General features: G+C 61.7%; 38 protein-coding genes, 3 tRNA genes and 1 pseudogene (1 of these 42 running past the window's edge). 26 read left to right on the forward strand and 16 right to left on the reverse strand.

Features of this window, described 5'->3' with window-relative positions; translation table 11 throughout:
- Positions 1-216 precede the first annotated feature (216 nt).
- From J0O65_RS21575 to J0O65_RS21585, 3 genes are all read left to right on the forward strand, one after another.
- Positions 217-1,380, forward strand: coding sequence for an efflux RND transporter periplasmic adaptor subunit (locus J0O65_RS21575; RefSeq protein WP_215409243.1), 1,164 nt, complete (start codon positions 217-219; stop codon positions 1,378-1,380).
- Positions 1,377-4,475, forward strand: coding sequence for an efflux RND transporter permease subunit (locus J0O65_RS21580; protein ID WP_215409244.1), 3,099 nt, complete (start codon positions 1,377-1,379; stop codon positions 4,473-4,475). The genes J0O65_RS21575 and J0O65_RS21580 overlap by 4 nt, the downstream gene beginning before the upstream one ends.
- A 186-nt stretch (positions 4,476-4,661) precedes the next feature.
- Positions 4,662-4,744, forward strand: a tRNA-Leu gene (locus J0O65_RS21585).
- A gap of 55 nt (positions 4,745-4,799) precedes the next feature.
- On the opposite strand, the gene J0O65_RS21590 is transcribed toward J0O65_RS21585, so the two are convergent.
- Positions 4,800-6,341, reverse strand: a complete 1,542-nt coding sequence (locus tag J0O65_RS21590; protein WP_215409245.1) for a hypothetical protein — start codon at positions 6,339-6,341, stop codon at positions 4,800-4,802.
- 622 nt (positions 6,342-6,963) lie between these two features.
- On the opposite strand from J0O65_RS21590, the gene tig reads away from it, so the two are divergent.
- The 8 genes from tig to J0O65_RS21630 all read left to right on the forward strand — a co-directional run bounded on the left by tig (position 6,964) and on the right by J0O65_RS21630 (position 16,270).
- Positions 6,964-8,304, forward strand: a complete 1,341-nt coding sequence (tig, locus tag J0O65_RS21595) for a trigger factor (RefSeq protein ID WP_070256539.1) — start codon at positions 6,964-6,966, stop codon at positions 8,302-8,304.
- Positions 8,305-8,388: 84 nt separating this feature from the next.
- The gene (clpP, locus tag J0O65_RS21600; RefSeq protein ID WP_502793584.1) at positions 8,389-9,006 is read left to right on the forward strand and encodes an ATP-dependent Clp endopeptidase proteolytic subunit ClpP; all 618 of its coding nucleotides are present in this window, start codon (positions 8,389-8,391) and stop codon (positions 9,004-9,006) included.
- 200 nt (positions 9,007-9,206) lie between these two features.
- Positions 9,207-10,475, forward strand: coding sequence for an ATP-dependent Clp protease ATP-binding subunit ClpX (gene clpX / locus J0O65_RS21605; RefSeq protein WP_215409247.1), 1,269 nt, complete (start codon positions 9,207-9,209; stop codon positions 10,473-10,475).
- Positions 10,476-10,749: 274 nt separating this feature from the next.
- Complete coding sequence (gene lon / locus J0O65_RS21610; RefSeq protein WP_215409248.1) at positions 10,750-13,161, forward strand: endopeptidase La; 2,412 nt, start codon at positions 10,750-10,752, stop codon at positions 13,159-13,161.
- Positions 13,162-13,365: 204 nt separating this feature from the next.
- Positions 13,366-13,638 (forward strand): non-specific DNA-binding protein Hbs, encoded by a 273-nt coding sequence (gene hbs, locus J0O65_RS21615; protein ID WP_010398442.1) that lies wholly within the window; start codon positions 13,366-13,368, stop codon positions 13,636-13,638.
- A 125-nt stretch (positions 13,639-13,763) separates the two neighbouring features.
- Positions 13,764-13,840 (forward strand) — tRNA-Asp (locus J0O65_RS21620).
- Positions 13,841-13,857: 17 nt separating this feature from the next.
- Positions 13,858-13,934, forward strand: a tRNA-Asp gene (locus J0O65_RS21625).
- Positions 13,935-14,344: 410 nt separating this feature from the next.
- Positions 14,345-16,270 (forward strand): SurA N-terminal domain-containing protein, encoded by a 1,926-nt coding sequence (locus tag J0O65_RS21630; RefSeq protein ID WP_215409249.1) that lies wholly within the window; start codon positions 14,345-14,347, stop codon positions 16,268-16,270.
- A gap of 168 nt (positions 16,271-16,438) precedes the next feature.
- Here J0O65_RS21630 and J0O65_RS21635 read toward each other — a convergent pair whose 3' ends face one another.
- Entirely contained in the window at positions 16,439-17,128 is a 690-nt protein-coding gene (locus J0O65_RS21635) for an arylesterase (RefSeq protein WP_215409250.1), read from the reverse strand.
- Here J0O65_RS21635 and J0O65_RS21640 point away from each other — a divergent pair.
- On the forward strand, positions 17,127-17,879 hold the full coding sequence (locus tag J0O65_RS21640) for an ABC transporter ATP-binding protein (RefSeq protein ID WP_502793585.1): 753 nt from the start codon (positions 17,127-17,129) through the stop codon (positions 17,877-17,879). The genes J0O65_RS21635 and J0O65_RS21640 overlap by 2 nt on opposite strands.
- 8 nt (positions 17,880-17,887) lie before the next feature.
- Here J0O65_RS21640 and J0O65_RS21645 read toward each other — a convergent pair whose 3' ends face one another.
- Entirely contained in the window at positions 17,888-19,432 is a 1,545-nt protein-coding gene (locus J0O65_RS21645; RefSeq protein ID WP_215409251.1) for an NAD(P)H-hydrate dehydratase, read from the reverse strand.
- A 143-nt stretch (positions 19,433-19,575) separates the two neighbouring features.
- Between J0O65_RS21645 and J0O65_RS21650 the strand changes: the two genes are divergently transcribed.
- Positions 19,576-23,148, forward strand: coding sequence for a hydantoinase B/oxoprolinase family protein (locus J0O65_RS21650; protein WP_215409426.1), 3,573 nt, complete (start codon positions 19,576-19,578; stop codon positions 23,146-23,148).
- On the opposite strand, the gene J0O65_RS21655 is transcribed toward J0O65_RS21650, so the two are convergent.
- Entirely contained in the window at positions 23,130-24,086 is a 957-nt protein-coding gene (locus J0O65_RS21655; protein ID WP_215409252.1) for an AraC family transcriptional regulator, read from the reverse strand. The two genes, J0O65_RS21650 and J0O65_RS21655, sit on opposite strands and share 19 nt — an antisense overlap.
- 178 nt (positions 24,087-24,264) lie before the next feature.
- Between J0O65_RS21655 and J0O65_RS21660 the strand changes: the two genes are divergently transcribed.
- From J0O65_RS21660 to J0O65_RS21670, 3 genes are all read left to right on the forward strand, one after another.
- Positions 24,265-25,317: an NAD(P)-dependent alcohol dehydrogenase gene (locus J0O65_RS21660; protein ID WP_215409253.1), complete on the forward strand. Its 1,053-nt coding sequence runs from the start codon at positions 24,265-24,267 to the stop codon at positions 25,315-25,317.
- A 214-nt stretch (positions 25,318-25,531) separates the two neighbouring features.
- Positions 25,532-27,967, forward strand: coding sequence for a membrane-bound PQQ-dependent dehydrogenase, glucose/quinate/shikimate family (locus J0O65_RS21665; protein ID WP_215409254.1), 2,436 nt, complete (start codon positions 25,532-25,534; stop codon positions 27,965-27,967).
- Between the two features lie 11 nt (positions 27,968-27,978).
- Positions 27,979-28,626 carry a TetR/AcrR family transcriptional regulator gene (locus J0O65_RS21670; protein WP_215409255.1) on the forward strand — a complete coding sequence of 216 codons (648 nt, stop codon included), beginning with the start codon at positions 27,979-27,981 and terminating at the stop codon, positions 28,624-28,626.
- A gap of 138 nt (positions 28,627-28,764) precedes the next feature.
- On the opposite strand, the gene J0O65_RS21675 is transcribed toward J0O65_RS21670, so the two are convergent.
- The 3 genes from J0O65_RS21675 to J0O65_RS21685 form a co-directional block, all read right to left on the reverse strand.
- Entirely contained in the window at positions 28,765-29,250 is a 486-nt protein-coding gene (locus tag J0O65_RS21675; RefSeq protein ID WP_215409256.1) for a MarR family transcriptional regulator, read from the reverse strand.
- Positions 29,243-30,574 carry a S41 family peptidase gene (locus tag J0O65_RS21680; protein WP_215409257.1) on the reverse strand — a complete coding sequence of 444 codons (1,332 nt, stop codon included), beginning with the start codon at positions 30,572-30,574 and terminating at the stop codon, positions 29,243-29,245. The genes J0O65_RS21675 and J0O65_RS21680 overlap by 8 nt, the downstream gene beginning before the upstream one ends.
- A 142-nt stretch (positions 30,575-30,716) precedes the next feature.
- Positions 30,717-32,342, reverse strand: a complete 1,626-nt coding sequence (locus J0O65_RS21685; protein WP_215409258.1) for a response regulator — start codon at positions 32,340-32,342, stop codon at positions 30,717-30,719.
- 427 nt (positions 32,343-32,769) lie between these two features.
- Here J0O65_RS21685 and purL point away from each other — a divergent pair, with 427 nt between their 5' ends.
- Positions 32,770-36,807, forward strand: a complete 4,038-nt coding sequence (gene purL / locus J0O65_RS21690; protein WP_215409259.1) for a phosphoribosylformylglycinamidine synthase — start codon at positions 32,770-32,772, stop codon at positions 36,805-36,807.
- Positions 36,808-36,981: 174 nt separating this feature from the next.
- Here the strand turns inward: purL and J0O65_RS21695 are convergent, their stop codons facing one another.
- Together J0O65_RS21695 and J0O65_RS21700 are read right to left on the reverse strand one after the other, a co-directional pair.
- On the reverse strand, positions 36,982-38,745 hold the full coding sequence (locus J0O65_RS21695) for an NACHT domain-containing protein (RefSeq protein ID WP_215409260.1): 1,764 nt from the start codon (positions 38,743-38,745) through the stop codon (positions 36,982-36,984).
- 311 nt (positions 38,746-39,056) lie between these two features.
- Positions 39,057-39,347: pseudogene (locus tag J0O65_RS21700) on the reverse strand (lipid II flippase family protein); the annotation flags it as partial.
- Between the two features lie 311 nt (positions 39,348-39,658).
- Here J0O65_RS21700 and J0O65_RS21705 point away from each other — a divergent pair.
- A complete protein-coding gene (locus tag J0O65_RS21705; RefSeq protein WP_215409262.1) occupies positions 39,659-40,114 on the forward strand; it encodes a tellurite resistance TerB family protein in 456 nt (151 codons plus the stop codon).
- Between the two features lie 37 nt (positions 40,115-40,151).
- On the opposite strand, the gene J0O65_RS21710 is transcribed toward J0O65_RS21705, so the two are convergent.
- The 4 genes from J0O65_RS21710 to J0O65_RS21725 all read right to left on the reverse strand — a co-directional run bounded on the left by J0O65_RS21710 (position 40,152) and on the right by J0O65_RS21725 (position 42,526).
- On the reverse strand, positions 40,152-40,676 hold the full coding sequence (locus tag J0O65_RS21710) for a hypothetical protein (protein ID WP_215409263.1): 525 nt from the start codon (positions 40,674-40,676) through the stop codon (positions 40,152-40,154).
- 63 nt (positions 40,677-40,739) lie between these two features.
- Positions 40,740-41,132: a hypothetical protein gene (locus J0O65_RS21715; RefSeq protein WP_215409264.1), complete on the reverse strand. Its 393-nt coding sequence runs from the start codon at positions 41,130-41,132 to the stop codon at positions 40,740-40,742.
- A gap of 33 nt (positions 41,133-41,165) precedes the next feature.
- Positions 41,166-41,615, reverse strand: a complete 450-nt coding sequence (locus J0O65_RS21720) for a hypothetical protein (protein ID WP_215409265.1) — start codon at positions 41,613-41,615, stop codon at positions 41,166-41,168.
- A gap of 185 nt (positions 41,616-41,800) precedes the next feature.
- A complete protein-coding gene (locus tag J0O65_RS21725) occupies positions 41,801-42,526 on the reverse strand; it encodes a helix-turn-helix transcriptional regulator (protein WP_215409266.1) in 726 nt (241 codons plus the stop codon).
- Between the two features lie 277 nt (positions 42,527-42,803).
- Here J0O65_RS21725 and J0O65_RS21730 point away from each other — a divergent pair, with 277 nt between their 5' ends.
- From J0O65_RS21730 to J0O65_RS21750, 5 genes are read left to right on the forward strand one after another with little or no spacing between them, the layout of a single operon-like run.
- Positions 42,804-43,487 (forward strand): vWA domain-containing protein, encoded by a 684-nt coding sequence (locus J0O65_RS21730; RefSeq protein WP_215409267.1) that lies wholly within the window; start codon positions 42,804-42,806, stop codon positions 43,485-43,487.
- A gap of 14 nt (positions 43,488-43,501) precedes the next feature.
- Positions 43,502-44,260: a PP2C family serine/threonine-protein phosphatase gene (locus J0O65_RS21735; protein ID WP_215409268.1), complete on the forward strand. Its 759-nt coding sequence runs from the start codon at positions 43,502-43,504 to the stop codon at positions 44,258-44,260.
- Entirely contained in the window at positions 44,257-46,587 is a 2,331-nt protein-coding gene (locus J0O65_RS21740) for a hypothetical protein (protein ID WP_215409269.1), read from the forward strand. The genes J0O65_RS21735 and J0O65_RS21740 overlap by 4 nt, the downstream gene beginning before the upstream one ends.
- A gap of 9 nt (positions 46,588-46,596) precedes the next feature.
- Positions 46,597-47,943, forward strand: a complete 1,347-nt coding sequence (locus tag J0O65_RS21745; protein WP_215409270.1) for a toxin-antitoxin system YwqK family antitoxin — start codon at positions 46,597-46,599, stop codon at positions 47,941-47,943.
- The gene (locus J0O65_RS21750) at positions 47,928-49,253 is read left to right on the forward strand and encodes a toxin-antitoxin system YwqK family antitoxin (protein WP_215409271.1); all 1,326 of its coding nucleotides are present in this window, start codon (positions 47,928-47,930) and stop codon (positions 49,251-49,253) included. Before J0O65_RS21745 ends, J0O65_RS21750 begins: the two co-directional genes overlap by 16 nt.
- Before the next feature lie 718 nt (positions 49,254-49,971).
- Here J0O65_RS21750 and J0O65_RS21755 read toward each other — a convergent pair.
- The 3 genes from J0O65_RS21755 to nadB form a co-directional block, all read right to left on the reverse strand.
- On the reverse strand, positions 49,972-50,331 hold the full coding sequence (locus tag J0O65_RS21755; protein ID WP_215409272.1) for a hypothetical protein: 360 nt from the start codon (positions 50,329-50,331) through the stop codon (positions 49,972-49,974).
- Positions 50,332-50,758: 427 nt separating this feature from the next.
- Positions 50,759-51,094, reverse strand: a complete 336-nt coding sequence (locus J0O65_RS21760) for a hypothetical protein (RefSeq protein ID WP_215409273.1) — start codon at positions 51,092-51,094, stop codon at positions 50,759-50,761.
- A 646-nt stretch (positions 51,095-51,740) separates the two neighbouring features.
- Positions 51,741-53,354, reverse strand: coding sequence for an L-aspartate oxidase (nadB, locus tag J0O65_RS21765; protein ID WP_215409274.1), 1,614 nt, complete (start codon positions 53,352-53,354; stop codon positions 51,741-51,743).
- 203 nt (positions 53,355-53,557) lie between these two features.
- Here nadB and J0O65_RS21770 point away from each other — a divergent pair, with 203 nt between their 5' ends.
- The 3 genes in view from J0O65_RS21770 to prsR are tightly spaced (at most 17 nt apart) and all read left to right on the forward strand, a layout consistent with a single transcriptional unit that may run on beyond the window.
- The gene (locus J0O65_RS21770) at positions 53,558-54,946 is read left to right on the forward strand and encodes a TIGR03013 family XrtA/PEP-CTERM system glycosyltransferase (protein ID WP_215409275.1); all 1,389 of its coding nucleotides are present in this window, start codon (positions 53,558-53,560) and stop codon (positions 54,944-54,946) included.
- Positions 54,943-56,994 carry an XrtA/PEP-CTERM system histidine kinase PrsK gene (prsK, locus tag J0O65_RS21775; protein WP_215409276.1) on the forward strand — a complete coding sequence of 684 codons (2,052 nt, stop codon included), beginning with the start codon at positions 54,943-54,945 and terminating at the stop codon, positions 56,992-56,994. The genes J0O65_RS21770 and prsK overlap by 4 nt, the downstream gene beginning before the upstream one ends.
- 17 nt (positions 56,995-57,011) lie before the next feature.
- On the forward strand, positions 57,012-57,671 hold the 5' end (the start) of the coding sequence (gene prsR, locus J0O65_RS21780) for a PEP-CTERM-box response regulator transcription factor (protein ID WP_215409277.1). It continues 696 nt past the right edge of the window; 660 of the gene's 1,356 nt are visible here — the first part of the coding sequence; it begins with the start codon at positions 57,012-57,014; its stop codon lies off the right edge, out of view.

A 57,671-nucleotide genomic window follows, 5' to 3' on the forward strand; every position in this document is an offset into this window, starting at 1 on the left:
AAGATTAATGACGCAAAAGTCACTAAAAACTTTTAGGCACGATTATAATTAATAACCAGAAAGTCATTAGGGAGAAATCGCTTCCCGCCATGACCAAGCTGATATTGTCACAAATTTAAGGATATCGCGTGCGAAAAAGTTTGGCTTGGCCCGAAGGGCAAGCAAAAAGTTTCTCCGCATAAAAATATTACAGCCCGCATAGTAAAGGAAAATACCTTGTTTGCCCTGAAAACCCTGCGCCGCGAGACCGGCGCATCCGCACTTCCCGCCCTGCGGCTGATTGCCGCCGCCGCCCTGGCGCTGACCCTGGCGGCCTGTTCCAAGCCCGCCGTCAAAGTGGAAGACGTGCGTCCCGTGCGCGCGATCGTGTTGTCCAGCAGCAGCGTTGACGTGAGTGCGGAGCTGGCGGGCGAAGTCGTGCCCCGCGTCGTATCGCAGCTGGGCTTTCGCGTGGGCGGCAAGATCGTCGCGCGCAAGGTGGACGTGGGCGCCAGCGTCAAGAAGGGGCAAGTGCTGATGCAGCTCGATCCCGTCGACTTGCAACTGTCGCAGGCGCAGGCCAAGGCGTCGCTGGTCAGCGCGGAAACGAGCCGCGACCTGGCGCGCGCGGAACTCAAGCGCTACCAGGACTTGCGCGAGAAAAATTTCGTCAGCCAGGCCGTGCTCGACGGCAAGGAAGCCACCTACAAGGCGGCGCAGGCGAACGTGGAAGCGGCCCAGGCCCTGTACCGGGGCCAGGCGAACCAGTCCGGCTACGCCAGCTTGCTGGCTGACGTCGATGGCGTCGTCACGCGCATCGAGGCCGAAGTGGGGCAGGTGGTGGCGCCCGGCACACCCGTGGTGCAAGTGGCCAGGAGCGGCGAAAAGGAAGTCGTGATCGGCATTCCTGAAGACAAGGTGGAAACCTTGCGCGGCGTCAAGGATGTGGTCGTACGCCTGTGGGCCGACCCGAAACAGGGCTTGCCGGGCAAGATACGCGAAGTGTCGCCCGTGGCCGATGCCGCCACGCGCACCTATCTGGCCAAGGTCAGCATCCCGGACGCGCCGCAGGCCCGCCTGGGCATGACGGCCGTGGTGCAGTTCGCCTCGCAGACGGCCACGCCGCAGATCAAGGTGCCGCTGACGGCCCTGTTCAATGAAAAGTCGCAAAGTTCCGTGTGGGTGGTGGAAAACGGCGCCGTGCAGCGCGTGCCGGTGACGGTGGGCGGCGTGGCGGGCAATGAATTGCTGCTGACCTCGGGCGTGAAAGCGGGCCAGACGGTGGTCACGGCCGGCGTCAACCTGCTCAAGCCTGGCCAGAAAGTGACCATCCTCGGCGCCGAGCTGGCCAGCAAGCCCGATGTGGCCGCTGCCGCCGTCAGCGTGGGGGGCGCCAAATGAAGGGCGGCTTCAATCTGTCGCGCTGGGCCCTCGAACACATTCCGCTGACGCGTTACCTGATGGCCGTGCTGCTGATCGGCGGCATGCTCAGCTATGCCAGCCTGGGCCAGGATGAGGATCCCCCGTTCACCTTCCGCGCCATGGTCTTGCAGGCGTACTGGCCCGGCGCCACCGCCTTGCAGATGGCCGAGCAGGTGACGGACAAGCTGGAAAAGAAGCTGCAGGAAACGCCGTACATCAATGAAATCACCAGTTATTCGAAGCCGGGCGAGACATTGATCCTGCTGGAGCTGCGCGAATCGGCGCCGCCCAAGGAAACGGCCGCCGCCTGGTATCAGGTGCGCAAGAAGATCGGCGACATCAAGGGCACCTTGCCGTCCGGCGTCGTGGGCCCGTTCTTCAATGACGAGTTCGGCGACACGTATGGCTCCATCTTCGCCCTGTCCGGCGACGGTTTTACCTACGCGGAAATGAAGGATTACGCGGACAAGGTGCGCCAGGAGCTGCTGGCCGTGGGGCAGGTGTCGAAGGTGGAACTGTTCGGCGTGCAAGATGAAAAGATCAATATCATCTTTTCTCACAAGAAATTTGCCCAGCTGGGCATTCCGTTCGACGCCATCGTGCAGCAATTGTCCGAGCAAAACAGCATCAACGCCACGGGCGTGCTGGTGACGCCGACGGACAATCTGCAAGTGCGCGTGACGGGCGCCATGCTGACCGTCAAGGACTTGGAAAACCTGGAATTGCGCGCCAACGGCACCACCTTCCGCCTCGGCGACTTTGCCACCGTGAAACGCGAATTCGTCGATCCGCCGAAGGACAAGATGCGTTTCAACGGCAAGGAAGTGATCGGCCTGGGCGTGTCGATGGAAAAGGGCGGCAATATCATCGACATGGGCAAGGCCTTGCAGGCGACCGTCACGCGCATGAAGAGCGAATTGCCGGTCGGCATAGAACTGCAGCGCGTGTCGAACCAGCCGGAAGCCGTGTCCGCCTCCGTGGGCGAGTTCGTGCATACCCTGATCGAAGCCATCCTGATCGTGCTGGCCGTCAGCTTTGTCGCGCTGGGCTTGCACACCAAGCCGCTGCGCATCGACGTGCGGCCGGGCCTGGTGGTGGCGCTGACCATCCCGCTGGTGCTGGCCGTCACCTTCCTGTTCATGCGCCTGCTCGACATCGATTTGCACAAGATTTCGCTGGGCGCCCTGATCATCGCGCTGGGCTTGCTGGTCGATGACGCCATCATCGCCGTCGAGATGATGGTGCGCAAGATGGAAGAGGGCATGTCGCGTTTCGACGCGGCCACGTTCGCCTACACGTCGACGGCCATGCCGATGCTGACGGGCACCCTGATCACGGTGGCGGGCTTCTTGCCCATCGGCCTGGCCAAGTCGGCGGCCGGCGAATATACGTTCTCCTTGTTCTCCGTCAATGCGCTGGCCCTGATCATCTCGTGGGTGGTGGCCGTCGTGTTCACGCCCTACATCGGCTATGTCCTGTTGAAGGTCAAGCCGCACGCGCACAACGACCATGAATTGTTCGACACGCCCAACTTCCGCCGCTTCCGCCGCGCCGTCACCTGGTGCGTGGAGTGGCGCAAGACGACGATCGCCGCCACCCTGGCCATCTTTGCGCTGGGTATTTACGGCTTTAACTTTATCGAGAAGCAATTCTTCCCCGATTCCAGCCGTCCCGAACTGATGGTGGAGCTGTGGTCGCCCGAAGGCACGACGTTTGCCGCGAACGAGAAACAGGTGAAGAAATTCGAGGCTTTTGTGGGCAAGCTCGACGGCGTGGAAAGCGTGACCAGCTATGTGGGCACGGGCAGTCCCCGTTTCTACCTGCCGCTGGACCAGATCTTCCCGCAGACCAACGTGTCGCAAGTGGTGGTGTTGCCGAAGAGCCTGGCCGACCGCGAACGCCTGCGCCAGCAAATCGTCGATGTCTTCAAGAAGGACTTCCCGGAAGTGCGGGGCCGCGTAAAACTGTTGCCGAACGGACCGCCCGTGCCGTATCCCGTGCAATTTCGCGTCACGGGGCCGGAGGTGGCCGGTGTGCGCGCCATCGCCGACCAGGTCAAGGACATCATGCGCGCCAATCCGAACACCCTGGGCGTCAATGACAACTGGAATGAATCGGTGAAAGTGCTGCGCCTGGACCTGGACCAGGACAAGATGCGCGCGCTGGGCGTCACGTCGAAAACCGTGATGCAGGCGGCCAATACGATCCTGTCGGGCACCGTCATCGGCCAGTTCCGCGAAGACAACAAGCTGATCGATATCCAGGTGCGCCAGCCCCTGGAAGAGCGGGCGACGATTTCCGTGCTGAACGACACGAATATCCCGACGGCGACGGGCAAGTCGGTGCCCATCTCGCAGCTGGCCCGCGCGCATTTCGTGTGGGAGCCGGGCGTGGTCTGGCGCGACAAGCGTGAATGGGCCATTACCGTGCAATCGGACGTGGTCGACGGCATCCAGGGCGCGACGGTCTCGACGCAACTGGCGCCGCAGCTCGACGCCTTGCGGGCCAAAATGCCGGCCGGCTATCGCATCACCGTGAAAGGCGTGGCGGCCGACAGCGGCGAGGCGGAAGCGTCGATTGCGGCCAACCTGCCGCTGGCCATTTTTATTATCTTCACCTTGCTGATGCTGCAGCTGCACAGTTTCTCGCGCTCCCTGCTGGTCTTCCTGACGGGACCGCTGGGCGTGGCGGGCGCCGCGTTTGCCTTGCTGCTGTTGCACCGTCCGCTGGGCTTCGTGGCCAACCTGGGCGTCATCGCGCTGTTCGGCATGATCATCCGCAACTCGGTGATCCTTGTCGACCAGATCGAGCAAGACATCAACGATGGTTCGGCGCCATGGGACGCCATCATCGACTCGGCCGTGCGCCGCTGCCGCCCCATCGTGCTGACGGCGGCAGCTGCCGCGCTGGCCATGATCCCCTTGTCGCGCTCGGTGTTCTGGGGGCCGATGGCGGTGGCCATCATGGGCGGCCTGATCCTCGCGACGGCCTTGACCCTGCTGTTCCTGCCGGCCCTGTATGCGGCCTGGTTCCGGGTCAGGAAGCCGGAGCCGGTAATCGTAAAAGAAGGCTAGGAGCCAGCGCCAGGGTGCAGGCATAAAAAAGGCGGCATTCCTCTGGGAAATCCAGTAGAATGCCGCCTTTGCATTGCGGCGGGCTTGCTCAATCAGCCCACGGTAGCCAGATCGCTCCCGAGTTGTTAAAATCAGGGGAGCAGGCTGTGGCAAGCAGTGCGAAGTAGTAGAAATGCGAGTAAAAATGCGGATGTGGTGGAATTGGTAGACACGCTGGTCTTAGAAGCCAGTGCTTCGGCTTGGGAGTTCGAGTCTCCCCATCCGCACCAATCCGGGTTGTTCCAGCCCGGACGTGCAGCACCATCAAGATACTCTCCAGGGTAGTCATCCAGCGAGTGCGCCGAGTGCGCCCAGTTGCCTGCTTGACTGTTGCACCATCTGCGCAATCAGCGCCTGTGCCTGCGGGTAGCCTTTTCTTTCCATTACCGTATTATCTTGCGCCAGCGGCCAGAGCGCCCGCAAGACGCGTTGCCGTGCCTGCGGCCAGTTTTGCCCTTGCGCCCCCATCGATGGCGGCAGCTCCTCGTCCAGCAGGCGCAGCGCCTCGCGCGTCATCGCCACCTCCCGCTCCACCTGCGCGGCCAGCGTGTCGCCGCGGGGCGGCGGCTGCTGCGCCAGATAGGTGTCGAGCTGGCCGCTCTGGCGCGCGTACAGGTCGAGCAGCAAATGCAGGGTGGCGCCGTTCGGACGCCGTTGCGTGTCGAGCGCGTCGAGCACATCGAGCAGCCAGTGCGTCATCTGTCGCCCGGCCGCTCCCAGTTCCTGCCAGATGGTGCCTTGCAATTGCTCGCCCAGGTAGCGGGCGCGGTCGATGGCGCGCCGGCTGCCGCTCATGTGCTGGCCGATGGGGCCATACCGGGGCGCCAGCGCCGCTTCCTGCCGCTCGGCCAGCAGGCACAGCAAGGCCAGGTGGACATGCACATGGAAGGCTGCCAGGGTGCGGTGGGCATCCCAGTACTGATTGCCGTCGTCATCGGGCGCATTCCACAATGGGCAGATACTGGCGCCGTCCTCGCGCGCATAGCCGGGCGCCAGCAGGCTGTGGCCGTGACGGAAGTCGTACAGTTTCTGCTGCAGCGCTTCGTGCAGCAAGTGCTCGGCCAGCCACCAGGGATTGCCGATCAGTTCCTGGTTCAGGAAGACGCTGCCATTGATGTGAAATTGCGAGCTGGACGCCTTGCCGCGCCACATGCCCCGCTTGGGAAACAGGGCGATCAGTTGTACGTGAGAAAGCGCGCTGGCCGTCAGGCGGGGCAACAAGGTTTCCAGCAGCCGCAGTCCGCGGCGCAGCAGGGTCCGCTCCTGGGGCGTGGGCGTGGCCAGTGGCGCGCCGTAGTTGTCGTCCATCACGGCAAGGAAGGCGCGCGCATACGGCGTGTCTTCCCGCCAGGCATGCCATATATAGGTTGTTGTTTCGGTATCGGCTTCGGCGTCGTCCCCGTCCATGGCGCGCCCCTCGTGCAGGCGCGCCATGGGCGGCAAGTGGGCGGTCAGCGGCCCGCCGGGCCGGCCCGTATCCAGGTGTGCGCCGGCCGCCTGGAACAGCGCCGCGCATTGCGGCAAGGGCAAGCCATGCGCGTCGCCCAGGTGCAGCTGGCCCATGGCGTGCTGGACGGCATAGCGCAGCACCGTGTCGCCCAGCAGCTGGCGCCGGCGCGCTGGCGTTGCCGCGTCGAGCCGGCTGGCCAGGCTTTCCGCCTCGGGCAGGGTGCTGCCCAGCTTGTGCAAGCGCCGCCAGCAGGCGATGGCCATCTGGTCGCGGATATGGCCGCTGTCGCCAAAGGCGCGGTGCGTCACCAGCGCCGTTTCCGCAGCTGCCAGCACGTCCGCGTCCGGTGCTGCGGCGCGCAGGGTGGGCACAGTCACCTGTCGGGTCCGCTATCGTGCATGCTGTTTTCTCCATTAAATTCACTTGGAGAGGGCGGGAGTGGCTCAGGTTTGCCTGAAAAATGGCCAAATTGAGGTAAATCAAAGGTTTTTTGCCCGAAATCTTCGCCAAGAGCGCATTTCTTTGTTTCGGACGGGGCGACAGTTCGCATATACTAATGAACGAAGCAGGCTGGAAAGCCTGTCTCTGGCGAAATAGAGAATGCCGGGGCAAGAGTAAAGACAGGGCCATCCAGGCTGTGGCGATTCGTTCGCCGCCGCTGGTATCCTCTGTGGCCGGGCTGCAAAGCCAGCCACTTTCCCGAAGTCCTTTGTTATAATGCCACGCTTTACCGAATGATGGCCGGCCCTGCATTTACTTAGAAGCAAGGCTGGACGCTCGGAGCCCTGTCGCAGTACTGGAAGCGGCGGATTGTTTGGTGCCTGGTGCGGGTTTTCCCTCAGCCGGGTAGACCAGGTCCATTGTCCTGCTTGCAGTGCTTTTACAGATGAATATGCGAGCGAGTGAAGCTGGACCCATGTCTTGCCGCCAGCGATGGCGCAAGGGGTCGGGTCTTCTTTTCTCGCACCAACAGTGTTTATTTTTTGGACGATTTTTTACATGGCAACTGCAGTCGAAACCTTGGGCAAACTCGAACGTCGTATCACGATCTCCTTCCCGCTGACGGACGTCCGCACGGAAGTTGAGAAGCGCCTGAAAGTGCAAGCCCGTACGGCTAAGGCACCGGGCTTCCGTCCGGGCAAAGTGCCGTTGAAAATGGTCGCAGCACAATACGGCTACCAAATTGAATCGGAAGTGCTGAACGACAAAGTCGGCCGCGCGTTCAACGACGCCGCCAACGAAAACAACCTGCGCGTGGCCGGTTTCCCGAACATCGTGCCGAAAGAAGAAGCAGCCGAAGGCCAGCTGGCTTTCGACGCCACGTTCGAAGTGTATCCGGAAGTCGCCATCGGCGACCTGACGGCCGTTGAAATCGAAACCGTGCAAGCCGACGTGTCGGAAGCCGAAATCGACAAGACCATCGACATCCTGCGCAAGCAGCGCGTGCACTTCCACACCAAGGGCGAAGCTGGCGAACACGGCGACGGCGGTGAACCGATCGCTGCCAACGGCGACCGCGTGACCGTCGACTTCGTCGGCTCGATCGACGGCGTTGAATTCCCAGGCGGCAAAGCTGAAGGCTACGCTTTCGTGCTGGGCGAAGGCCGCATGCTGCCGGAATTCGAAGCAGCGACCCTGGGCCTGAAAGTGGGCGAGTCCAAGACTTTCCCATTGTCGTTCCCTGAGGACTACCATGGCAAGGACGTGGCCGGCAAAACCGCCTCGTTCACCATCACCCTGCAAAAGCTGGAATGGGCGCACCTGCCGGAAGTCGATGCCGAATTCGCCAAGTCGCTGGGCGTTGCCGATGGCGACCTGGCCAAAATGCGCGAAGACATCAAAGTCAACCTGCAACGCGAAGTCGCTGGCCGCGTGAAAGCGCGCAACAAGGAAGCCGTCATGGACGCGCTGATCAAAGTTGCTGAGCTGGAAGTGCCAAAAACGCTGATCGCCCAGGATTCCGAGCGCCTGGCCGAAATGACCCGCCAGGACATGGCGCAGCGCGGCATGAACGTCAAGGACGTGCCTTTCCCAGCAGAACTGTTCGCGGAAAAAGCCGAGCGTCGCGTACGCCTGGGCCTGATCCTGTCGCAACTGGTGGGCGACAACAAGCTGCAGGCGACGCCTGAGCAAGTCAAGGCGCAGATCGAAGATTTCGCCCAAAGCTACGAAGATCCACGCGAAGTGCTGAAGTACTACTACAGCGACCGTCGTCGTCTGGGTGAGATCGAAGCCCTTGTATTGGAAGAAAACGTCGTCACCTACGTGTTGGGCCTGTCGAAAGTCACGACGAAAGCAGTTGCTTTCGACGAACTGATGGGAAGCAACGCACAAGCGTAAACCAGTTGGTATCCGGATACTGTCCTTGCTGAAAGGCAAGGGCAGTATCCCCTAACTGCTTCACAAGGAAATGAAATGACAGGTATGAACCGTAATCCAGCGCTGGAAACAGAGATGCTCGGCCTGGTGCCGATGGTGGTGGAACAAAGCGGTCGCGGCGAGCGCTCGTATGATATTTACTCGCGCCTGCTGAAGGAACGCTTGATTTTCATGGTCGGCCCGGTCAATGACCAGATGGCCAACCTGGTCGTCGCCCAGCTGCTGTTCCTGGAAAGCGAAAATCCGGAAAAGGAAATCTCGCTCTACATCAACTCGCCAGGTGGTTCGGTCTCGGCCGGCATGGCCATCTACGACACCATGCAGTTCATCAAGCCGGACGTCTCGACCTTGTGCACGGGCATGGCCGCTTCGATGGGCGCTTTCCTGCTGGCCGCTGGCGCCAAGGGCAAGCGTTTCTCGCTGCCGAACTCGCGCATCATGATTCACCAGCCGTCCGGTGGTTCGCAAGGCATGGCGTCCGATATCGAGATCCAGGCGAAGGAAATCCTTTACCTGCGCACCCGCTTGAACGGCATCATGGCCGAGCGCACGGGCCAGTCGATCGAACAGATCGCCAAGGACACCGACCGCGACCGTTTCATGTCCGCCGACGAGGCCGTTGAGTATGGTTTGATCGACAAAGTGTTGACCAGCCGCGCTTGATGAGCCCCTACCGGTATTGCTAAGGTTGTAAGTAAACGCCCGGGCGCTCAAACGTTCGGGCGTTTCGCTTTTATTTCGGGTAGCATGGAGCTTGTGCACGTTGTTGACTTGCGCCATGGGGAGTTGCCTTAACGGGCGGCAACCATCATCCGGCTTGCGATTTTGCAATATTGTTAATGCAGTTCCAACCAAAATGCCTTATGTCAGACAAAAAATCCTCTAGCGGCGAAAAATTACTGTATTGCTCGTTCTGCGGCAAAAGCCAGCACGAGGTGAAAAAACTCATCGCCGGCCCGTCCGTCTTCATTTGCGACGAGTGCATCGACCTGTGCAACGACATCATCCGTGATGAAACGTCGAGCATCGAGACGGTGACCGGTAGCAAATCCGACCTGCCGACGCCGCAAGAAATTGCCGCCTTGCTCGATCAGTACGTGATCGGCCAGCAGACTGCCAAGCGCATCCTGTCGGTAGCGGTGTACAACCATTACAAGCGCCTCAAGCACCTGGGCAAGAAAGACGACATCGAACTGGCCAAGAGCAACATCTTGCTGGTCGGTCCTACCGGCTCGGGCAAGACCCTGCTGGCGCAGACCCTGGCGCGCATGCTCAACGTGCCGTTCGTGATCGCCGACGCCACCACCCTGACCGAAGCCGGTTACGTGGGTGAGGACGTGGAAAACATCATCCAGAAGCTGCTGCAGAGCTGCAACTATGACGTCGAGAAAGCCCAGCGCGGCATCGTCTACATCGATGAGATCGACAAGATTTCGCGCAAGTCCGACAATCCGTCCATCACGCGCGACGTGTCGGGCGAGGGCGTGCAGCAAGCCTTGTTGAAACTGATCGAAGGCACGATGGCTTCCGTGCCGCCACAAGGCGGCCGCAAGCACCCGAACCAGGATTTCGTGCAGATCGACACGACCAACATCATGTTCATCTGCGGCGGCGCCTTCGACGGCCTGTCGAAAGTGATCGCCAACCGTTCCGAAAAGAGCGGCATCGGCTTCTCGGCCACCGTGCGCAGCAAGTCGCAAAGCTCGGCCAGCGAACTGATGCTGCAAGCGGAACCGGAAGACCTGGTCAAGTTCGGCCTGATCCCGGAATTGGTGGGGCGTCTGCCCGTCATCGCCACCCTGGCGGAATTGACGGAAGAGGCGCTGATCCAGATACTCGTCGAGCCGAAGAATGCGCTGATCAAGCAGTATTCGAAGCTGCTCGAGATGGAAGGCGCGGAACTGGAGATTCGTCCGGCCGCCCTGCATGCGATCGCCAAGAAGGCGCTGGCGCGCAAGACCGGCGCCCGTGGCCTGCGTTCCATCCTGGAACATGCTTTGCTTGACGTCATGTACGAACTGCCGAGCGAACAAAATGTGGTGAAGGTCGTCATCGACGAAAATACCATCACCAGCGGCGCCAAACCTTTGTTGATTTATCAAGAGGCTGCCAAAGCCTCCGGAGAAAATTGAAAACTGCCGAGACAAATGCATAAAAAGGGTTTTGATTCCTTAATGCATGGCAGTACAATTTAAATCAATGAGTGCAGGCTTCAATCGTAAAGCCACTCGCGGCGCTTAGCTGCGCGTGGCTTTTTTTACTGTTGAGACCGCATTTGTTACCGTCATGCGGGTGTGTTTTGCGAAATAGACTTTATGTTTGTTTCACAGAATTATTTATTCTCGCCGGTCTTGTGTTTTGGCAGCGAGCGCCAACATCGTAAACACGCTTTCTATAAGGTACGCCATGACAACTTCCAAATTAACTGAGCAAACTCAACTGCCGTTATTGCCGTTGCGGGATGTCGTCGTTTTCCCGCATATGGTGATACCGCTGTTCGTTGGCCGTCCAAAGTCGATCAAGGCACTGGAAGCTGCGATGGAGCAGGGCAAGAGCATCATGCTTGCCGCTCAAAAAGCAGCCGCGAAGGACGAGCCGTCTCCTTCGGATATCTATGAAATTGGCTGTGTCGCCAATATCTTGCAAATGCTGAAGCTGCCCGATGGCACCGTCAAGGTGCTGGTCGAAGGCGCGCAGCGTGCCCGTATCAACCATATCAGCGATGCGCCGACGCATTTCATCGCCGACCTGACGCCGCTCGAGTCCGAGCCAGGCGACGAGTCGGAAGTCGAAGCCATGCGCCGCGCGATCGTGCAGCAGTTCGACCAGTACGTCAAACTGAACAAGAAAATCCCTCCCGAAATCCTCGCTTCGCTGTCGGGCATCGACGATGCCGGCCGCCTGGCCGACACGGTGGCTGCGCACCTGCCCCTGAAGCTGGAGCAAAAGCAAGTCATCCTGGAAATTTTCAGCGTGGCCAAGCGCCTCGAGCACTTGCTGGGTCAGCTCGAAGGCGAGCTCGATATCCTGCAGGTGGAAAAGCGCATCCGCGGCAGAGTCAAGCGCCAGATGGAAAAGTCGCAGCGCGAGTACTACCTGAACGAGCAAGTCAAGGCGATCCAGAAAGAACTGGGCGAGGGCGAAGATGGCGCCGACCTCGACGAGCTGGAGAAAAAAGTCGCCTCGGCCAAGATGCCGAAGGAAGCGCTCGACAAGGCCACCAACGAGTTGAAAAAGCTCAAGCTGATGTCGCCGATGTCGGCCGAAGCCACCGTCGTGCGCAACTACATCGATACCCTGGTCAATTTGCCTTGGAAAAAGAAATCCAAGGTCAATAACGATTTGTCGAATGCGGAAAAAGTGCTCGAAGGCGACCACTACGGCCTCGACAAGGTCAAGGAACGCATCCTGGAATACCTCGCGGTGCAACAGCGCGTCGACAAGCTGAAAGCGCCTATCCTGTGCTTCGTCGGTCCTCCGGGCGTCGGCAAGACCTCGCTGGGCCAGTCCATCGCCCGCGCGACGAACCGCAAGTTCGTGCGCATGGCCCTGGGCGGCGTGCGCGACGAAGCCGAGATCCGCGGCCACCGCCGCACCTACATCGGCTCGATGCCGGGCAAGATCCTGCAATCGCTGTCGAAAGTCGGCGTGCGCAATCCCTTGTTCCTGCTCGATGAAGTCGACAAGATGGGCGCCGATTTCCGTGGCGATCCTTCGTCGGCCCTGCTGGAAGTGCTCGATCCGGAACAGAACCACACGTTCTCCGACCATTACATCGAAGTCGATTTCGACTTGTCCGACGTGATGTTCGTGGCCACGTCGAATTCGTACAACATTCCGCCAGCCTTGCTCGACCGCATGGAAGTGATCCGTCTGTCCGGTTACACGGAAGACGAGAAGACCAGCATCGCGCAGCGTTACCTGCTGCCGAAGCAGATCAAGAACAATGGCTTGAAGGAAGAGGAAATCTCGGTGGCCGAGTCGGCCCTGCGCGACATCATCCGCTACTACACGCGGGAAGCCGGTGTGCGTTCGCTCGAGCGTGAAGTGTCGAAGATCTGCCGCAAGGTGGTGAAGATGCTGCTGCTGAAGAAATCCGACAAGAAAGTCATCGTCAACTCGAAGAACCTGGATAAATTCCTGGGCGTGCGCCGCTATGATTTCGGTGTCGCCGAGAAAGAAAACCAGGTGGGCCAGGTGGTCGGTCTGGCATGGACGGAAGTGGGCGGCGATCTGCTGACCATCGAAGCCGTGTCGATGCCGGGCAAGGGCGGCATCATCCGCACGGGTACCCTGGGCGACGTCATGAAAGAGTCGATCGAGGCGGCCCGCACGGTGGTGCGCAGCCGGGCACAGCGCCTGGGCATCAAGGCGGACGTGTTCGAGAAGAGCGACATCCACATCCACGTGCCGGAAGGCGCGACACCGAAGGACGGTCCTTCGGCTGGCGCGGCCATGACGGTGGCCATGGTGTCGGTCTTCACGGGCATCCCCGTGCGCGCCGACGTGGCGATGACGGGCGAGATCACCTTGCGCGGCGAAGTATTGCCGATCGGCGGCTTGAAGGAAAAGCTGCTGGCGGCCCACCGTGGCGGCATCAAGACGGTCCTGATTCCAGAGCAAAACGTGAAAGACCTGGCCGACATTCCGGACAACGTCAAGAACAAGCTGGAGATCGTGCCCGTGCGCTGGATCGACAAAGTGCTGGAAATCGCCCTCGAACGCATGCCTGAAGCGTTGGCGGACGTCGCTGCTGTGGAGGCTGTCACGGCCGCCGCGGCCAAGCCTGACGTGGCTGGCGAGGTGGTAAAACACTAACGTTTTACCCCTGTTTTCCCCAAACAAGCGCTTTTAGAGCGCTTGTTTTATATTGAAACGTGAATTGCGCCCCCAAAGCGCTTGACACATATACAGTGTGGCTTGTTTAATACGCCTGCACATTTTTTTCGCCGGACAGCTGTGGTGCCAAAAGTGCCGCAACGATACGGTAAACGTTTTATACCTTTGTAATTGGGGATGCTAGTGAACAAGACTGAATTGATCGACCACATTGCTGAAAAAGCTGACATTTCCAAAGCCGCCGCTGCGCGCGCACTCGACGCTGTTATCGGCGGCGTGACGGAAACTTTGAAAAACAACGACAGCGTGACGCTGGTTGGTTTTGGCACTTTCTCGGTCAGCGAACGCGCTGAGCGTACCGGCCGCAATCCGCGTACCAAAGAAGCGATCACGATCGAAGCAGCAAAAGTTCCAAAATTTAAAGCTGGTAAAGCTTTGAAGGATGCTGTAAACTAACGGACTTCGGTGAGGTGACAATCACCGGAAACATTTGGCGGCGCCTCCGGGTGCCGCGATTTCAGGGTTGAAGTTCGACGAATCGCAACCCTGGATGCAAATGCAAGCAGTACAGTGTATTTTTCGGAGTGGTAGTTCAGTTGGTTAGAATGCCGGCCTGTCACGTCGGAGGTCGCGGGTTCGAGTCCCGTCCGCTCCGCCAAAAAAATACGCTCTCAAGGAGTGGTAGTTCAGTTGGTTAGAATACCGGCCTGTCACGTCGGGGGTCGCGGGTTCGAGTCCCGTCCGCTCCGCCAGAATATAGAAGCCCGCGCTGCTGAATAAGTAGCGCGGGTTTTTCTTTTCCAGCGCCAGATTATCTCGGCGCGCCTGCTTTTAAAATCCCATCGTGCCGTTTTGAATAAAAACGCCGGCGTTTACATTCGCTTTAAGCCGCGCCGGCTTAAATGCCTGCGCCTGGCGCCTTGCCGTCCATGCGGCGCCAGGGCGGGGCGCGCGCCCTGATTTACTCTTGCTATAGCGCTATGGGCATTGTAGAATCAGGAGATAATGGCTTGGGCGTCAGAATCCTGCTTTAGTTCCAGCGCCAAGTTGTTGAATCTAAAGGGGAAGTGGACATCTGTCCCGTCCATTCCGCCGAAGAAATCAAGGCGAACGCATGTTCGCCTTTTTTTATAGTGATCCACTCATCCCGAATTGGCTGACCATGTTTGAATTTATTCGTACCCATCGACGCTTGATGCAGTTTCTCTTGATGCTGGTCATCGTCCCGTCTTTTGCACTGGTCGGTATCAGCGGCTACCAAAGCTTCGGCGACGGCGCGAACACCATCGCCAAGGTCGGCGACCAGGTCATCACGCAGCAGCAATATGAAGAAGCGCAACGCCAGCAGATCGACCGCTACCGCCAGATGATGGGCGAGCAGTTCGACCAGAAAATGTTTGACACGCCGGAAGCGCGCCAGAGCATCCTCGACAACCTGATCGCCGAGCGCGCCGTGGCCGCCGAAGTGGGCCGTAGCCACCTGGTCATCAGCGATGCCGTGCTGCAAAAGGAAGTGCTGGAAATCCCTGGCTTGACCTTGCCGGACGGTAAATTCGACCTGGAACGCTACAAGGCCATGCTGGCCGCCCAAGGGATGACGCCGCAGATGTACGATGCGCGCCGCCGCAGCGACCTGGCCCTGCAGCAACTGGCCGGCGCCGTGCAAGGCACCGCCTTCGCGCCGAACACCGTCTCCAAGCGCCTGTCCGACATCACCTCGGAAGAGCGTGAAGTGCAGGAACTGCTGTTGCCGATCGCCCAGTACGTGCCGGAAGTCAAAGTGACGGACGCCATGATCAAGGCGTTCTATGACAAGAACGGCAAGTTCTTCGAGATCCCGGAACAAGCGAAGGTCGAATACGTCGTGCTGGACGACAGCGCCGCCGGCGAGCAGGTCGACGTCAGCGACGCCGACGTGACGGCCTATTACGCGAAGAACCAGAAAGCCTACACGACGCCAGAAGCGCGCCAGGCCAGCCACATCCTCGTAGCCGTCAAGAAAGACGCCTCGGCCGCCGACAAGGCCGCCGCCAAGGCCAAGGCCGAAGCCATCCTGGCCGACGTGCGCAAGGCGCCTGCCAGCTTTGCCGCCGTGGCCAAGGCCAAGTCGGAAGACCCTGCCTCCGCGGAACAGGGCGGCGACCTGGGCGTGATCGGCAAGGACGGTTTGCCAACGCCGCTGCTGAACGCCGTATCGAAACTCAAGCAAGGCGAAATCAGCGATGTCGTCGCTTCCGATTTCGGCTTCCACATCCTGACCGTCACTTCGCTCAAGCCAGAGCACGTGCGTGCGCTCGATGAAGTGCGCGGCGAAATCACGGCCGACCTGCGCAAGCAATTTGCTGCCAAGAAATACTCGGAAATGGCGGAAACGTTCACCAACACGGTCTACGAGCAATCGGACAGCCTGAAACCGGTGGCCGACAAGCTGAAACTGAAAGTGGAAACCGTCGCCAACCTGTCGCGCACGCCGTCGCCGGCACTGGGCACGGCGCCGTTCAACAATGCCAAGTTCCTGACCGCCATCTTCTCGAACGACTCGCTGAAAGACAAGCGCAACACGGAAGCCGTCACCGTCGCACCGAACGTGCTGATCGCCGGCCGCGTGGTGGAGTTCAAGCCAGCCTCGAAGCGTCCGTTGGCCGACGTCGAAGCCATGATCCGCCAGCGCGTGACCATGGAAGAAGCGGAAAAGCTGGCGAAGAAAGCGGGCGAAGCCAAGCTGGCCGCCTTGAAAGCCTCGGGTGACGCGAGCGGTTTCGGCGCGGCGCAATGGGTGTCGCGCAGCAAGCTTGACGGCATCAACCGTGCCGCCATCGCGCAAGTCATGAAAGCGGACACGAGCAAGCTGCCAGCCTACGTGGGCGTGGACTTGCCAGCCCTGGGCTACGGCATCTACCGCATCGCCAAGGTGCAGCAGCCGGCGCAAGTGGACGCGGCGCGCCGCCAGCAAGAGAAAGACCAGATCAGCGGCATCCTGGCACAGCAGGAAATGTTCGATTACGTCGAGTACCTGAAAGCCAAGGCCAAGGTGAAGATCGTCAAGCCGGTCACCGCCCCAGCCGCCCCGGCACCGGAAGCGCCGTAAGATTTAGTTTCCACGCATAAAAATAGCCGCTCCCAGAGCGGCTATTTTTTTATCTGCGAGTTGTGAACCTTGTTTAACCCAAGGGCGCAAGACTGGGGTCGGACCCTCAGGGGCCGACCCCGGCAGTTCGGCCTACGGGGTGAAAATTGAGCGAGCTTCTGAGCCGGCCTACTTGGCTTTCAGCAACGGCGCCAGTTGCGGCCAGATGTTTTTCAGGATGGTCGGATGCGCCTGCGCGTTCGGGTGCATGCGATCGGCCTGGAACAGCTGCGGCTGGTCGGCGATGCCTTCAAACATGAAGGGGACCAAAGGCGCCTTCCATTCCTTCGCCAGCTTGCCGTATACGCCATAAAACTGCTCGCCATAGGCGCGGCCATAGTTGGGCGGCATGCGCATGCCCACCAGTACCACCTGCGCGCCTGATTTTTTGGCCGCCTCGCCCATGGCGCGCAGATTCGCTTCGGCGGCCGCCACGGGCAAGCCGCGCAAGCCGTCATTGGCGCCCAGTTCGATCAGCACGACGTCGGGCTGGTGCCTGGCCAGCAGGGCGGGCAGGCGCGCGCGGCCGCCGCTGGTGGTCTCGCCGCTGATGCTGGCGTTGACGATGCGCGTGTCGTTCTTCTGCGCGGCCAGCCGCTGTTCCAGCAGCGCCACCCAGCCCGTGCCCCGTGCCAGCCCATATTCGGCCGACAGGCTATCGCCGAGCACCAGCAGCGTTTTTGGTGCAGAATAGGCGCTCGTCATGCCTGACACCAGGAGCAGGGCTGCCGCAGGAAGCAAGGCCAGGGTGCGCCGCCGCAGGCGGTTACCGCCCTTGACACTTATTTGTTCACGAAATTTTTTAAGATAGATCAGCATGCCCGAATTCCCTAAAGCGACGTCCACCAGTTTTCTCCCGTCCGACGCGGCGGCCCAGCGGCCCGCCACACCCGACAGCCAACATGCCCGGCCGGCCATCGAAGTGGTCCAGCTGGCCAAGCGCGTACCCGATGCCGATGGCGAGCTGACCATCCTGCATCGCGTCGATTTTACCGTGCAAACGGCCGAGACGCTGGCCATCGTCGGCGCCTCCGGTTCCGGCAAGTCCACTTTGCTGGGTTTGCTGGCCGGCCTGGACACGCCCAGCGAGGGCAAGGTCATCCTCGACGGCACCGATATCTTCGCTCTCGACGAAGACGGACGCGCCGGTTTCCGCAAGGAAAAGCTCGGTTTCGTGTTCCAGTCCTTCCAGCTGCTGGCCCACCTGACGGCGCTGGAAAACGTCATGCTGCCGCTGGAACTGCGCGGCGACCCGCAGGCGAAGGACAAGGCGCAAGCGATGCTGGGCAGGGTCAACCTGGGCAGCCGATTGAAACACTATCCGAAATACCTGTCCGGCGGCGAGCAGCAGCGCGTGGCGCTGGCGCGCGCCTTCGTCACGGAGCCGCCGCTGCTGTTCGCCGACGAGCCGACGGGCAGCCTGGACGCGGCCACCGGCGAAGCCGTGATCCAGCTGATGTTCGAACTGAACCGCGAACGCGGCTCGACCCTGGTGCTCGTCACGCACGACAGTTCGATCGCGGCGCGCTGCGGCCGCACCATCACGATTGCGGCCGGTCGGTTGGTATAACGCTTTGACTATGCCGACAAGGCATTGATCAACTTGCGTATCGCCGGGATCAATTCCCCCGCCGTCAGGCCGATCGGGCCGCTGCCTGCGGCCACCAGCGCGTCTGCGGCCGCGCCATGCAGCCACACGGCGCCCAGCGCCGCTTCCCATTCGGGCCAGCCCTGCGCCAGCAGGCTGCCGCACAGGCCGGACAGCACGTCGCCCGTGCCGGCCGTGGCCAGCGCGGGGCCGCCCGTGTTGTTGACGACGACGTTGCCGTCCGGCGCGGCGATCACCGTGCCCGAACCTTTGAGTACCACGATGACGCCCAGCTGCGCCGCCAGCTGGCGCGCCGCGCCCAGGCGGTCGGCCTGCACCTGGGCCACCGTCATGTCGAGCAGGCGCGCCGCTTCCAGCGGATGCGGCGTCAGAATCGTCGCCCCCGCGCCCGTGCGCACGGCCAGCGCCGATTGCAGTTCCGGTTCGGCCGCCATCAGGTTGAGCGCATCGGCGTCCAGCAGCAGCGGGCTGTCGCTCTCGAACGCCCGCAGCAGCAGTTCCACCGTGCCGGCCTTGTCGCCGAGGCCGGGACCGGCCACCAGCGCCGCGAAGTGCAGGCCCGAGAAATCCACATCCCTGGCGTGCCGGCACATCAGTTCCGGCTGGCCGCTGTCGAACGCGGGCGGCGCGTCGGGAAACGCGATATACACTCTGCCCGCACCCGCGTGCAGTGCCGTGCGGGCCGCCAGGATGGGCGCGCCGGCCATGCCCTGCGCGCCGCCGATGATGGCCACGCTGCCGTAGCTGCCCTTGTGCGTGTTTTGCCGGCGCGGCTGCAGCTGGCGGGCGAACAGGTGCAGGCCGCCCAGCTGGGCCCTGGCGGGCGGCAGCAGGGCAGGAGCTATGGCCAGGCTTGCCACTTCCACCTCGCCCGCATAGTCGCGGCCATTCGCCGTGTGCAGGCCCGGCTTGTCGCCGATGAAGGTGAGCGTATGCGTGGCGCGGATGGCGACGCCGTCGATGGCGCCCGTGTCCGCGTGCAGGCCGCTGGGCACGTCGAGCGCCAGCACGGGGCAATCGAGCTTGTTGACCAGCTGCGCCATGTCGCGGCATTCGCCATCCAGGGGGCGCGACGCGCCGATGCCGAACAGGCCATCGATGACGAGGTGCCACGGCGCCGCGCCCACCGCGGCCGACGCCGTGCTGGTCGCCGCCTGCATGCAGCGCGCGCTGCTGTTGCGCGCGCGGCTCAGCGCCTGTTCGCGCTCGGGCGACGTGGCTTGCGCCTCGGGCGCCAGCCAGACGAGCACCTCGGTGCCGCTGCCGGCCAGGTGCGCGGCCGCTTCCAGCGCGTCGCCGCCGTTGTCGCCGGGGCCAGCCAGCACCAGTACGCGCCGGTGGCCCGCGCCGTCGCCTTCCTCCTGGGCGTGCAGCAGCTTCAGGGCGGCACTGGCGGCGGCCTGGCCCGCGCGCTGCATCAGCAGCCCTTGCGGCAGCTCGCGCATGGCCGATTGTTCGATGGCGCGCAGTTCGGCGATGGCATACAGCGGTGTTGCGGAGTCGATCAGGTTCATGGAGCGTATTCCCTTAGTCAGCATGTCTTCAACATAAGGCCGAAGCGGACGAAAGGCAAGGCGCGCACGCCTGAAACGCGCCCCTGTTTGGCGGCTACAATAGCCATCTCATTAGCATTTCACACAGGCACGGGGGCAGGATGATGGACTGGCAATTCTGGATCGACCGGGGCGGCACCTTTACGGACATCGTGGCGCGCCGCCCTGACGGCAGCCTGGCCACCTTCAAACTGCTGTCGGAGAACCCGGGCCAGTACCGCGACGCGGCGCTGGCTGGCATGCGCCAGCTGATGGGGCTTGCGCCCGGCGCGCCGCTGCCCGTCGAACAGGTGGGCGCCATCAAGATGGGCACGACGGTCGCGACCAATGCGCTGCTCGAGCGCAAGGGCGAGCCCACCGTGCTGGCCATCACGCGCGGTTTTCGCGACGCGCTGCGCATCGCCTACCAGAACCGCCCGCAGCTGTTCGCGCGCCAGATCATCCTGCCCGAACTGCTGTATGGCGACGTGATCGAGATCGATGAAAGAGTGGGCGCCCACGGCGAGGTCGTCACGCCGCTCGACGAGGCGGCCGCGCGCGCCGCGCTGGGACAAGCCCATGCGCGCGGCGTGTGCGCCATCGCCATCGTGCTGATGCACGGCTACCGCCATCACGCGCACGAGGCGCGGGTGGCGCAGCTGGCGCGCGAAGCCGGCTTTACGCAGGTGTCCGTGTCGCATGAGGTCAGCCCCATGATGAAACTGGTGGCGCGCGGCGACACCACCGTGGTCGACGCCTATCTGTCGCCGATCCTGCGCCGCTACGTCGACCAGCTGGCGATGGAGCTGCCCGGCGTGCACCTGCAGTTCATGCAGTCGAACGGCGGCTTGACGGATGCGCGCGCCTTCCAGGGCAAGGACAGCATTTTGTCCGGCCCCGCCGGCGGCATCGTCGGCATGGTGCGCGCCAGCGCGCTGGCCGGCTTCGACAAGGTCATCGGCTTCGACATGGGCGGCACGTCCACCGACGTGTCGCATTACGCGGGCGAATTCGAGCGCGTGTTCGAGACGCAGATCGCCGGCGTGCGCATGCGCGCGCCCATGATGAGCATCCACACGGTGGCGGCGGGCGGCGGCTCCATATTGCATTTCGACGGCGCCCGCTACAAGGTGGGGCCGGACAGCGCGGGCGCCAATCCCGGTCCCGCCAGCTACCGGCGCGGCGGTCCGCTGGCCGTCACGGACTGCAACGTCATGCTGGGCAAGCTGCAGCCCGACTTCTTTCCCCGTGTCTTCGGCCCCGACGCCAATGAAGCGCTGGACGCGGCCACGGTGCGCGCCCAGTTTGCGGCGCTGGCGCGCACGGTGAACTCGACGCCGGAACAGGTGGCAGAAGGCTATGTCGCCATCGCCGTGGGCAACATGGCCAACGCCATCAAGCAGATTTCCGTGCAGCGCGGTCACGACGTCACGGAATATACGCTCACCAGCTTTGGCGGCGCTGGCGGCCAGCACGCCTGCCTGGTGGCCGATGCGCTGGGCATGCGCACGGTCTTCATCCATGCCCTGGCGGGCGTGATGTCGGCCTACGGCATGGGCCTGGCCGACCAGAGCGCCATGCGCGAGCAGGCCATCGAGGCGCCGCTGGGCGTGGATCTGGCGCGCGATGTCGCGCAATTGGGCGCGCTGGCGCGCGGCGACCTGTTGCGCCAGGGCGTGGCAGCGGAACGCATCGCGCTGGTGTCGCGCGTGCACCTGCGCTATGAAGGCACGGATACGGCCCTCGTCGTGCTGTTCGACACGGCCGCCGGCATGCAGGCGCAGTTCGAAGCGGCCTACAAGAAGCGCTTTTCCTTCCTCATGCCCACGCGCGCCTTGATCGTCGAGGCCATTTCCGTGGAAGCCATCGGCGCATCCGATGCGCCCCAGCCGGCCGCGCCGGTCCATGCGGCGCGCGCTGGCGCGCTGGCGCCGCTGCGCACGGTGCAGATCTATTGCGCGGGGGCGTGGCGCGACAGCGGCCTGTATGCGGCGGACAGCCTGCGTCCCGGCGACGCCATCGACGGCCCGGCCATCGTCAGCGACGCCAACGCCACCACCGTCATCGAGCCGGGCTGGCGCGCGGAGGTGACGGCGCATGGCCATTTGATCTTGCGCAGGATCGCCGCCTTGCCCGAGCGGCACGCCATCGGGACGCACGCCGATCCCGTGATGCTGGAAATTTTCAACAACCTGTTCATGTCGATCGCCGAGCAGATGGGCCTGCGCCTGCAAAATACGGCCCATTCCGTCAACATCAAGGAGCGGCTCGACTTCAGCTGCGCCATCTTCGACGCGCAAGGCCACTTGATCGCCAATGCGCCGCACATGCCCGTGCACCTGGGTTCCATGGGCGAGAGCATCCGTACCGTCATGACGCGCAATGCGGGCGCCATGCGGCCGGGCGACGTGTACATGCTGAACGATCCATACCACGGCGGCACGCATTTGCCCGACGTGACGGTGATCTCGCCCGTCTTCGACGAGGAGGGGGAATCCATCCTGTTCTATGTCGGCTCGCGCGGCCACCATGCGGACATCGGCGGCACCACGCCCGGTTCCATGCCACCCGATTCCACGCGTATCGAGGAAGAGGGCGTGTTGATCGACAATTTCAAGCTGGTCGACGGCGCCACGAGCGTGATGCGCGAAGACGCCACCCTGGCCCTGCTGGCGGGCGCCAGCTGGCCGGCCCGCAATCCCCGGCAAAACCTGGCCGACCTGCGCGCCCAGGCGGCGGCCAACCAGAAGGGGGCCGAGGAATTGCGCAAGATGGTCGCGCATTTCGGTTTGCCGGTCGTGCAAGCCTACATGGGCCACGTGCAGGACAACGCCGAGGAAGCCGTGCGCCGGGTCATCACGACCCTGAAGGATGGCAGTTATGCGCTGGACCTGGACAACGGCGCGCGCATCCAGGTGGCGATCAGGGTCGACGTGGCCGGGCGCAGCGCGACCATCGATTTCACCGGCACCTCAAGCCAGTTGCCGAACAATTTCAACGCGCCGTCCGCCGTCTGCATGGCGGCCGTGCTGTATGTGTTCCGCACCCTGGTCGACGACGAGATTCCCCTGAATGCCGGCTGTCTGAAACCCTTGACCGTGATCATCCCGCCCGGCTCCATGCTCAACCCGCGGTATCCGGCCTCCGTCGTGTCGGGCAACGTGGAAACCTCGACCTGCATCACGAATGCCCTGTATGGCGCGCTGGGGGCGATGGCGGCCTCGCAGGGGACGATGAACAATTTCACGTTCGGCAGCGAGAAATACCAGTACTACGAGACGATATCGGGCGGCTCGGGCGCCGGCCCCGGCTTCGACGGCACGGACGTGGTGCAGACGAACATGACCAATTCGCGCCTGACGGACCCGGAAATCCTCGAGTGGCGCTTCCCCGTGCGCCTGGACAGCTACAGCATCCGCGCAGGTTCGGGCGGGGCGGGGCGCTGGCACGGCGGCAACGGCGGCGTGCGCCGGGTGCGTTTCCTGGAGCCGATGACGGCGGCCATCCTGTCGAACAACCGGATTTACCCGCCGTTCGGCATGGCCGGCGGCGAGGCGGGCGCGCTGGGCCGCAACTACGTCGAGCGGCGCGACGGCACGCTGGAGCACCTGGCGCATATCGGCAAGACGGAGATGCAGGCGGGCGACGTGTTCGTCATCGAGACGCCGGGCGGCGGCGGTTACGGCAAGATGGAATAGGCCAGGTCAGCACTGGCGCTGGCACCGGCGCCGCTCAGCTGCGCGCGCACCTGGCCCACGTCGCGCATGGGCGCGCGGCCGAACTGGCGGCTGTATTCGCGGCTGAACTGCGATTCGCTGGCGTAGCCGACCCGGTAGCCGGCCGTGCCCGCGTCGATCTGCTCGACCAGCATCAAGCGCCGCGCTTCCTGCAGGCGCAGCAGCTTCTGGTACTGCATCGGCGTCATGGCGGTGATCGCCTTGAAATGGTGGTGCAGCGACGACATGCTCATGTTGGCCATGCCGGCCAGGTGTTCGATACGCAGCGGCTGCGCGTAATGCCGCTTGATCCAGTCGATGGCTTGCGCCACCTGGTGCGACTGGCTGCTGGCCAGCGCCATGTGGCGCAGGCGCCCACCCACTGGGCCATTCAGCAGGCGGTAGGTCAGCTCGCGGCGGATCAAGGGCGCCAGCGCGGCGATTTCCGCCGGTTTGTCGAGCAGGCGCACGAGGCGCAGCATGGCGTCGAGCAGGTCCGGCGACACGTCGCTGACGGAAATGCCGCGCGCGGCGGGGAGGATTTTCTGCTGCGCGCCGCCGCTGGTGCTTTCGCTGTCGAGCAGCGCGGCCACGTCGGCGATGTCGATGCCCAGCACCACGCACAGATGCGGCTTGTCCACGCTCGCTTCCACCACGCGCACCTGCACCGGCAGGTCGACGGAGGTCAGCAGATACTGCATGCGGCTGTAGTGGAAGGTGTCCGTGCCCAGGGTGACGTCCTTCGCCCCCTGCGCGATGATGGCCACGCTGGGGCGCGCCGCGTGGAACAGGGACTCCGTGACGGACGACTGGCGGTGAAAGGTGAGGTGGCCGATGGCCGTCGCGTAGTCGCCCGTGCGCGGCGCGTGGCGGCTGATCAGGGCGGCGATTTCGTCTTGGGGCGGGAGCAGGGCAGGCATGGGTGGCAGTATGCGTCAGGCGAGGGAGGGCAAGGGCTGATCTTACGCAGATTTGGAGGATCGTGCAAAGGTCTTGCAGGATCGCGGTAACGGCGGGGCGGCTTCTCGGGCACACTTGTGCAATCGCATGCACGGCAGGCGTCCCCCTCGTCACACACATATAGATACAGGAGTTTTCATGACCACCATCGCCAAAGGCTACGCCGCACTGGGCCCGACTTCCGCACTGCAACCGTTCACGTTCGAGCGCCGCGCCCCGCGCGCAGACGACGTGGCCATCTCCATCAAATACTGTGGCGTGTGCCACTCCGACATCCACCAGGCGCGCGACGAATGGGGCGGCGCCGCCTTCCCCATGGTGCCCGGCCATGAAATCGCCGGTGTCGTCACGGCCGTTGGCGCCAATGTGAGCAAGTTCAAGGTGGGCGACCACGTGGGCGTGGGCTGCTTCGTCGACTCCTGCACCACCTGCAAGACGCGCAACGTGGACCTGGAACAGTACATGCCAGGCCTGATCCAGACCTACAACGGCGTCGAAGCGGATGGCAAGACGGCCACGCAGGGCGGCTACTCGGACAGCATCGTCGTCAAGGAAGGCTATGTGCTGTCGATTCCCGACAACCTGCCGCTGGACGCGGCCGCGCCGCTGCTGTGCGCCGGCATCACCCTGTACTCGCCGCTGAACCACTGGAAGGCCGGCCCTGGCAAGCAGGTCGCCATCCTGGGCATGGGCGGCCTGGGCCACATGGGCGTGAAGATCGCCCACGCCATGGGCGCCGAAGTGACGGTGCTGAGCCAGACTTTGTCGAAGCGCGAAGACGGCCTGCGCCTGGGCGCCACGCATTACTACGCCACCAACGACGCGGAAACGTTCAGCAAGCTGGCCGGCACGTTCGATCTGATCATCTGCACGGTGGGCGCGTCCATCGACTGGAACCAGTACATCAACCTGCTGAAAGTCGACGGCAGCATGGTCATCGTCGGCATCCCGGACGGCGCCGTGCCGCCGATCAGCGCCTTCGGCCTGGTGGGCGCGCGCCGCAGCCTGTCCGGCTCCATGATCGGCTCGATCAAGGAAACCCAGGAAATGCTGGATTTCTGCGGCAAGCACAATATCGTGTCCGACATCGAGATCATCCGCATCCAGGATATCAATGAGGCGTTCGAGCGCGTCGTGAAGAGCGACGTCAGATATCGTTTTGTGATCGACATGGCGTCGCTGGCTGAGTAATTTGACAAGGGGGGCAGACCCATCGGCTCTGACCCCTTGGTCGCCGTCAACACCCCATCCCCGCCAAAAATCAAGCTCCCTTATCAATTTTTCTTTCCTTGCGTCAAAAATCGGCATAAAATGAAACCGTACAGTACAGTTTCACTACGTAGTTTCAAAAAATCAGCCATCCCCGACGTGTTTGCCTGGGCAGGGGAGGCGTCTTGGATCAAAAATGGACACTACAACAAAGAATGGAGCGGCGGCGATCCCGCCCGTCTCCAGGGGCAAGCGCATTGCCCTGGCGGTTTTCGGCATCTTCCTGGGACTTTCCGGCCTGGCCCTGGCGGCGGGCGGCATCGAACTCATTACCCTCGGCGGTTCTTGGTATTACCTGCCGGCCGGTCTCGGTTTAATATTGGCCGGCGTGCTGTACCTGCGCCGCAGGCGGCTGGCCAGCGCCGTCGTCGCCGTGCTGGTCGTCGGCACCCTGATCTGGGCCGTGTGGGAAATCGGCTTCGCCTTCTGGCCCATGGTGCCGCGCCTGGCGCCATTCCTCGTCATCGGCCTGGCCGCCGCCTTGCTGCATCCATGGCTGGCGGGGCGCGCGCGCCATGCGCGTCCGGGCCAGTCGCGCGGTTTCGCCGCCCTGTTTGCCGTCGTGCTGGTGGCCGGTTTCGCTGCCATGTTCAAGCCGCACGGCGTGCTGGAGGCCACGTCGCAGCCGCGGCAAGATGCCGTGGCGGCCGTCAACGACGGCAGCGCCAACTGGGCGCACTATGGCTATGGACCGCACGGCACGCGCTTCGCGCCGTACACGCAGATCGACAAGGCCAACGTCGAGCAACTGCAGGTGGCGTGGACTTACCGCTCGGGCGAGCCGGCCGAGGGCGCGTCGGAATCGCAAAACACGCCGCTGCAGATCGGCGACACCATCTATACGTGCACGCCGACGAGCAAGGTCATCGCGCTCGACGCGGACACGGGCAAGGAGCGCTGGACCTTCGATCCGAAGCCGGCCAACACCAAAACGTGGAACCGCTGCCGCGGCGTCGGCTATTACGAGCCGGCCACGGTGAGAAAGCCGTTCCGTTTTGACGGCATGCAGGCGGCCGGCACGCCGGTGGCGGGCGCCTGCGCCAAGCGCATCGTGCAAGTGACCATGGATGCGCGCCTGATCGAGATCGATGCGCAGACGGGCAAGCAGTGCGAGGGTTTCGGCGACCAGGGTTCGGTCGACCTCACCGTCGGCCTGGGCAAGGTCAAGATGAACGTGCCGTACTATGCATACACGTCGGCGCCGACCGTCGCGCGCAACCTGATCATCCTCGGTGGCTGGGTCTTCGACGGCCGCTCCACCGATGAACCTTCGGGCGTCGTGCGCGCCTACAGCGCCGATACGGGGGAACTGGTGTGGGCCTGGGACCTGGGCAATCCGGCCATCACCAAGCTGCCGCCGGAAGGGCAGACCTACACGCGCAGCACGCCGAACATGTGGTCCACGCCTGCGTTCGACGATGCGCTGGGCCTCGTCTATCTGCCGACGGGCAATGAGCAGCCCGACTTCTGGGGCGGCAAGCGCCCGCCGCTGACGGAAAAATATGCGTCGGCCATCGTCGCCCTCGACATGGCCACGGGCCGCGAACGCTGGACGTATCAAACCGTCCACCACGATATCTGGGATTACGACGTGGCCGCGCAGCCGGCCCTGTACGACGTCCCGGACGGCAAGGGCGGCAAGACACCGGCGCTGGTGCAGCTGACCAAGCGTGGCCAGATCTTCATGCTGGACCGCCGCACGGGCAAGCCGATTGCCGAAGTCATCGAAAAGCCCGTGCCGCAGGAGCACGCGGCCGGCGACTGGGTGTCGAAAACGCAGCCATATTCCACCGGCATGCCGGCCCTCGGCGCGCAAACGCTGACGGAGCGCGACATGTGGGGCGCCACCTTCTTCGACCAGCTGGCCTGCCGCATCAGTTTTCGCAAGCTCAATTACCAAGGGGAGTTCACGGCGCCAAGCACGAAAGAAACCCTGATCTACCCGGGCTACTACGGCGGCTTCAACTGGGGCGGCGCGGCCGTCGATGAAAGCAATGGCTATATGTTCGTCAACGATATCCGCATGCCGCAAGTGGTCAAGCTGGTGCCGCGCGAAACGGTGGACGTGGCCAAGCTGACGTCGGGCCACGGCGTGGGCAGTACCTATCCCATGGATGGCACGCCCTTCGTCATCGACCACAAGGCCTTCAATTCGCCGCTGGGCATTCCCTGCCAAAGCCCGCCATGGGGCGTGTTTGCCGCCATCGACCTCAAGACGCAGAAAAAAGTATGGGAGCGTCCGGCCGGCACCGTGCGCGATGCCGTCATCAATGGCGTGCGCGCGCGGCTGCCCATCCCGCTGGGCATGCCGACCCTGGGCGGCGGCGTGAGCACGGCGTCGGGCCTGGTGTTTTACGCGGGCACGCAGGATTATTATTTGCGCGCCATGGATATCGCCACGGGCCGCGAAGTGTGGAAGGCGCGCCTGCCCGTCGGCTCGCAAGGCACGCCGATGACGTATGTGTCGCCCAGGTCGGGCCGCCAGTACGTCGTGGTGGTGGCGGGCGGCGCCCGCCAGAGCCCGGACCGGGGAGATTACGTGATAGCATACGCGCTTCCCAAGACACAGTAAGAGTTTGCTTCATGCCCCAGTTGCGCACCGTTCCAGCTTCCCCGACTACCCGAAGCGAGGAGCGGCGGCGCAAGCTGCTGGTGGCGGCGGCGGACCTGTTCCTCGCCTCCGGCTACGACGGCGTCAGCATGGACGCCATCGTGGCCGAGGCGGGCGGCTCGAAAGCCACGGCCTACCGCTACTTCGGCAGCAAGCAGGAATTGCTGGTGGCGGTGGTCGAATACCTGTGCGCCGACTTCATCATCGCGCTGCGCCGGCTTGATACGTCGCAAGTCGGCCTGGAACAGGGCTTGCAACTGATCCTCGATGAACTGGTGGCCGTCGTCACCAGCCCCCGCCACGTGGACTTTTATCGCCTCGTCGTCACGGGCGCCGCTACCGTGCCGGCCGTGGGCCTGACCTGGTACGAGCACGGACCGCAAGTGTGGCACGCATTGATCCTGCGCCTGCTGGAACAGCAGCGCGCCCAGGGCCGTATCGCGCCCGACACGTCCTTGTCCAACCTGCCCCAGATCCTCTTCGACGCCGTTTTTTCGCACCTGACCACGCGCACCGTGATGCTGGGGCAGGGCGGCAATGCGGCCACGTTCCGGCCATTGATTGCGGAATTGATCGAACTGGTGGTGGCGCGGGTGGGTGGCGCGCCACGGGGCCTGTAGGTACTCTTGAACCATAACGGAGGCCCGGAAAAATCATGGGTGGGTAGCGTTATGCGGAAGAATTGACTGTACTGAATGGCCTGGTGCGCGTATAGGTGCGTATAGGTGCGTATAGGCTTCAAGTAGATGGCGTCGCCGTCAGGCCGGGGGCTTTATGCGCATGTCCAGCGGCTTCTCGTTGAGCGCATCGGTGGCCCGGTCCACGAATTGCCTGATGTCCCCAACCTCGGCAAACAAGCCCGCATAGGCTTGCCGGATCAGCACCGTGCACTGCTCGAATTTCGCAAGCTGCGACAAGCCTTCATCCGTGGGCATCAATATCCGCCGCCGCGCGTCATTGCCATCGTTCCGATACTGTATCAGGCCCAGACGGAGCAGCTTGGGTATCTTTTGCATGACCAACTGGTGCGAATGGCCGAGTTCGCGCGCCAGATCCGAGGCCGAGGCCGCGCCCAGCGCTGCAAGAACAGTCATTAGCGAACACGAACGAACGGGGATGACGATCCCCATCGCATCGAAGACGGTTTTGGATTGCTCGGCGATCAGGACGCTCAGCCGTTCGACTGCGCGGCCGAGAAACACGGCGTCATCGATCGCGGCCGGGGAATGCGTTTTCTTAGTCAAGGCGCTGGTACTTCTGGATGCTGCCATCCTTGTTCACGCGTTCCAGCGCCGTCACTTTGCCCTCCGAAGTGTTCAAGCGGTATCGGAAATCCGACACGCCTTCCACCGCGAGCAGGTCTGGCCCTATCGGCTCAAGCGCGACGCGGAACCGGTCGCGCCAGAGATAGTAAAGAACGCCATTGTCCAGGATGATCTGGCGGCCTTCATATTTTCCCGCGGCTTTCGCCAACATCGCGGCATCGACGTGCGGGCGCTCGATCGCTGCCGTCAAGCCGGGAAGCAGCCAGGTAAATTCCGTTCGCCTCGCGTCATCGGTCTTCGCCAGATTTTCCAGCGCCAGCTTGTGCGCCACAGGCAGCGCGCGGATGGAGGGGCTTGCGATATCGGGTTGCACGCCGACGCCTTCGAAGTCTCCATGGTCGACGGGATCCTGGATCTGGCCGATCGGCACCTGCACGAAAAAATCATCGCTGAGTGGTTTGCGTGCCACCGGATGCGCGCCACCGGCGGTCCGCTCCCCGATCAGGGTGGCTCGCCCGAGCTTTTTCATCGCATAGGAAAACCATTCTGCGGAGGAAAACGACGTGGAGCCGGTGAGGATATAGACGGGCTTGTCCACCATGCGCTTGCCCGGCAAGCCCGGCAGCACCCATTGCCCGCGCTGGATGCGCTTGCCATCCTCGTTGTAGTAGTAATCGAAGAGCAGCTGGTCTTTCTCGCTGGAGAAGAAATAGCTCGCCAGGAATTGCGCCATTTCCAGATGTCCGCCATTGTTATAACGCAAATCGATGATAAGGGCATCCGTATTGGCCACGAAGCGCATGACGGACGCCGCCGTCTCATAGGCAAATTCCGGATCGGCAAAATAGCTGAAGCGTATATAACCGATATTTCCCGTCAGGCGGGCGACCTCATCGAAACCGAAATTGGTTTCCTCCAGCCGGCTCGCTTCTTCTTGTCGTATCTTGGCCTTGAGCGCCGGCTTGGCCTTCGCCTTGAATTCCGCGATCCATTCCGGGTCGGTCGCCACCAGGAAATGCAGGTCGCCGCTGACTTTGATGAGATCGTCGGTCAGCTTGCTCGCAAACGCTGCTTTCGTGGTCGCCGAGTCATACGCTCCCTTTTTCAGATGTTCCTGAAGCACGGGCCTGATTTTTCGTGCGATGTCCGGAAAGGCGTAGTTCGCGTTCAGGGTGCTGTCGAGGGAGGCGATGATCGCGCTTTTTTCGTCGCGCGAGATACCCGGCGCCTCGGCAAATGCGCTCGGTGCGCACAGGATGGACAGTGCCGACAGCGTTTGAAGCAGAAACAAGTGATGGCGCATGCTGATGTTACCTCCCTCGGTGAAACCCGAGCATACAATATATTGCGCAATATGTTGTATAAAAATTCGCCAGCATCGATGCTGGGAGCAAACCCTCCCGCTTCCGTCCAATACCGCTGGCAGTCACGGGGTTGCGGCAGTTTCAGGTGGCAATACCGTATTTGTGCTGCGTGGCCGCATACTGCTGCCTGAGCGACTCCAGCTGCGGGTGCTTGGGGTCGATCTTGCGGATCATCTGCATCTGGTGCTGCGCCTGTTCGGCCAGCGGGGCTTCCCAGCCCAGCATGTTGAGCTGGCGCAGGATGGCGTCGACGGAGGCGAACAGCACGGGCAGGTTGCCCGGCGTCTTGCGCAGGGCCTGGCGCAGCACGAAGACGGCTCCCTTGAGCTCGCCGCTTTCCGACTTGCTGGCCGCATCCTGCATCAGTTCCTGCACCTGGTTGCTGATCTGCTGGCCCATGCCTTGCGCCAGGTCGTGGCGTCCGGCCTTTTCAAACACGTCGACGGCCGCCTCCATCGTCACTTCGCTGTCCGCTTCGTTGACGAGCTTCATCATGACGTCGGAGGCGGCCTGTTCCAGGTTGTTCTTCAGGCAGCTTTGCACCAGGCCCACCTTCAGCTGCGTCGACAGGCCCCGCGCCGTGTCCAGGGCGGCGGCGGCCAGTTGCAGTTCGTTGGCGGCGGCGATGTCGTTGCCCGACAATTCATGCAGCATGGCGGCCGAGATGGCGCGGCACGCTTCCACATTGGCGCCGCCCCGCAGCGAGCGCTCCATGTCGCGCAGCACGCCGCTCGCCTGCGGCGCGTCGCCTTTCTTGACCAGCGTCTTGACCAGGTTGACGTGGTCTTCCGGGTCGCGGAATTCCGAGTACTTCGCCTTCGTCACCACCTGCTTGTAGGCCCGTTCGGCCGCGCCGATGTCGCCCGTGTCGTAGGCGATGCCGCCCAGGTGGCGCAGGCGGCGCACCATGTGCGGCGAGATGGCCACGGCATCCTCGAGGATTTTCTTCGCCTGCAGCTGCTGGCCCATGGCTTCATGGTTTTGCGCCAGCAGGTCGTAGGCGGCCATGAAGCGGGGATAGGTTTCCACCAGTTCCAGCAGCGCATCCTGCGCTTCTTCGTGGCGCTGCTGTTCGAACAGCGTGCGCGCCAGGCCCAGGTGGGCCCAGGCCATGGGCCGCGTGGCCAGCATGTCGGCGTACAGCTGTTCCGCTTCCTTCCATTCGCCCAGGGTGATGTGCAGCTCGGCGCGCAGGCGGGTGAAATCGGCCGCCAGCCGTGGGTACTGCAGTTCGGCCGCGCGGCAGCTTTTCACGGCTTCGCGCAAGTCGCCCTTGTCGATCAGCTGATACGTGGGCAGGAACATGGCGCGCCGTTCGATGGCGCGCGCGATGCGTCCGCTCAGCACGTCGACGGTGAACGGTTTTAATATGTAGTCGGACGGCGTCAGCTCGGCCGCGCTGATGACTTTGCTGTGGATGGCTTCAGAAGTCAGCATGATGAAGATCGTCCACAGGCCGATCAGCTTATGGTGGCGCAAGTCTTCCAGCAATTGCTGGCCATCCTGGCCGTCCGTGCCACTACCAAGATCGTATTCGCACAGGATGATGTCGAACGGTTTCTTCGTCAGCAGGCGGATGGCCGTGCCGGAATTGACGGCATATTCCACCTTGGTGATGGCGGCCTGGTTCAGCATATTATGCAGATTGCCCCGCATGCTGGGGTTCGGGTCGACGATCAGGACAGATAAGTCGCTAGTTTCTGGCATGGTTCAGCTCTCGTTCATCTGTTCGGTCATTTGCGGGAACTCTTCTTATATGTCTCTGCCTGGCAGTATTGTTTTTTATCAGCATACTGCAAACGCGCCCGACACTGCCAGCAAAATGCATGCAATCGGGCGCGGGGCGGGGCGGCGTTGTATTTCATGACGCGCAGTGCGTGTCGATCAGCGTGGGCGTGGCCGAGCTGGACCTGGTCTGGCGCCAGGGCAAGAACCGCTATGTGATCGCCCGAGGTTGTTGTTGTCGCGTCAAAAATGGCCGCTTTGCGGGGCAAAAGGGGGGCAAAGCCCCAAGTTCCGGTCATAAGGCAGGGGTAAAACGGGTATAATGCGCGCAAAGGAAATTTGCCGTACGAAAGATATTGTCATACCTACCTTTAACCCGCAGCCACGCTGCATCAACCACCTTCCAATCATGTTGATACTGCCGGGTTCCAATGCCCTGTCCCATTTCCGTAGCCACCGTCTGTTAAGCCAACTGCAAGCCGTCTCGCCTGCGATTGTTGCCGTACAAGCACGCTATGTCCATTTCATCGATGCCAGCGCGCCTCTCAGCAACGACGACAGCACGCGCCTGGGCGCCTTGCTGACGTACGGCGAGCCGGCCCAGGCCGACAATACGGAAGGCGCCGCCGAAGAATTCTTCGTCATCCCCCGTTTCGGCACGATTTCGCCGTGGGCTTCGAAAGCCACCGACATCGCGCACAACTGCGGCATGGCGCACATCAAGCGCGTCGAACGCGGCATCGCTTTCCGCATCAACCTGAAATCGGGCATCCTGGGCAGCGCGATTGGCGCCGGCAAATTGACGGACGAGCAGGTACAAGCCGTGGCCGACCTGCTGCACGACCGCATGACGGAATCCGTGCTGCGCAGCGCCGACGACGCCAAGGACCTGTTCCGCACCCTGGAAGCGCGTCCTCTGGAATCGATCGACTTGCTGGGGCGGGGCAAGGCTGCTTTGGAAGCGGCGAACGTCGAACTGGGCCTGGCGATGTCGGAAGACGAAATCGACTACCTGGACGCCGCCTTCACCAAGGCCGGCCGCAACCCGACGGACGTGGAACTGATGATGTTTGCGCAGGCGAACAGCGAGCATTGCCGCCACAAGATATTCAACGCCGACTGGACCATCGACGGCGTGGCGCAGACCAAGTCCTTGTTCGGCATGATCAAGAACACGCACGAACTGCAGCCGAAGGGCACCGTCGTCGCCTACAGCGACAATTCCTCGATCATGGAAGGCGCCACCGTGTCGCGCTTCTACCCGCGCGGCGACAAGCACGAATACGCGGCGTCGACGGAACTGACGCACACCCTGATGAAGGTGGAAACGCATAACCACCCGACGGCGATCTCTCCATTCCCCGGCGCCTCCACGGGCGCGGGCGGCGAGATCCGCGACGAAGGCGCGACGGGCCGCGGCGCCAAGCCGAAGGCTGGCTTGACGGGTTTCACCGTATCGAATTTGTCGCTGCCGGACGCCGTGCGCAGCTGGGAAACGGCCGCCTCCGTGACGGCGCCATTGGCAGCGCGCACGGACGCCGAGCAATACGGCAAGCCTGAGCGCATCGCTTCGCCGCTGCAGATCATGATCGAAGGCCCGCTGGGCGGCGCCGCGTTCTCGAACGAATTCGGTCGGCCGGTATTGGGCGGCTACTTCCGCACGTATGAACAGAACGTCGGCACGGACAAAGACGCCGTCTTCGGCTACCACAAGCCGATCATGATCGCCGGCGGCATCGGCAATATCTCGGCGCAGCACACGCACAAGAACGACATCCCCGTCGGCAGCCTGCTGGTGCAGCTGGGTGGCCCTGGCATGCGCATCGGCATGGGCGGCAGCGCCGCGTCGTCGATGACCACCGGCAGCAACACGGCCGACCTGGATTTTGATTCCGTCCAGCGCGGCAATCCGGAAATGGAACGCCGCGCCCAGGAAGTCATCAACGCCTGCTGGCAGATGGGCGCGGACAATCCGATCATCTCCATCCACGACGTGGGTGCGGGCGGCTTGTCGAACGCTTTCCCGGAAATCACCAACGACGCCAAGCGCGGCGCGATTTTCGACTTGCGCAAGATCCCGCTGGAAGAATCGGGCATGGCGCCGAAGGAAATCTGGAGCAATGAATCGCAGGAACGCTACGTCCTGGCCATCGCGCCGGAAAACCTGCCCCTGTTCAAAGCCATGTGCGAACGCGAACGCTGCCTGTTCGCCGCCGTGGGCGTGGCCACCGAAGAGCGTCAACTGAAATTGATCGACCCGGAACTGGGCAACGAGCCGGTCGACATGCCGATGGACGTCTTGCTGGGCAAGCCGCCCAAGATGCAGCGCGACGTGGTCCACGTGGCCAACGATTTCCCGGCCATCGACCTGACCGGCATGGACCTGGTGGACGTGGCGCAAAAAGTGCTGCTGCTGCCGACCGTGGCCGACAAATCCTTCCTGATCACCATCGGCGACCGCAGCGTGGGCGGCATGACCGTGCGCGACCAAATGGTGGGACCATGGCAAGTGCCGGTGGCCGATTGCGCCGTCACCACCATGAGCTTCGAGGGTTATCTGGGCGAAGCGATGGCCATGGGCGAACGCACGCCGCTGGCCGTCATCGACGCAGCAGCTTCCGGCCGCATGGCCGTGGGCGAAGCCGTCACCAACATCGCCGCCGCGGCGATTGCCGACATCTCCGACATCAAATTGTCCGCCAACTGGATGGCCGCTTGCGGCCAGCCTGGCCAGGACGCGGCCCTGTACGACACGGTGAAAGCCGTCGGCATGGACCTGTGTCCGGCGCTGGGCATCAGCATCCCCGTCGGCAAGGATTCGCTGTCGATGCGCACGACGTGGAAAGACGAGGGCACGGGCGCGGCGAAATCCGTCACGTCGCCGGTATCCTTGATCGTCTCCTCGTTCGCGCCGGTGACGGACGTGCGCAAGTCGCTCACGCCGCAGCTGAAGACGGACCAGGGCGACACGTCCTTGATCCTGATCGACCTGGGCCGCGGCAAGAACCGCCTGGGTGCTTCGGCACTGGCACAAGTCATGGGCCAGCTGGGCAACGCCACGCCGGACGTGGACAGCGCGGAAGACTTGAAAGGCTTCTTCGCCGCGATTCAAAAACTGAACAGCGACGACAAGCTGCTGGCCTACCATGACCGTTCGGATGGCGGCCTGTACGCCACCCTGACGGAAATGGCCTTCGCCGGCCACACGGGCATGTCCGTCAACCTGGACATGCTGACCATGGAAGGCGAGCATGCGAGCGACTGGGGCGACGCCAAGAACTGGGCCGGCCAGGTAGCGGAACGCCGCAACGAACTGACCCTGCGCGCCTTGTTCAGCGAAGAGCTGGGCGCCGTGATCCAGGTGCGCGCGGAAGAAAAATCGCTCGTCATGGACGTGCTGCGCACGTTTAATCTGGGCGCCTGCAGCCATATCATCGGCAAATTGAACGACCGCGACGTGATCGAATTCACGCGCGACGCCAAGCTGATTTACACCCAGCCGCGCGCGGAACTACACCGCCTGTGGAGCGAAACGAGCTGGCGCATCGCCCGCCTGCGCGACAATCCTGCCTGCGCGGACGCCGAATACGACCGCCTGCTGGATGTGCAAGATCCGGGCATGTCGCCTATCGTCACCTTCGACCAGAACGAGAACATCGCCGCGCCATTCATCGCCACGGGCGTGCGTCCGCGCGTCGCCATCCTGCGCGAGCAGGGCGTCAACTCGCACATCGAGACGGCCTACGTCATGCACCAGGCAGGTTTCACGGCAGTCGACGTGCACATGAGCGACCTGATCGCGGGCCGCGTGAAGCTGGACGACTTCCAGGGCGTCATCGCCGTGGGCGGCTTCTCGTACGGCGACGTGCTGGGCGCGGGCGAAGGCTGGGCGAAAACCATTCTGTTCAACGCCAGCCTGGCGGAACAGTTCGCGCGCTTCTTCAACCGCACGGACAGTTTTGGCCTGGGCATTTGCAACGGCTGCCAGATGATGAGCAACCTGAAATCCATCATCCCTGGCGCCCACGCCTGGCCTAAATTCACGCGCAACAAGTCGGAGAAATTCGAAGGCCGCTTTGCCATGGTCGAAGTGATGGCATCCCCATCGATCTTCTTCAACGGCATGGCCGGCACGCAAGCCGGCATCGCCATCGCCCACGGCGAAGGCTACGCCGACTTCTCGCAAACGGGCGACATCACCCAGGTCACCAAAGCCATGCGCTTCGTCGACAACAAGGGCTTTGCTACCGAAGCGTATCCATACAACCCGAACGGCTCGCCGGAAGGCATCACCTCCGTCACCACGCCAGACGGCCGCTTCACCGTGCTGATGCCGCACGCGGAGCGTGTGTTCCGGTCAGTCCAGCAGTCGTATCACCCTGAAGCATGGGGCGAGGATTCGCCATGGATGCGCATGTTCAGGAATGCACGGAAGTTTGTGGGGTAATTAGCTCGCTTGCAGGGTAGCGCTGGAGTTCAGGGCGCTGTTGCTGGGGGAGGAATGAGAGAGCCGCTGTCGGGAGACAGCGGCTTTTTTGATATTTAATTAACTTATGATATTGTTGGTTGTTGCGGAAATTTTATTTTTCTCGATTTTCGTTAGTAAAACTCATCTATCGAACTATAAATCGATAAATTGACTTGGGCTTTCATTTTTCCTTATTGAATTTAGCATGTGTAATTTTTCTCTCATTTGCTGCGTTATCCAAATCGCCGCAACCTCTGAAACTTTTGCGTAACTTGCTGGTCCTTTATCAATGCATATTTCAAAATATGATCGGGTTGTTTTTTCAGGTTGTTGTTGAAAGCCACTTCTCCAATTATTTTCACCAGGAAAATTTTGTCTAAATAGTATCGAATATATTTTAGTGTTAATTATTTGATAGTGGTATGTGTTAACTCGTTGCTTTTTGTCAATGTAGTAGTTTTCCGCAGATACTCCATCCCGCAAGGTTATTCTTTTCTTTACTAGTAATGTCTTTAAATAGTTGTCTATTGTATCTTTGGTTATTTTCTCGCTTGTAAAAAGAATGTCTTTAATCGTTTTTTCTATGTCTGGTAGTATGAAATATTTTGTCGAGCGATGCGTATCAATTTGTCTTAAAAACTGAATTTCCTCCATCCAATTTGCCCACTTCCCGGCTAAGAGTTGGCTATAGAATTTTTCTGCAACAGGTTCTGTTCTTGTTTTAATGTACCGTGCAGCAAAAAATTCTTGGACACTAGCGTGAACAAAATTTATTTTTTTTGCCTCGTCTACTAGTAAGCATGTTATGTTTTTAACATCCTCAATAAACCCCTGTGGATCACTTGTTACATCACATTCCCTGATGCTTTCAATTGCAAATTGATATGCGTTCTCTCGATCTAATGTGATGGTTTGACGACGTCTTGTGGCAAAGCAAAAAGCTTCAAATATTTGCTGAATTTCACGATCATTTAACTTTGTTTTTCGTTGTCGCCTCCAGCCTAGTTTTGAACCATCATGGCGGACTAATAATATTTGAAAAAGTTCATCATAGAATTCTGCGAAATCAAGAGGTATTTTATGCGCCGTTTGATAAGAAATTGCCAATAGTGTTGCAAGGAGAGGTGTTTTTACAAGTTCTTTAATTTTAACGGGTGATGCGGTAATCGCATTTACAAGTCTGTTTGTGAATTCTTCGTCTTTAGTTATTTTTTTATAAAACCCAAAAAGATCTTCATTTTCTAATGGGGAAATTCTGTTGGCATAGAAATTTGATAGATTTTTACATTCTGTATCTGGTCGCGAACTTAAAACAATTCTACACATTGGGAATTTGTATGATAAATCGTCTATTTCTACTAGAGTCTTTTGTACATTAATTGCATCAATTTCATCAAACCCATCTAATAGAAATGATATTTTTCCTTTCTCGGCAAAATGTGTCATTAATTCAATGTCGGTTTTAATTCCAAGCAATAATGAAAATCTTTCGGTTAAATAAGAAAAAAGTGATTTTTCTTCTACATTGCGTAATTCGCAGAAAACTGGAACTCTAACGCCACTGCGAATTTCTCTCCCAAGTAGGTAGCGCATTAGAATTGACTTGCCTTGGCCCACTGTTCCAAAAATAATGTTGTGATTGTTTTCTAGGTTTTCTAGCGAAGTGAGCTTAGTACTTCCTTCGTTATCTTCGTTGGATACAGATACAGGATAAAAAAATGTACTTAAACTTAATGGCCTGTCGGTGTGCCAAATTGTTTTAACTCTCTGACTTTCCCATAATTTTTTATGTAGCCCGTTCATTTTTGAGGCTGTCCTCAAGATGGAAATTTTTTCCTTTACTAATCCAGAACTTGATGAATATAAGTCTTCTATAGGTTTTCTAAGAAGTGCGATGGCTGCGGAAAAATCTGGCATATTTACTTTCAGATATATTTTTAATGATATGAATGAGTGGTTTTGTTTTTTAATTCAGTGGTCGTAGATTTTATAGTTATGAATCTGTTTTCTTGAAAAATTCTAGTCGCAATTTTCATCAATAGTGCGTGTCATGCGCGAAGCGATAAGAACTGCAGTCAATAATGAAGCACTACCGATGACGTTGGAGCGCAATGTGCTTAAGGTGGCTTCATTCTGGGAAACCTATTTAGTTGATTTCTGACGTACACTGAAGTAAGGCTATTCACTGACTCCTGAATGTAAGAGACGCTATCCTTGAAGCAGTCATTTATCGCTCCGACAATCGTCGCCAAACTGGCGGAGAACAGCAGCCAGCGGAAGTCGAGCAATAGCGTGCTGGCGGCCACGTGCTGGTCGATGCCCGTTTCCACGCGCTTGGCGAGGAACGGTCCCAAAAACGAATTCGAGGTGCGCGACAGCAGCATCAGGATGCTGAACAGGGCCAGGGACACGGCGATGCGCCGCGTGCGGATGCCGGCGATGCGCACGGAGTAGGCGAGGGTGCCGATGATGTGGATGATGAACGTCAGTGCGCAAATCAACAGCAATTGCTTGTCCATCACAACCTTGCAGTAAAGAAAATGTAATTCCATGCTGCCATGAAGTTACTTATTTTTCAACTGCAAAGAAGATAATTTTATGTGATTGGGATTTTGTGTTGGTTTGTGTGGCGTTGACTGAATTTCACCCCAAGGCAGAAACTGGGGTCAGACCCTTCGGGTCTGACCCCGGCTTTTTGCCTGTGGGGTGGACCATGCGGTCAGCGGAGGCAAGGCATGCTTGCATCGCTTGCAATCCACCCCCGCGCCACCAACTAGGTGATGTGGTAGCCTGTAGTGCTGCCTCATCCGAACCAACCAGGAGAACCGCCATGAGTTTCGATTCCTTTCTGTCCAAACTGAAGAGCAAAGCCAGCGAGCTGAAAACCGAGGCACTGAAGTACAAGAACAAGGATTTCCTGAACGCCGCGATGGCGGGGTCGGCCTTGATCGCCATGGCCGACGGCAGCGTCAGTGCGGAAGAGAAGCAGAAGATGGTGAAGTTTATTGAGAGCAATGACGCGCTGTCCGTGTTCAGCACCACGGACGTGATCAAGGCTTTCCAGGACTATGTGGGCCAGCTGGAGTTCGACAAGGATATCGGCGAAGCCAAGGCGTATCAGGCGCTGGGCAAGATGAAGTCGAACGTGGAGGCGTCGCGCTTGCTGGTGCGCATGATTATCGCCGTCGCTTCGTCGGACGGCAATTTCGACGCCAACGAGCGGCGCGTGGCCGGCAAGATCGCGCGCGAACTGGGCTTGACTCCGGCGGAGTTCGAGCTGCAGTAAGCGCCAAGCCAGCCGGCCCCGGCTGGGACTGGCTAGCTTAATCCTTGTCCCACCACGGCGGCGCGCTCTCCGACCTCGGGCATGCCGTCTTCAATGCACTTATCTTGTAGCGGATCTCGATCACCTGCCCATGGTGAAACGGACCGCGTACCCAGTCGCCGGAATGAAACAGGTAGGACTTGCCATTGATGCAGCGTTCGGTCGGCAGGTCGCCAATGGGGCCGGTCGAACGCAGGGTGACGCGCACTTCGCCAGTGGCATCGAGCGGCGCGTCGGCGCTTGCATACAGTATGTCGATGCCGACATCGCAGACACTGGTGCTGCCTATCTTGCTGCAGTACTTGGTATACGTTTCTTGGCGCGCCATGACCATGTGATCTTCATGCCGCATCGGCTTGCCATCGTCAAAGGTAAAGCGCAGGATGACTTGCGTGGGCTCGCTGGCAGGATGGCGTGTGGTGGTGCAGGCGGCGCTGACCAGGGCCAGCAAGGGCCAGGCCAGCAGGCGCAGGACGCGGCGCAGCAGCGCCGGGATCGGGTTGTTGCCGGATGGATGCTGCATGTAGCGTTGCCATTTGTCTCATGAACGGGGCGCCGATCATAGCATGCGCCGGCGGCGGTTCCGCTAGCACGCGCCGCGATTCAATTCCTGCAGCACTTGCTTGCACAGTTCGCCGTACCGCACGCCCTTGCTCCGTTTGTGTGCGGCCAGGTCGTAGCGCGCGCTGATGTCATCCCACGCCACGCTGCCGGGCAAGGGCCGCAAGTCGTCGTCGAGGTCCATCTCGAAGTGGATGAAGTGGCCGTCGGGGCTCAGCAGCTTGCCGTACACGGCGGGCATGTCGGGCCAGGCCAGCTGCAGGTCGAGCACGAGGGCCGCATCGAGCGTCACGCCATGGCTGGCCGCGCACTGGCGCAAGGCGTCGGGCAGGGGGCGGGCGCGCCACCAGGCCGCCGTCTTCTTGATGGCGGCCTGGGTCAGCGCGATTTGCTGTTGCACGGAATACTGTTTGCTCATCGCTGCCATCCATGCGGCATGCCGCTCGCCGCCTCAGCGCGATGCCAGGCCCATGCTTTGCACATGGGCGGGCACGATTTCGCCGCTGGCCAGTTTTTCGGCCGGTACCCGCATCAGCACTTCGCCGCCCACGCTGCCGTCGTCGCGCAAGTCGATGCGCATCGCCAGTTGCCGGTCGAGCGCCACGAAGCTGTCGTTGCCGGTGGCGATGATGCGGTGCTCTTCCTGGTCATCGATGCGCGCATACATCAAGGCGCCGATGCTGCCCGCATTGCGCAGGTAGAGTGTCTGGCCGTTCGACAGCTCATAGCCGCCGCGGAACGGGGCAAACGTCTCGGCACTCATGAAATGCCTGTGTGCCGGCAGTTCTATCGTGTGCAGGCGTCCGCCGGGAACGACGACGGTCTGGCTGTCGGGGAGCGTTTGTGCATTTGCCAGCAGGGCGCAGACGCCCAGGGTGCCGGCCAAGATCCATGTTTTCATTTTTTTACCCATCCTTGAACTTTGGTGCCGTCCGCTGCCGGCGCGGCGATGTTGTTGTCGGTGCCAGGGAAAACGCGCCGGCAGATCCGCCACGCTGCCGACACTCTGGCAAGGTGCGGGCTACCGGTCTTGCCAGTGTAGGCAGGCAAGATGCACCGCGCATCATCCGATCGGATGACACGGCCTCATGCATCGAGGATGGCCAGGTGCGCCGTCGCGCCGTGGATCAGCGCGATCAGCTCGCCCTGGCGCCGCGTATCGGTCTTTAAATAGGTGTGGTGCAGGTGCGTCTTGACGGTGTTGACGCTGATGCCGCCCTGCGCGGCGATTTCTTCGATGGTGGCCCCTTGCGCCAGCGCCTTGCCCACTTGCGCCTCGGCTTGCGTCAAGTCGAACAGCTGGCGCAGGGCCGGGACGGACGTGCACGTTTTTGTGGGGTCGCGTGCAATCACCAGCGCACAGGCGGGCTGGCAATCGGCCAGCGCGCTGACGGTCAGGGCCAGCGGCGCTTGCTGCTTGCGCGCCAGGCGCAGCGACTGGCATGGCGCCGCGCCACCGTCGCCGGCGATCACCAGGCGCACGGCGCGCACCAGGGCGGGCGGGGTCGTGTGTTCCAGTTGCGCCGCATGCAGGGCGTGTCCGGCGGGGGTGGCGAAGCGCAAGCCGAGGTTGGCATCGAGCACCAGCACGGCGGCGCCCATGGCGTCGAGCGCCGCCAGCGCGCAGTGGCTGGCCAGCTGGGCTTCGCGCAGGCGCTGCTGCAGGCACAGCGCGCGTTGCAGATGCGGCAAGAGTTCCTGCCATTGCTGGCCATTCAGGCCAGCGCCGTCGAGCTGCGGCCACGCGCCCATGCCGCAGGCGGCGTCGTACATGGCGCCGATCAGTTTGCCCACCTCTGTTGCCGTACCCATGCTTGCTCCCATTGCCCGATTACATCAGTGTGCCGCAGGCGTGCAGGTGCGGAACTGGGTAAGGGCGGTCTTGCGCAGCGATCCGCGCCACCTTTGTGAGGAGGGGTTGGTCGCTGCCATCTGTCCTGGGCAACTATCAAGATAGTACAAAGACATCAGTGCTGCAATGGTTCACGCCTATCCTCCCGAATAGTGTTCTGTAGGAAACTCGCGCGGCTAAATCACGGCCATGATGTAAGATTCGCACTATGTCCGATTTCACATTTACCGATTGCCCATGAGTTCCATAATGATCCCCGACGTCGCCCTGGTCGACAACACCGAACAACGCACGCCGCTGGTGCTCGTGCTCGACTGCTCCGGCAGCATGGACGGCGAACCCGTCGCGCTGCTCAACGAAGGCCTTGCCTTGCTGGAACAGGAATTGAAAGCCGACGTGATCGCCGCCAAGCGCGTGCGCATCCTGGTGATTCAGTATGGCGCGCACGATGAAGCCGTGGTGGCCAGCAACTGGTGCGACGCCATGGATTTCACGGCGCCCGTCCTGGCCGCCAACGGCACCACGCCGACCGGCGCGGCCGTGGAACTGGCCCTGGCCGAAATCGAGCAGGAAAAGCAGCGTTTCCGCCAGGCGGGTGTGGCTTACACGCGGCCGTGGCTGTTCTTGATGTCGGACGGCGAACCGACGGACCGCTGGCAGCACGGCGCCGAACAGGCGCGCGCGGCCGAGCAGGCGAATAAAGTGGCGATCTTCCCCATCGCCGTGGGCGACCATGCGAATATCGATTCCCTGGGCGAATTCTCCAGCCGGGGCGAGCGCGGCGTGAAGCAGCTGAAAGGCTTGCAGTTCCGCGAACTGTTCCTGTGGCTGAGCGCCAGCATGCAAGTGGTGTCGCAATCGCGTCCCGGCGCGCAGGCGCAGCTGGCCTCGACGGACGGCTGGTCGGTCGTGAATACGTGAAAGCCCGCTGATCCATGACTGCAGTACAGAATATCTGGCGCGTGTTCGGCGCGTCCGTCACGGGCAAGGCCCACCTGGATAAAGCCATCGCTTGCCAGGATGCGCACGCGCACGCCGTCGTGAATGACGTGCTGGTCGCCATCGTCTGCGATGGCGCCGGTTCGGCCAGGCTCAGCGAACAGGGCGCGCAGTTCCTTGCCACGCACACGGTGCAGGCGCTGTCCGGGCGGCTGGAGCAGGGCGCCACCGTGCAGGATCTGCACGACGGCGCGCTGGCCGGCACCCTGGCGCAGATCCGCGCCGCGCTGGACGACATCGCCCGCGCCGCCGACGCCACCCTCGACGACTACGCCTGCACGGTGGTGGGCGTGGTGATGGGGCCGGATACGGGATTTTTCTTCCACCTGGGCGACGGCCTGGGCGTGGCGCAGCTGGGCGATGGCGGCGAACGCATCTCGCTGCCCGCCAACGGCGAATACGCGAACGAAACCTATTTTATTAGCGGCGAGCGCTGGCGCGAACAGCTGCGCCTGCTGCCGATTTCTCCGCCAGTGCGCGGCGTCGTGCTGATGTCGGATGGCTGCATGCCCTTTGCCATGAGCAAGAACAATGGGGGCTTGTACGCGCCGTTCATGGATGCCGTGCAAGGCTATCTGCGCACGGTCGAGAGCGTGGAGTTGGGCAATACGGCGCTGGCGTCCACCCTGGCCGACCCGCGCACGCATCAGATCACGGGCGATGACAAGACCCTGCTGCTGGCCTTGCGCGCATGAGCAAGAAGCAGGGTGTGACGCCCGGCCTGAGTCCGGGTGGAAAAATCTGGCTGGACAAGGTACGCGCGCTGGTGCTCGGCAAGCTGATCAAGAGCGGCGGCGCGGGCAGCGTGTATCTGTTGCCCGGCGCGCCCGCGCAGGTCGCCAAGCTGTACCACCCGCACCTGGACCGGGCCGCCAACCGGCGCAAGCTCGAAGCGATGCTGGAACTGTCGCCCGAGCTGCCCGATCAAGTGGAAAACGGTAAGCGCTACGTGCAGATCGCCTGGCCGCAGGCGGCCGTGTTCGACGGCCAGGGTGGCTTCGCCGGCTTCGTCATGCCCTTGCTGGACATGGCACAAACGGCCGAGCTGGAACACATCATGCAGGAGCGGCAAGCGCGCGCGGCCGGCCTGCCCACGGGACTCGGTCCCAAGCTGACCCTGGCCGCCAACCTGGCCGCCGTCATCGATGCGCTGCACCAGCAGCAGCATTACGTGGTCGATTTGAAACCCGTGAATCTGCGCTTTTACCGCGATTCGCTGTACATCGCCATGCTCGATTGCGACGGCTTCAGCATCCAGGGTCATGCGGAGCGTTTTCCTGCCGAGCAATTCACGGCCGACTACCTGGCGCCGGAATTCCAGCGCAAGGGCATGCCCGCGGGCACGGAAATGGCGCAAGACCGCTACGCCCTGGCCGTCGTCATCTTCCAGTTGCTCAACTTTGGCATCCACCCGTACAGCGGGCGGCCCGGCAATGCGCAAGTGGCGACCGACATTCCCGGGCGCATCCGCGACGGCTGTTATGCGTATGGCGTCAAGCGCCACAAGCAGCTGGCGCCGAACGCCACCAGCGGCCATGCGCTGATGCCGCCCGAGCTGCGCGCCATGTTCGACCGCGCCTTTTCGCCATCGCCCAAGCCCCAGCGGCCATCGGCGGCCGACTGGGCGCAATTGCTGCGCGGCTATGCGCAGCGCAGCGGCGGCAAGCTGGTCGTGTGCGCCGTGAACGCCGAACACCAGCATTTTGCCGGGCTGGGCTGCGCCGCCTGCGCGCGCGACAAGGTCATCGTCGCGGCCGCGCAAGCCTCCGTGCAGGCGCAGCAGCAACAGATTTCCTTGCCGCGGCAGCGCAGCGCGCGCCGCACGGCGCCGGGGCAGGCGCCCGTCGCCATCCCCATCGTCGGCAACACGGGCCGCGCCATCAGCGGCAAGGGCTGGGGCGTGGTGGTGCTCTTGATCGTGCTGTTCCTGATCGGCTTTACGGCCTGGACCTCGTCGCCCGATGAGGTGAAGGACAAGGCCAGCTTGCAGGCGCAAGCGGACCAGGCGGCTGGCCTGGAAGTATTCAGCTGGCGTCCGCGCAAGGCGGCCGGTTTCCAGCCGTCAGATGCGCGCAAGGCCGTGCGCAAGCTGTCGCTAGCCATCAGCCAGGGCGACGATGATGCCGTCACGCGGGGCTTGCAACTGCTGTACCGGGCAGGCGAGGAAAAGCTGTCCGCCTACGGCGGCGACCGCACGCAGGCGCAGCTGCGCGCCTCGTTGCTGGAAGGCCTGGGCTGGGTGCCCGGCTATGAGCCGGCGCTGGTCGCCAGCTATCTTGATCTGCTGCAAGCCAATCCGCGCGACCATCTGGTGGCGGCGGCCATGGGCCGTATGCACCTGAGCCTGAACGAACCGCAGGCGGCGCGCCAGTACTTCGAACAAGCCTTGTGGGCGCGCCCGACCGATGGCGCGGCCTGGCTGGGCATCGCGGCCGCCGCACAGCTGCGCGGCGCCGACGAGCGCGATGCCGTCAATCTGGTGGCGCTGGCGCGGCTGACGGCTTACCACCATGCCGTGCAGAACGCCTTGCCGGCGGACCCGGGCGAGCCGGCCGACAATGGCGTCGCGCGCACGATGCAGCGCATGGACCTGACCGCCAAGGTGCTGCGCCTGGCGCAACCGGGCGCCTACCAGAAGCGCTGGGACAAGACGCTGGCCGATGGCGCGCTGCTGGCGCAAAAACTGCAGGCCATGCCACCCCTGCGGGACCAGGTCGGCGGCGTGCAGCGCGAGGCGATGACGACGGTCGACTATGGCGTGCTCGATGCCAAGCACGCGACGGGCGAGAATCGCTTGATCCTGTCGATTGCCGCCGACGGCAGCCTGATGCATGCGGCGGCGGAATTGCCGATGGAACCGATGCTCAACAAGGTGCTGCTCGATAGCGTGAAGCGCTGGACTTATCTTCCGGCCGTGCAGCAAGGTCAGTTGCAGGATGCCAAGGTGGTGGTGCTGGTGCGCTACCGCGATGGCCGGGTCAGCTTCGTGCCGGGCGGTATCGCCGTGACGGCGGAACATTAGAGGAATAGCATGAAAATCAAGACGATATGCGCCGCGCTGGGCGCGTCCTTGCTGTATTCAGCCATGGCGCAGGCGGACATCGTGCAGCGCCAGGTGGTGACAGCCATCGCCGGCGAGCCGGATAGCGAAGGCGGCGATGTGTACACGATTGCGGGCACGACGGCTTGCGGCGGCAAGCAGATACGCATGGATGCGCGCTCGGTGAACCTGGACGAGGCGCCGTACGAAGCGCTGAAAGTCCGGCTTGCCGAACGCATGCGCGCCAGGACGCCCATGCTCGTCACCCTGAAAAAATGCCCGGACGATGCGAGCGTGCCCATCGCGCGCCAGATTGCCGCCTGCACCCCGGTCGCCTGCGCCGATGGCCGGGCGCGATTGTACCTGCACGAGCGTTTCTATCCCGTCGAGCAGGAAAACGCGCCCAATGTGCTGCTGTTGCCCTTGCCGATAGGCAAGCAGCCTGGCACGTGGAAGGTGGACGTTTATAGCGTGGCGGGGCGCAAGCTGCGCCTGTCCGGCCAGGTCAACCGGGCCGATTATGCCTCCGGTGAACTGGTGGGCGGTTATGTCACGTATTATCCGAATGGCAAGATCGAGAAACAGGTGGCGCAGGATGGGCAGGGACGGCAGGATGGCGTCACCAGCCTGTATCGCGCGGACGGCAGCCTGGAATCCCGTGGCAACTGGCGCCATGGCTTGCCGGAGGGCACGCATCAGCAATTTCACGCCACGGGCCAGCTGCGCGAGGCCAGCGTGTATCGCGAGGGCAAGCGCGTGGACGGGCCCGTGCAGACTTTTGACGACAATGGCAAGCTGAGCACCAGCTATGTGCTGCGCGATGGCAAGATGGCAGGCGAGATGCTCACGTACTTCCCGGATGGAAAAATATCCAGTCGCGCGGAAATGCAGCACGGCAAGTTCAATGGCGTGAGCACGAATTACTACCCGGACGGCGCCGTGCGGGCCAGGATGACGCAGGTCGACGACCTGCCCACGGGCGTGGCAATGGAATTCTACCCGGACGGCAAGGTGCAAAGCCGCCAGCACTATGGCGACAAAGGCGGGCTGCTGAGCATCCAGCGCTACAGCCCGCAGGGCGTGCTGGTGCTGGAGCGCAACTGGGACAAGCAGTTGCGCGAGCAGGGCACGTCGCGTTCGTGGTATGAAAATGGCAAGCCCGAGCATGCCATCGAGTACGTGAACGACCGGCGCGATGGCTGGAGCCGCAGCTGGCGCGAGGATGGCAGCCTGAAGAATGAATGCCGGTATGTGGCCGGCAAGGCGCAGGGCGACTGCGGCGAAGCGCCGCCGGCGCCGGAACTATTGCGCAAGGAGCAAGCATGGCGCGCCTTGTGAAGCAGGTGCTTGGCGCCATGCTGTTGTTGCCGGCGCTGGCCCAGGCCGAGATCGTGCAGCGGCAAGTGGCCACGGCGATCACGGCCGCGCCCGGCGGCGATGTGCTGACCGTGGCCGAGGACACGGGCTGCGGCGGCAGGCAGTTGCGCATGGATGCGGCGTCGATGGGACTGAGCGAGGAGCAGTATGGCGTCATGAAGGCCGAGCTGGCCAACATGATACGCGACAGGAATCCCTTGCTCGTGCGCCTGCGCGCCTGCCCGGCGCCCGAGCGGACAGGCGCCGAGGCCGAGGCCATCCCCGTCATCCACATGCTGCGCGGCTGCGATGCGCACTGTGCCGACGGCAAGGCGCGGCTCTACCTGAACCATAACTTGTCAGGCGGCGAAGCCATGGAAAGCGCGCGTTATGCGCTCGTGCTGCCGCTGCCGCCCGGCAAGGCACCGGGCACCTGGCAAGTCGACGTGGTGCACGTGCGCGAAGGCGAGCCGAAGCGGCTGTCGGGTCAGGTCGACGCCCCCGATTACCTGCGCGGCAAACTGGTGGGCAACTACAGCATGTATTACCCGCATGGACAAGTTGAGATGCAGGTGGAGCAGGATGGGCGCGGCGTGCGGGAGGGTGTGCAGACGCAGTATCGCCCGGATGGCCAGCTGGCCTTGCGCGCCAGCTGGCGCAATGGGGTGCAGGAAAGCGCGGCGGGCCAGTCCCACGACCAGGTGCACGCCGATGGCGTGGTGGAAACCTTCGACACGGATGGCAAGCTGCGCACGCGAACGACGAAGGTCAAGGGCCAGCCGGACGAACTGCTGCTGTTCTATCCGGACGGCGCCGTGCAAAGCCGCAGGCAATATGTCAACGGCATCATGACGGGCCCCAGCACCAGCTATTTCCCGGATGGCAAGGTGCAGCGCACCGCCAACTACGTTGACGGCAAGCCCGCCGGCGACAGCGTCGAATATTTCCCGGACGGTAAAGTCGCCAGCAAGCGCACGCACAGCGGCCATTACGTGCTGCGCAGCGAACAGCGCTTCAGCCGGGCCGGCGTATTGATCGTGCAGAAACAGTGGAACGCGGGCGGCCGCGAGGACGGCGCGCTGCGTTCCTGGTACGCCGATGGCAAACCGAGGCAGCTGATCGAATACGCCGATGGCGAGCGCCAAGGCTGGACCCGGCACTGGCGGGAAGATGGCAGCGTGGAAAGCGAGTGCCGCTATGTGGCGGACGAGCCGCAGGGGGAGTGTACGGGGAATTCCGCCAGGATATCGTACACGGAAGATGGCATCGAGCCGCTGATGCCGGAACCGTGAACAGGGAAGTTACTGCTGTTCGATCCCTGATGTGTAGCCTGCCATTGCGAGACAGTTACCGGTACTGGAGTGACACTGGATGGCGTCCAGCGTTCGTCCTGTCGCAGCACTGTACCGGCGGCGTCAAACACCGTTGCCCGCCTGGAAGGGACCTTGGCGCATGGCTTACTTGCGCCGAGCAGGGCCTTTTGTGGTCGGCTGCTTTCGCCCCAAAGCGGCCGCTTACAGATGTTGATCCCGCTCTATTCGCCAAATCTCATGACCAATGTCGCGAGCTACCGACATCTCAAGGTCGAAAACACCCATTATCAAAGGAGGCATTCGTGTCGTTTGAATCCATCTTCCCGGGCCTTCCGATATACCTCCTCGGCAGAAGCGCCGCGCTGCTTCATCGCTAGGTAGGGAGATGGATCTTGGTTCATGTTACGAGTTTAATCCGAGGGAAAGTATAGGTGGTACGTCTGCTTCTGGCCGGTTGCCGTCGTTGCCAGGTTCCGCCCCAAAGCAGTCCTTCAAGTAGTATAAAAACCTCGGCTTGTTACTTCACCCCAAACAGACTCATCACCGAGACACCAAGAGAACTTTTATTCACCCAAAGTGAAAGAGCAATGATGCATACGAAAATTGCGATTGTGCCAGCAATTACTGATTTTTTTATCGTAACTTTCTGCGGAATAAAGAGAGATTTGGGTTAGCGGCGAACGGCAGCTTTTGGCCGCTAGCTGAAGTCCAGAGGATGGAAATCCGACATTGCTTTACGCAGCAAAGGACGAGTATATAAATCTTCATTGCTACCGATTACTTGCCCTGGATGCAAATACTCGCCTTCATCAAAGGCTTGGTACACCGCCCAAGAGTAGGAAGGAAAATCTTCAAGTGGCGTCCAGGCGGACAGTGCATTCATCGCACAATCAGCAATGTCGAAGTCAATCGAACCCGCAAGATATCTCTCCACAATTTCTTTCGAAAAACTGTCGGAGAACTCACTTCTTGACGCGCCATAAACAGTGAATGCGGCATTGAGCTCTGCGATGACCTGGGAGTGTCCCTCGTGAATGTGGCGAAGAATATTTTCCATGTTTTCTCGATTAATTTAACGGCCGCTTTTGGCCGATAGAAGTCTTGAAGGTGGCCACCTACTCAGAAATAACTTTTCCTGTGCCGACAACCTGCGCGCCCTCCAATACTTCAAATACTACCCCACAGATGAGGGGTGAATAGTCTACATTGGGCTGAAACATCAAGACCGCGTCAGCGCACGCAGAAGCGCCAGGCATAACAAAGTCTCGGGGACCATGGAACATCGCGACTCCCAAATATTCGCCCTGCCCGACACGAAGATGCGGACGATAAATGCCTGAACAAAGGTCAGTCGCAGTTGCACGGCCGCCCTCTCGATGAGCCTTGAAATCAATTTGGACTCGAACGCTGTGCTTTTCCATTGTGTTATTTCCGATTGAGCACCGTCTGCTTCTGGCCGAATGCCGTCTAAATTTAGTGATGAATCATTGGCCCATCCACTGGATTTCAGGTGTTCTCACCTGCAACGGCAACCAGTACTTCAGTGCATTTATTGCAGTCTCGACGGTCAATCCATCCACAAAAAAGCCTCGATGCTCGTGTGCTTGTACCGTGGCTCGACCTTGTGCATCTACTTTAATTATAAAATTGCCATAGTCGATGCCGTCGCCGAGGCACGCGACAAAAAGGCCCGATTCAGGCTTCAGATTGACAATCGAGAACGTCAGAACATCATCCTCGCTAAGGGAACTGAACTCCAATTGAGTTGGCTTTTTCCCTAAGGTCTCGAACTCTACATAGTAATGTGCTGCTAATCGCATTCTGCTTTATCTTATAGTGGCTGAAGCTTCGTTCTGCCGAATGTCTGCTACTGGCCTATTGTGTTGAAGAAGTCGAGTGGCAACAATTTCGGGAGGTCTCAGACATCCAAGCAGTCGGTGATCTTTCAACAGCGGCGGTTCTGGCCAGTCTAGGCTGGTAGAATTTCTATTTAAATGTCAACGTGTCCGCGTTTTTCAACACAATAGGCCGGTTGCCGTCGTTACCAGGTTCCGCCCCACAGCGGACAGTCGTCGAAGGGCTAGCCTTATCGGCGCACCAAACGCCACTTTCCTATACAGCCAACAAGCAAAGAAAAAGCACTCCCCAACAAGCCAGACTGTGTTGTCCCATCCGATGCGCGGCCAACCGTAGCTGTGGAAGTATTTCCCATTAATCGCCCAAGCTGCATAGACAGATAGAGCAAATAGGACGAGCAAAACCACACCAAAGTCACCTACAGGGAGGCGCACAGCGTAGCGAAGCTTTGGGTCCTTGGCACCTACACTTTATGTCCAGTGATGGCCGATTTCGCCCCTTCAACAGCACGCTGCCTGCAGCGGCGCCGCTTTTGGCAAATGGCGGAACACCGCAATGATTCATCGCACAATGCGCCAGCTTCCGGAATGAGAAGGCGCTTGTTGCACTCTAGCGGTGCGGCGGCGTCAGCACGCTGGCTATCGCCTTCGGCAAGGTTTCCGGATAATCGCGGCTGAAGTGCAGGCCGCGGCTTTCGCGGCGGGAGAGGGCGCTGTTGACGATCATCGAGGCCACGTCGACCAGGTTGCGCAGTTCCAGCAAGTCGTGCGTGATGCGGAAGTTGCGGTAGTACTCGTCGATTTCTTCTTTTAACAGGGCGATGCGGTGCTGGGCCCGCTCCAGGCGCTTGGTCGTGCGCACGATGCCCACGTAATTCCACATGAAGCGGCGCAGCTCGTCCCAATTGTGGGAAATCACCACTTCCTCGTCCGCATCCGTGACGCGGCTTTCGTCCCAGTCGGGCAGATATGGCGTGCCCAGCTTTTCCTTGCTTTCGATATCCTGCGCGCAGGCGCGGCCGATGACTATGCATTCCAGCAAGGAGTTCGACGCCAGGCGGTTGGCGCCATGCAGACCCGTGCAGGCCGTCTCGCCCACCGCGTACAGCCCCGGCAAGTCGGCGCGGCCGGACAGATCCGTGACGACGCCGCCGCAGGTGTAGTGGGCGGCGGGCACGATGGGAATCGGCTGCTTGGTGATGTCGATGCCCAGTTCCAGGCAGCGCGCGTAAATCGTCGGGAAGTGTTCGATGAGGAAGTCGGCCGGCTTGTGGCTGATGTCCAGGTGCACGTAGTCGAGCCCCCGTTTCTTGATTTCGAAGTCGATGGCGCGCGCCACGACGTCGCGCGGCGCCAGTTCGGCCCGCTCGTCGTGCGCCAGCATGAAGCGCGTGCCGGCGGCCGCGCCTGCTTCGGGCGGCAATTTCAGCAAGCCGCCTTCGCCACGGATGGCTTCGGTGATCAGGAAGGATTTCGCGTAAGGGTGGTACAGGCAGGTCGGGTGGAACTGGATGAATTCCATGTTCGACACGCGGCAGCCGGCGCGCCAGGCCATGGCGATGCCGTCGCCGCTGGCCGTGTCGGGATTCGTTGTATATAAGTATACTTTTCCGGCGCCGCCCGTGGCCAGCACGGTGTGCTCGGCGGCAAAGGTGAGGACTTTCCCCGTTTGCTCATCCTGCACGTACAGGCCGTGGCAATGGGGCTGGGCGTTGCGCTGGGTGGGTTTCATGCCCAGCTTGTCGGAAGTGATCAGGTCGATCGCGCAATGGTGTTCGAACAGGCTGATGTTCGGGTGGGCGCGCACCTTTTCTTCCAGGGTCACTTGCACGGCGTGTCCGGTGGCGTCGGCCGCGTGGATGATGCGGCGCTGGCTGTGCCCGCCTTCGCGGGTCAAATGAAAACCCAGTTCGGCCGAGGCGTCGCGCGTAAACGGCACGCCTTGCTCGATCAGCCATTCGATGGCTTCGCGGCCGTGCTCGACGATGTAGCGCGTGGCGCTTTCGTCGCACAGGCCGCCGCCCGCGACCAGGGTGTCTTCGATGTGCTGCTGGTGGCTGTCGCCCGAGTCCAGCACGGCCGCGATCCCGCCTTGCGCCCAGTTGCTGGCGCCATCCTGCAGCGCGCGTTTGGAAATGATCGCGACGGTGCGCGTCTCAGCTAAATGCAGTGCAACCGATAAACCCGCCAGGCCACTGCCGACAATCGCTACATCAAATTTCATGACATTTATCTTTTTTCAGGGGAAGCATACTATAGTCCATTTCACATCAATCGGTAATGTGTTGAGATAAATTCTGCAAGCGAAAGATAGCTGGGGCCGTAGCTTGTGGCGCATCAATGTCTTCGCGGAACAGTTCGCCATCATGGCAGGACAGCAGCAGGCCGCCCAGTGTGCGGCGTGGTGCCTTTGCCGCAGGAGGAACCATGATCCGCATCTTCAGCCATTATGTGTCGAAAACAGCGTTTATCCTGCTGTTGCTGGAAATCATGATCCTGCTGCTGTCGGCCACCTTGACCTCCCTGCTGTGGCTGGCCGATGGCAGCCGCCTCGTGCGAGCGAGCGAGGTGTATTTGTCGTCCTCGATCTTTGCCCTGGTCATCGTTTTCAGCATGAGCGCGCTGGGCATGTATCAGCACCGCTCGCGCGAAGACATTCGCAACACCCTGTTGCGCATCCTGCCGTCGTTCGCGCTGGGTTTTGCCGTGCTCAGCGTCTTGATCCGCTTTATTCCTTCCTTGCATTTCGGGCGTGGCGGCGTGCTGATCTTCGGCCTGGGCGCCATCGGCGTGTTGCTGGCGCGCCTGGTGGTGTTCAAGTCCTCGCAATCGGCGCTGATGGAAGGCCGGCTGATCCTCGTGGGCGGCGGGGCGCTGGCGCGCGAGTGCATGGACTTGGCGGCCAGCAAGATCGGATTCCACCAGTTTACGGTGGTCGGCTGCATCGCGGTGGCTGGCGAGCAATGCTGTGTGCCGGCCTCGGCCTTGCTACCGGCCGAACCTTCGCTGCTGGCCATGGCCCAGCGCCATGCGGCGCATGAGATCGTCGTGTCCATCAGCGACCGCCGCAATGGCGCGTTTCCCGTCAAGCAACTGCTGGAATGCGCGCTGGGCGGCGTCAAGGTGATCGATGCGGCCACCTTCTTCGAGCGCGAAGCGTGCCAGATTCGCATCGATTCCTTGCAGCCGAGCTACCTGATCTATGGCGGCGGCTTCGACCAGAGTTTTTTCCGCGCCGCCTCGAAGCGGCTGTTCGACCTGGCCGCCAGCAGCGTCATCTGTCTGGCCGCGCTGCCCGTGATGCTGGTGACGGCCGTGTGCATCCGCCTGGAAGACGGCGGCCCCGTGTTTTACCAGCAAGAGCGGGTGGGGCGCGACGGCTTGCCCTTCAATGTGCTGAAATTTCGCAGCATGCGCTGCGACGCCGAGCGCGATGGCAAGCCCATCTGGGCGCTGGACAACGATGCGCGCATCACGCGCGTGGGCAAGCTGATCCGCAAGCTGCGCATCGACGAACTGCCGCAGATGCTCAATGTGTTTCGCGGCGAGATGAGTTTCGTGGGGCCGCGCCCCGAACGCGCGTATTTTGTCGAGCAATTGAAGCAGCAGGTGCCGTACTACAACATTCGTCACAGCATCAAGCCGGGCATCACGGGCCTGGCGCAGGTGCGCTATCAATATGGCGCCTCCGTCGACGACGCCGTGAAAAAACTGCAGTACGATTTGTATTATGTGAAAAACAACAGCCTGTTCCTCGACTTGCTGATCCTGCTCGACACGGTGCAGGTGGTGCTGTTTGGCAAGGGCAGCCGATGATACGGGCGCAGTCGGACTGGCTGGCGGCGGCCGATGCGGCGGCCCTCAGCCACGGCCTGGCGTCGCTGGCCTTCTTCTCGCTGGCGCTGCTGCTCATCAGCAACTGGCGCGCGCGGCAGAACGTGCGCGCCTTGCTGGTCGCTTGCCTGGCGACGGGCGGCTGGGCCACGGGCACGGTGGTGCTGGTGCTGCTGGGGCAGCGCATCGCGCTGGCAGGCGACGCGCTCGAGTTGCTGCGCACCCTGGCCTGGCTGGTATTCCTGTTGCTGTTGATCGAACCGTCGCGGCCCCGCTTGCGCCTGGTGCTGGCCGGCATCGCCCTCACGGCGCTGGCGCCCTGGCTGCTCTCCATGGCCTCGTCCTGGCTGGCGCTGCCCTTGCCGGCCCGTTTCATCGCCAGCGTCTGCCGCTTGCTGCTGGCCGTGCTGGGTATGTTGCTGGTGGAACAGTGGTACCGCAACACGCCGCCGTTAAAACGCTGGGGCATCAAGTTTGCTTGCCTGGGCGTGGGCGGCCTGTTCGCCTATGATTTTTACCTGTACAGCGACGCCTTGCTGTTTCGCACGGTCAACGATGACATCTGGGCCGCGCGCGGCATCGTCGACGCGCTGTGCGCGCCGCTGCTGGCCGTGTCGGCCGCGCGCAATCCGGGCTGGGCGCTGGGGCTGTCCGTCTCGCGCCAGATGCTGTACCGTTCGGCCGCCTTGCTCGGTTCGGCCATCTACCTGCTGGCCATGGCGGCCAGCGCCTATTATTTGCGCTATTTCGGCGGCACCTGGGGTTCCTTGATGCAGATGGCTTACCTGGGCGGCGCGGCGCTGCTGCTGGCGGGCGTGCTGTTTTCGGGCAGCCTGCGCGCCAAGCTGAAGGTGACGATCAACAAGCATTTTTACAATGCCATCTTTGATTACCGCGAGGAATGGCTGCGATTTACGCGCGCCTTGTCGGAAGATGGCCCGGCGCTGGGCGAGCGCACGATACAGGCCATGGCGCAACTGGTGGAAAGCCGCGCGGGCGCCTTGTGGATCTTGCGCGAACAGGGACAGTTCGCCCCGGCCGCCAGCTGGAACTGGCCGCCGTGCACGTGGAGCGAGCCGGCGTCCGGCTCCCTGTGCCAGTTCCTGGAAGCGCGGCACTGGGTGATCGACGTACCTGATTGCCAGCACAATCCGCGCCAGTATGGCGGCTTGCTGTTGCCGCCCGCGCTGCTGGCGCTGCCCGACGTGTGGCTGCTGGTGCCCCTGATGCTGCATGGCCAGCTGTTCGCCTTCGTCGCGCTGGCGCGGCCCCGCACGCGTATCGGCCTGAACTGGGAAATCCGCGACGTGCTGAAAATTGCCGGCAGCCAGGCCGCCAGCTACCTGGCGCACCGCGAATCGCTCGACACCCTGACGGTGGCGCGCCAGTTCGACTCGTTCAACCGCATGTCCACGTTCATCGTGCACGACTTGAAAAACCTCGTGTTCCAGCTGTCCCTGCTATTGAGCAATGCGGAAAAGCACCGCGCCAATCCCGCTTTCCAGGAAGACATGCTGGGCACCCTGGAGCATTCCGTGCAGAAGATGAAAACCTTGTTGCAGAAACTGGCGCGCGGCGAGGCGCCGGAAGCGCCCGCGCCGCTGCTGCTGGACGGCTTGCTGCGCCAGGCCGTGGCGGCCAAGGCCAGCCTGGCGCCGGCGCCGCGCCTGGAAATCGTCGACGGCGAGCTGATGGTGCTGGCCAACCGCGCGCGCCTGGAAAGGGTGCTGGGGCACTTGATCCAGAACGCCATCGAGGCGACGGCCAGCGATGGCAAGGTGGACGTGCGGCTGCGGCGCGAGCAGCATACGGCCGTCGTCGAGCTCGACGACACGGGGCAGGGCATGAGCGAACAATTCATCCGCGAACGGTTGTTCACACCGTTCGACACCACCAAGACGGCGGGCATGGGCATCGGCGTGTTCGAGAGCCGCGAATACCTGCGCGAAGTGGGCGGCAGCCTGGAAGTGCGCAGCGCGCCGCAGGTGGGCACGACGTTTCGCGTGATCCTGCCGCTGCATGCGGCATAGCAAAGGAGTGGGGGGACATGGGCAAGCAAAAACTGCTGGTCATCGAAGACGATCCCGGCCTGCAAAAGCAGTTGCACTGGAGTTTCGATGGCTACGAGGTCTTGCTGGCGGGCGAGCGCGAGGCGGCGCTGGCGCTGGTGCGGCGCCACCAGCCGGCCGTCGTGACGATGGACCTGGGCTTGCCGCCCGACCCCGACGGGGCCACGGAAGGCCTGGCCACCCTGCAGCAAATCCTCGCGCTGGCGCCGGACACGAAAGTCATCATTCTTTCGGGCAACCAGGAGCGCGCGCATGCCTTGAAAGCCATCGCGCTGGGCGCCTACGATTTTCACCAGAAGCCGTTCGAGGCCGACATGCTGGGCCTGGTCATCGCCCGCGCGTTTTACTTGCACGCGATGCAGCAGGAAAACCGCCGCATGCTGCAGACGCAGGCGGACTCGCCCTTGGCGGGCATCATCAGCCGCGATCCGGGCATGCTCAAGCTGTGCCGCAGCGTGGAAAAAGTGGCGCCCTCGTCGGCCAGCGTGATGCTGCTGGGCGACTCGGGCAGCGGCAAGGAACTGATCGCGCGGGGCTTGCATGCGCTGTCGAGCCGCCATGCGCAGCGTTTCGTTGCCATCAATTGCGCGGCCATCCCCGACAACCTGCTGGAAAGCGAGCTGTTCGGCTATGAGCGG

Source organism: Janthinobacterium sp. JC611 (assembly GCF_018682595.1).
Taxonomy (GTDB): Bacteria; Pseudomonadota; Gammaproteobacteria; order Burkholderiales; family Burkholderiaceae_D; genus Janthinobacterium.

What these genes read in the sequence shown, in the direction of transcription:
- J0O65_RS21715 (WP_215409264.1), bottom strand. Translation starts at nt 41,132, where the DNA reads ATGAGCAAACAGTATTCCGTGCAACAGCAAATCGCGCTGACCCAGGCC.
- prsK (WP_215409276.1), top strand. Translation starts at nt 54,943, where the DNA reads ATGATACGGGCGCAGTCGGACTGGCTGGCGGCGGCCGATGCGGCGGCC.
- J0O65_RS21705 (WP_215409262.1), top strand. Translation starts at nt 39,659, where the DNA reads ATGAGTTTCGATTCCTTTCTGTCCAAACTGAAGAGCAAAGCCAGCGAG.
- J0O65_RS21635 (WP_215409250.1), bottom strand. Translation starts at nt 17,128, where the DNA reads ATGCTGATCTATCTTAAAAAATTTCGTGAACAAATAAGTGTCAAGGGC.
- J0O65_RS21695 (WP_215409260.1), bottom strand. Translation starts at nt 38,745, where the DNA reads ATGCCAGATTTTTCCGCAGCCATCGCACTTCTTAGAAAACCTATAGAA.
- J0O65_RS21630 (WP_215409249.1), top strand. Translation starts at nt 14,345, where the DNA reads ATGTTTGAATTTATTCGTACCCATCGACGCTTGATGCAGTTTCTCTTG.
- J0O65_RS21740 (WP_215409269.1), top strand. Translation starts at nt 44,257, where the DNA reads ATGAGCAAGAAGCAGGGTGTGACGCCCGGCCTGAGTCCGGGTGGAAAA.
- J0O65_RS21720 (WP_215409265.1), bottom strand. Translation starts at nt 41,615, where the DNA reads ATGAAAACATGGATCTTGGCCGGCACCCTGGGCGTCTGCGCCCTGCTG.
- J0O65_RS21770 (WP_215409275.1), top strand. Translation starts at nt 53,558, where the DNA reads ATGATCCGCATCTTCAGCCATTATGTGTCGAAAACAGCGTTTATCCTG.
- J0O65_RS21640 (WP_502793585.1), top strand. Translation starts at nt 17,127, where the DNA reads ATGCCCGAATTCCCTAAAGCGACGTCCACCAGTTTTCTCCCGTCCGAC.
- J0O65_RS21730 (WP_215409267.1), top strand. Translation starts at nt 42,804, where the DNA reads ATGAGTTCCATAATGATCCCCGACGTCGCCCTGGTCGACAACACCGAA.
- clpX (WP_215409247.1), top strand. Translation starts at nt 9,207, where the DNA reads ATGTCAGACAAAAAATCCTCTAGCGGCGAAAAATTACTGTATTGCTCG.
- tig (WP_070256539.1), top strand. Translation starts at nt 6,964, where the DNA reads ATGGCAACTGCAGTCGAAACCTTGGGCAAACTCGAACGTCGTATCACG.
- J0O65_RS21735 (WP_215409268.1), top strand. Translation starts at nt 43,502, where the DNA reads ATGACTGCAGTACAGAATATCTGGCGCGTGTTCGGCGCGTCCGTCACG.
- J0O65_RS21685 (WP_215409258.1), bottom strand. Translation starts at nt 32,342, where the DNA reads ATGCCAGAAACTAGCGACTTATCTGTCCTGATCGTCGACCCGAACCCC.
- lon (WP_215409248.1), top strand. Translation starts at nt 10,750, where the DNA reads ATGACAACTTCCAAATTAACTGAGCAAACTCAACTGCCGTTATTGCCG.
- J0O65_RS21655 (WP_215409252.1), bottom strand. Translation starts at nt 24,086, where the DNA reads ATGCCTGCCCTGCTCCCGCCCCAAGACGAAATCGCCGCCCTGATCAGC.
- J0O65_RS21580 (WP_215409244.1), top strand. Translation starts at nt 1,377, where the DNA reads ATGAAGGGCGGCTTCAATCTGTCGCGCTGGGCCCTCGAACACATTCCG.
- clpP (WP_502793584.1), top strand. Translation starts at nt 8,389, where the DNA reads ATGAACCGTAATCCAGCGCTGGAAACAGAGATGCTCGGCCTGGTGCCG.
- J0O65_RS21680 (WP_215409257.1), bottom strand. Translation starts at nt 30,574, where the DNA reads ATGCGCCATCACTTGTTTCTGCTTCAAACGCTGTCGGCACTGTCCATC.
- nadB (WP_215409274.1), bottom strand. Translation starts at nt 53,354, where the DNA reads ATGAAATTTGATGTAGCGATTGTCGGCAGTGGCCTGGCGGGTTTATCG.
- J0O65_RS21665 (WP_215409254.1), top strand. Translation starts at nt 25,532, where the DNA reads ATGGACACTACAACAAAGAATGGAGCGGCGGCGATCCCGCCCGTCTCC.
- J0O65_RS21645 (WP_215409251.1), bottom strand. Translation starts at nt 19,432, where the DNA reads ATGAACCTGATCGACTCCGCAACACCGCTGTATGCCATCGCCGAACTG.
- J0O65_RS21755 (WP_215409272.1), bottom strand. Translation starts at nt 50,331, where the DNA reads ATGGAAAATATTCTTCGCCACATTCACGAGGGACACTCCCAGGTCATC.
- purL (WP_215409259.1), top strand. Translation starts at nt 32,770, where the DNA reads ATGTTGATACTGCCGGGTTCCAATGCCCTGTCCCATTTCCGTAGCCAC.
- J0O65_RS21745 (WP_215409270.1), top strand. Translation starts at nt 46,597, where the DNA reads ATGAAAATCAAGACGATATGCGCCGCGCTGGGCGCGTCCTTGCTGTAT.
- J0O65_RS21725 (WP_215409266.1), bottom strand. Translation starts at nt 42,526, where the DNA reads ATGGGTACGGCAACAGAGGTGGGCAAACTGATCGGCGCCATGTACGAC.
- J0O65_RS21760 (WP_215409273.1), bottom strand. Translation starts at nt 51,094, where the DNA reads ATGCGATTAGCAGCACATTACTATGTAGAGTTCGAGACCTTAGGGAAA.
- J0O65_RS21650 (WP_215409426.1), top strand. Translation starts at nt 19,576, where the DNA reads ATGGACTGGCAATTCTGGATCGACCGGGGCGGCACCTTTACGGACATC.
- J0O65_RS21710 (WP_215409263.1), bottom strand. Translation starts at nt 40,676, where the DNA reads ATGCAGCATCCATCCGGCAACAACCCGATCCCGGCGCTGCTGCGCCGC.
- J0O65_RS21670 (WP_215409255.1), top strand. Translation starts at nt 27,979, where the DNA reads ATGCCCCAGTTGCGCACCGTTCCAGCTTCCCCGACTACCCGAAGCGAG.
- J0O65_RS21660 (WP_215409253.1), top strand. Translation starts at nt 24,265, where the DNA reads ATGACCACCATCGCCAAAGGCTACGCCGCACTGGGCCCGACTTCCGCA.
- J0O65_RS21750 (WP_215409271.1), top strand. Translation starts at nt 47,928, where the DNA reads ATGGCGCGCCTTGTGAAGCAGGTGCTTGGCGCCATGCTGTTGTTGCCG.